Annotated in this window: 51 protein-coding genes and 1 other RNA gene (1 of these 52 cut by a window edge); 22 read left to right on the top strand and 30 right to left on the bottom strand. The window is 59.4% G+C overall.

Annotation, left to right across the window (positions count from 1 at the left end):
* On the top strand, positions 1–2,048 hold the 3' portion of the coding sequence (locus C5P05_RS28590; RefSeq protein ID WP_114973273.1) for a sodium-translocating pyrophosphatase. Its footprint begins 22 nt before the window's first position; the window shows 2,048 of its 2,070 coding nt (coding positions 23–2,070); its start codon lies beyond the left edge, outside the window; the stop codon is at positions 2,046–2,048.
* Here the strand turns inward: C5P05_RS28590 and C5P05_RS33885 are convergent.
* A complete protein-coding gene (locus tag C5P05_RS33885; protein WP_157979475.1) occupies positions 2,036–2,239 on the bottom strand; it encodes a hypothetical protein in 204 nt (67 codons plus the stop codon). The genes C5P05_RS28590 and C5P05_RS33885 overlap by 13 nt on opposite strands.
* Before the next feature lie 129 nt (positions 2,240–2,368).
* Between C5P05_RS33885 and C5P05_RS28585 the strand changes: the two genes are divergently transcribed.
* From C5P05_RS28585 to C5P05_RS28575, 3 genes are all read left to right on the top strand, one after another.
* Positions 2,369–2,791: a hypothetical protein gene (locus tag C5P05_RS28585; RefSeq protein WP_157979474.1), complete on the top strand. Its 423-nt coding sequence runs from the start codon at positions 2,369–2,371 to the stop codon at positions 2,789–2,791.
* 46 nt (positions 2,792–2,837) lie between these two features.
* The gene (locus C5P05_RS28580; RefSeq protein ID WP_114973271.1) at positions 2,838–4,271 is read left to right on the top strand and encodes an aldehyde dehydrogenase family protein; all 1,434 of its coding nucleotides are present in this window, start codon (positions 2,838–2,840) and stop codon (positions 4,269–4,271) included.
* Between the two features lie 62 nt (positions 4,272–4,333).
* On the top strand, positions 4,334–4,906 hold the full coding sequence (locus C5P05_RS28575) for a hypothetical protein (RefSeq protein ID WP_114973270.1): 573 nt from the start codon (positions 4,334–4,336) through the stop codon (positions 4,904–4,906).
* 38 nt (positions 4,907–4,944) lie between these two features.
* On the opposite strand, the gene C5P05_RS28570 is transcribed toward C5P05_RS28575, so the two are convergent.
* Positions 4,945–5,769, bottom strand: coding sequence for an HDOD domain-containing protein (locus tag C5P05_RS28570; protein WP_114973269.1), 825 nt, complete (start codon positions 5,767–5,769; stop codon positions 4,945–4,947).
* A gap of 102 nt (positions 5,770–5,871) precedes the next feature.
* Here C5P05_RS28570 and C5P05_RS28565 point away from each other — a divergent pair, with 102 nt between their 5' ends.
* The 4 genes from C5P05_RS28565 to glp are packed head-to-tail and all read left to right on the top strand — an operon-like array spanning position 5,872 to position 9,847.
* Positions 5,872–6,633: an SDR family oxidoreductase gene (locus C5P05_RS28565; protein ID WP_114973349.1), complete on the top strand. Its 762-nt coding sequence runs from the start codon at positions 5,872–5,874 to the stop codon at positions 6,631–6,633.
* A 42-nt stretch (positions 6,634–6,675) separates the two neighbouring features.
* On the top strand, positions 6,676–7,833 hold the full coding sequence (gene moaA, locus C5P05_RS28560; RefSeq protein WP_114973348.1) for a GTP 3',8-cyclase MoaA: 1,158 nt from the start codon (positions 6,676–6,678) through the stop codon (positions 7,831–7,833).
* Position 7,834: 1 nt separating this feature from the next.
* Positions 7,835–8,464: a molybdenum cofactor guanylyltransferase MobA gene (gene mobA / locus C5P05_RS28555; protein WP_114973268.1), complete on the top strand. Its 630-nt coding sequence runs from the start codon at positions 7,835–7,837 to the stop codon at positions 8,462–8,464.
* The gene (gene glp, locus C5P05_RS28550) at positions 8,465–9,847 is read left to right on the top strand and encodes a gephyrin-like molybdotransferase Glp (protein ID WP_114973267.1); all 1,383 of its coding nucleotides are present in this window, start codon (positions 8,465–8,467) and stop codon (positions 9,845–9,847) included. It abuts the gene before it with no gap.
* 103 nt (positions 9,848–9,950) lie between these two features.
* Here glp and C5P05_RS28545 read toward each other — a convergent pair whose 3' ends face one another.
* The 4 genes from C5P05_RS28545 to C5P05_RS28530 form a co-directional block, all read right to left on the bottom strand.
* Positions 9,951–13,034: an efflux RND transporter permease subunit gene (locus C5P05_RS28545; protein ID WP_114973266.1), complete on the bottom strand. Its 3,084-nt coding sequence runs from the start codon at positions 13,032–13,034 to the stop codon at positions 9,951–9,953.
* Positions 13,035–13,052: 18 nt separating this feature from the next.
* Positions 13,053–14,297 (bottom strand): efflux RND transporter periplasmic adaptor subunit, encoded by a 1,245-nt coding sequence (locus tag C5P05_RS28540; protein ID WP_114973265.1) that lies wholly within the window; start codon positions 14,295–14,297, stop codon positions 13,053–13,055.
* A 172-nt stretch (positions 14,298–14,469) separates the two neighbouring features.
* Entirely contained in the window at positions 14,470–14,919 is a 450-nt protein-coding gene (rnhA, locus tag C5P05_RS28535) for a ribonuclease HI (RefSeq protein ID WP_114973264.1), read from the bottom strand.
* Positions 14,916–15,707, bottom strand: coding sequence for a class I SAM-dependent methyltransferase (locus tag C5P05_RS28530; RefSeq protein WP_198674901.1), 792 nt, complete (start codon positions 15,705–15,707; stop codon positions 14,916–14,918). Before C5P05_RS28530 ends, rnhA begins: the two co-directional genes overlap by 4 nt.
* Between C5P05_RS28530 and C5P05_RS28525 the strand changes: the two genes are divergently transcribed.
* Both C5P05_RS28525 and C5P05_RS28520 read left to right on the top strand, forming a co-directional pair.
* The gene (locus tag C5P05_RS28525) at positions 15,706–15,891 is read left to right on the top strand and encodes a hypothetical protein (protein WP_114973262.1); all 186 of its coding nucleotides are present in this window, start codon (positions 15,706–15,708) and stop codon (positions 15,889–15,891) included. The two genes, C5P05_RS28530 and C5P05_RS28525, sit on opposite strands and share 2 nt — an antisense overlap.
* A 64-nt stretch (positions 15,892–15,955) precedes the next feature.
* Positions 15,956–17,482 carry a transglycosylase SLT domain-containing protein gene (locus tag C5P05_RS28520; RefSeq protein WP_114973261.1) on the top strand — a complete coding sequence of 509 codons (1,527 nt, stop codon included), beginning with the start codon at positions 15,956–15,958 and terminating at the stop codon, positions 17,480–17,482.
* Positions 17,483–17,499: 17 nt separating this feature from the next.
* Here C5P05_RS28520 and C5P05_RS28515 read toward each other — a convergent pair whose 3' ends face one another.
* From C5P05_RS28515 to dnaX, 4 genes are all read right to left on the bottom strand, one after another.
* Positions 17,500–18,546 (bottom strand): ABC transporter substrate-binding protein, encoded by a 1,047-nt coding sequence (locus C5P05_RS28515; protein WP_114973260.1) that lies wholly within the window; start codon positions 18,544–18,546, stop codon positions 17,500–17,502.
* 89 nt (positions 18,547–18,635) lie between these two features.
* Positions 18,636–19,226: a recombination mediator RecR gene (gene recR / locus C5P05_RS28510; RefSeq protein ID WP_114973259.1), complete on the bottom strand. Its 591-nt coding sequence runs from the start codon at positions 19,224–19,226 to the stop codon at positions 18,636–18,638.
* A gap of 6 nt (positions 19,227–19,232) precedes the next feature.
* Positions 19,233–19,565 (bottom strand): YbaB/EbfC family nucleoid-associated protein, encoded by a 333-nt coding sequence (locus C5P05_RS28505; protein WP_114973258.1) that lies wholly within the window; start codon positions 19,563–19,565, stop codon positions 19,233–19,235.
* Between the two features lie 132 nt (positions 19,566–19,697).
* Positions 19,698–21,761: a DNA polymerase III subunit gamma/tau gene (gene dnaX, locus C5P05_RS28500; RefSeq protein WP_114973257.1), complete on the bottom strand. Its 2,064-nt coding sequence runs from the start codon at positions 21,759–21,761 to the stop codon at positions 19,698–19,700.
* Positions 21,762–21,916: 155 nt separating this feature from the next.
* Here dnaX and ffs point away from each other — a divergent pair.
* Positions 21,917–22,013, top strand: an RNA gene (gene ffs, locus C5P05_RS28495) — signal recognition particle sRNA small type.
* Between the two features lie 91 nt (positions 22,014–22,104).
* Here the strand turns inward: ffs and C5P05_RS28490 are convergent.
* The 5 genes from C5P05_RS28490 to C5P05_RS28470 all read right to left on the bottom strand — a co-directional run bounded on the left by C5P05_RS28490 (position 22,105) and on the right by C5P05_RS28470 (position 30,751).
* Positions 22,105–22,575 carry an RES family NAD+ phosphorylase gene (locus tag C5P05_RS28490; protein WP_114973256.1) on the bottom strand — a complete coding sequence of 157 codons (471 nt, stop codon included), beginning with the start codon at positions 22,573–22,575 and terminating at the stop codon, positions 22,105–22,107.
* Positions 22,572–23,132, bottom strand: a complete 561-nt coding sequence (locus C5P05_RS28485; RefSeq protein ID WP_114973255.1) for an antitoxin Xre/MbcA/ParS toxin-binding domain-containing protein — start codon at positions 23,130–23,132, stop codon at positions 22,572–22,574. Before C5P05_RS28485 ends, C5P05_RS28490 begins: the two co-directional genes overlap by 4 nt.
* 138 nt (positions 23,133–23,270) lie before the next feature.
* Positions 23,271–24,632, bottom strand: a complete 1,362-nt coding sequence (locus C5P05_RS28480; protein WP_114973254.1) for a TIGR03862 family flavoprotein — start codon at positions 24,630–24,632, stop codon at positions 23,271–23,273.
* Positions 24,633–24,800: 168 nt separating this feature from the next.
* Complete coding sequence (locus tag C5P05_RS28475; protein ID WP_114973253.1) at positions 24,801–28,235, bottom strand: UvrD-helicase domain-containing protein; 3,435 nt, start codon at positions 28,233–28,235, stop codon at positions 24,801–24,803.
* Positions 28,235–30,751, bottom strand: coding sequence for a PD-(D/E)XK nuclease family protein (locus C5P05_RS28470; protein WP_114973252.1), 2,517 nt, complete (start codon positions 30,749–30,751; stop codon positions 28,235–28,237). Before C5P05_RS28470 ends, C5P05_RS28475 begins: the two co-directional genes overlap by 1 nt.
* An 85-nt stretch (positions 30,752–30,836) precedes the next feature.
* Here C5P05_RS28470 and trxA point away from each other — a divergent pair, with 85 nt between their 5' ends.
* From trxA to C5P05_RS28440, 6 genes are all read left to right on the top strand, one after another.
* Positions 30,837–31,169, top strand: coding sequence for a thioredoxin TrxA (gene trxA / locus C5P05_RS28465; protein ID WP_114973251.1), 333 nt, complete (start codon positions 30,837–30,839; stop codon positions 31,167–31,169).
* A gap of 241 nt (positions 31,170–31,410) precedes the next feature.
* Entirely contained in the window at positions 31,411–32,676 is a 1,266-nt protein-coding gene (rho, locus tag C5P05_RS28460) for a transcription termination factor Rho (protein WP_114973250.1), read from the top strand.
* Between the two features lie 185 nt (positions 32,677–32,861).
* Positions 32,862–33,146, top strand: coding sequence for a type B 50S ribosomal protein L31 (locus C5P05_RS28455; protein WP_114973249.1), 285 nt, complete (start codon positions 32,862–32,864; stop codon positions 33,144–33,146).
* Positions 33,147–33,253: 107 nt separating this feature from the next.
* On the top strand, positions 33,254–34,969 hold the full coding sequence (locus C5P05_RS28450) for a hypothetical protein (protein ID WP_114973248.1): 1,716 nt from the start codon (positions 33,254–33,256) through the stop codon (positions 34,967–34,969).
* A 91-nt stretch (positions 34,970–35,060) separates the two neighbouring features.
* Positions 35,061–35,735 (top strand): GNAT family N-acetyltransferase, encoded by a 675-nt coding sequence (locus tag C5P05_RS28445; protein WP_114973247.1) that lies wholly within the window; start codon positions 35,061–35,063, stop codon positions 35,733–35,735.
* Complete coding sequence (locus C5P05_RS28440) at positions 35,732–36,652, top strand: carbon-nitrogen hydrolase family protein (RefSeq protein ID WP_114973246.1); 921 nt, start codon at positions 35,732–35,734, stop codon at positions 36,650–36,652. Before C5P05_RS28445 ends, C5P05_RS28440 begins: the two co-directional genes overlap by 4 nt.
* Here the strand turns inward: C5P05_RS28440 and phoR are convergent.
* The 7 genes from phoR to pstS all read right to left on the bottom strand — a co-directional run bounded on the left by phoR (position 36,642) and on the right by pstS (position 43,319).
* A complete protein-coding gene (phoR, locus tag C5P05_RS28435; RefSeq protein ID WP_114973245.1) occupies positions 36,642–38,027 on the bottom strand; it encodes a phosphate regulon sensor histidine kinase PhoR in 1,386 nt (461 codons plus the stop codon). The two genes, C5P05_RS28440 and phoR, sit on opposite strands and share 11 nt — an antisense overlap.
* Positions 38,028–38,075: 48 nt before the next feature.
* Positions 38,076–38,798 (bottom strand): phosphate regulon transcriptional regulator PhoB, encoded by a 723-nt coding sequence (gene phoB, locus C5P05_RS28430; RefSeq protein WP_114973244.1) that lies wholly within the window; start codon positions 38,796–38,798, stop codon positions 38,076–38,078.
* Positions 38,795–39,496, bottom strand: coding sequence for a phosphate signaling complex protein PhoU (gene phoU, locus C5P05_RS28425; protein ID WP_114973243.1), 702 nt, complete (start codon positions 39,494–39,496; stop codon positions 38,795–38,797). Before phoU ends, phoB begins: the two co-directional genes overlap by 4 nt.
* Positions 39,497–39,505: 9 nt before the next feature.
* Positions 39,506–40,285: a phosphate ABC transporter ATP-binding protein PstB gene (gene pstB / locus C5P05_RS28420; RefSeq protein ID WP_114973242.1), complete on the bottom strand. Its 780-nt coding sequence runs from the start codon at positions 40,283–40,285 to the stop codon at positions 39,506–39,508.
* 36 nt (positions 40,286–40,321) lie between these two features.
* Positions 40,322–41,206 (bottom strand): phosphate ABC transporter permease PstA, encoded by an 885-nt coding sequence (gene pstA / locus C5P05_RS28415; protein ID WP_114973241.1) that lies wholly within the window; start codon positions 41,204–41,206, stop codon positions 40,322–40,324.
* On the bottom strand, positions 41,203–42,168 hold the full coding sequence (gene pstC / locus C5P05_RS28410) for a phosphate ABC transporter permease subunit PstC (protein ID WP_232834697.1): 966 nt from the start codon (positions 42,166–42,168) through the stop codon (positions 41,203–41,205). Before pstC ends, pstA begins: the two co-directional genes overlap by 4 nt.
* Positions 42,169–42,275: 107 nt before the next feature.
* Entirely contained in the window at positions 42,276–43,319 is a 1,044-nt protein-coding gene (gene pstS, locus C5P05_RS28405) for a phosphate ABC transporter substrate-binding protein PstS (protein WP_114973239.1), read from the bottom strand.
* Between the two features lie 214 nt (positions 43,320–43,533).
* On the opposite strand from pstS, the gene ppk2 reads away from it, so the two are divergent.
* Both ppk2 and C5P05_RS28395 read left to right on the top strand, forming a co-directional pair.
* Positions 43,534–44,451, top strand: a complete 918-nt coding sequence (ppk2, locus tag C5P05_RS28400; protein ID WP_232834696.1) for a polyphosphate kinase 2 — start codon at positions 43,534–43,536, stop codon at positions 44,449–44,451.
* A gap of 163 nt (positions 44,452–44,614) precedes the next feature.
* Complete coding sequence (locus C5P05_RS28395) at positions 44,615–45,760, top strand: ABC transporter substrate-binding protein (RefSeq protein ID WP_114973237.1); 1,146 nt, start codon at positions 44,615–44,617, stop codon at positions 45,758–45,760.
* Between the two features lie 2 nt (positions 45,761–45,762).
* On the opposite strand, the gene C5P05_RS28390 is transcribed toward C5P05_RS28395, so the two are convergent.
* Positions 45,763–46,644, bottom strand: coding sequence for a patatin-like phospholipase family protein (locus C5P05_RS28390; protein WP_232834695.1), 882 nt, complete (start codon positions 46,642–46,644; stop codon positions 45,763–45,765).
* Positions 46,645–46,746: 102 nt separating this feature from the next.
* On the opposite strand from C5P05_RS28390, the gene C5P05_RS28385 reads away from it, so the two are divergent.
* Together C5P05_RS28385 and C5P05_RS28380 are read left to right on the top strand one after the other, a co-directional pair.
* Positions 46,747–47,790 (top strand): extracellular solute-binding protein, encoded by a 1,044-nt coding sequence (locus C5P05_RS28385; protein WP_114973235.1) that lies wholly within the window; start codon positions 46,747–46,749, stop codon positions 47,788–47,790.
* Between the two features lie 80 nt (positions 47,791–47,870).
* On the top strand, positions 47,871–48,356 hold the full coding sequence (locus tag C5P05_RS28380; protein WP_114973347.1) for a DUF1499 domain-containing protein: 486 nt from the start codon (positions 47,871–47,873) through the stop codon (positions 48,354–48,356).
* Here C5P05_RS28380 and clpA read toward each other — a convergent pair.
* From clpA to C5P05_RS28355, 7 genes are all read right to left on the bottom strand, one after another.
* A complete protein-coding gene (gene clpA / locus C5P05_RS28375; RefSeq protein WP_114973234.1) occupies positions 48,353–50,680 on the bottom strand; it encodes an ATP-dependent Clp protease ATP-binding subunit ClpA in 2,328 nt (775 codons plus the stop codon). The genes C5P05_RS28380 and clpA overlap by 4 nt on opposite strands.
* A gap of 82 nt (positions 50,681–50,762) precedes the next feature.
* Positions 50,763–51,125 carry an ATP-dependent Clp protease adapter ClpS gene (clpS, locus tag C5P05_RS28370; protein ID WP_114973233.1) on the bottom strand — a complete coding sequence of 121 codons (363 nt, stop codon included), beginning with the start codon at positions 51,123–51,125 and terminating at the stop codon, positions 50,763–50,765.
* 676 nt (positions 51,126–51,801) lie between these two features.
* The gene (locus C5P05_RS33880) at positions 51,802–52,035 is read right to left on the bottom strand and encodes a hypothetical protein (protein ID WP_157979473.1); all 234 of its coding nucleotides are present in this window, start codon (positions 52,033–52,035) and stop codon (positions 51,802–51,804) included.
* Between the two features lie 465 nt (positions 52,036–52,500).
* Positions 52,501–53,034: a hypothetical protein gene (locus C5P05_RS28365; RefSeq protein WP_114973232.1), complete on the bottom strand. Its 534-nt coding sequence runs from the start codon at positions 53,032–53,034 to the stop codon at positions 52,501–52,503.
* Entirely contained in the window at positions 53,024–53,323 is a 300-nt protein-coding gene (locus C5P05_RS33875) for a hypothetical protein (RefSeq protein WP_157979472.1), read from the bottom strand. The genes C5P05_RS28365 and C5P05_RS33875 overlap by 11 nt, the downstream gene beginning before the upstream one ends.
* A gap of 2 nt (positions 53,324–53,325) precedes the next feature.
* Positions 53,326–53,628, bottom strand: coding sequence for a hypothetical protein (locus C5P05_RS28360; RefSeq protein WP_114973231.1), 303 nt, complete (start codon positions 53,626–53,628; stop codon positions 53,326–53,328).
* A complete protein-coding gene (locus tag C5P05_RS28355; protein ID WP_114973230.1) occupies positions 53,625–54,671 on the bottom strand; it encodes a PRTRC system protein D in 1,047 nt (348 codons plus the stop codon). The genes C5P05_RS28360 and C5P05_RS28355 overlap by 4 nt, the downstream gene beginning before the upstream one ends.
* A gap of 1,232 nt (positions 54,672–55,903) precedes the next feature.
* On the opposite strand from C5P05_RS28355, the gene C5P05_RS28350 reads away from it, so the two are divergent.
* A complete protein-coding gene (locus C5P05_RS28350) occupies positions 55,904–57,079 on the top strand; it encodes a phage integrase N-terminal domain-containing protein (RefSeq protein ID WP_114973346.1) in 1,176 nt (391 codons plus the stop codon).
* Positions 57,080–57,187 lie beyond the last annotated feature (108 nt).

Here is a 57,187-nt window from a genome sequence, read left to right as displayed (position 1 = left end):
TTTTGGCGCTAATTTGTGGGTTCATTGCCGTGGCTTACGGCTTTTGGGCCCGCAGCTGGATTCTTTCCCAGGACGCCGGCAACCCGCGAATGCAAGAGATTGCAGCCGCCATTCAAACCGGCGCAGCCGCCTATCTGGCACGACAGTACAAGACTATTGCCATTGTGGGCGTGGTGCTGGCCATATTGATCTTTTTCTTTCTTGATTCCCTGAGCGCCATCGGCTTCGTAATTGGCGCGACGCTGTCAGGCGCCTGTGGCTTCATCGGCATGAACGTGTCGGTCCGCGCCAATGTCCGCACCGCGCAGGCCGCCACCAAAGGCATTGGCCCGGCGCTGGACGTGGCCTTTCGCGGCGGCGCCATCACCGGCATGCTGGTGGTCGGGCTGGGCCTGTTGGGTGTTACCGGCTTTTACTGGTTCCTGGTGGGCAACGGCAACCTGACCCCGGACATGAACCTGGCCAAGCTGCTCAACCCGCTGATCGGCTTTGCCTTTGGCGCATCGCTGATCTCCATCTTTGCCCGTTTGGGCGGTGGCATCTTCACCAAAGGCGCTGACGTTGGCGCCGACCTGGTGGGCAAGGTTGAAGCCGGCATCCCCGAGGACGACCCGCGCAACCCGGCCGTGATTGCCGACAACGTGGGCGACAACGTGGGCGACTGTGCCGGCATGGCCGCTGACCTGTTTGAAACCTATGCCGTGACGCTGATTGCCACCATGATTCTCGGCGCCCTGTTGGTCACCGGTGCCGGCACCGGCGCCGTGGTCTATCCGCTGGCGCTGGGCGCCGTGTCCATCGTGGCCTCCATCATCGGCTGCTTCTTCGTCAAGGCCTCGCCGGGCATGAAAAATGTGATGCCGGCCTTGTACAAGGGCCTGGCCGTCGCAGGTTTGCTGTCACTCGTGGCGTTCTTCTTCGTGACGAAATGGCTGATGCCCGACAACGCCATCAAGGCCAATGGCAGCCAGATGGCGCTGTTTGGCGCCTGTGCCGTCGGCCTGATGCTGACAGCCGCTTTGGTGTGGGTGACCGAGTACTACACCGGCACCCAATACGCGCCGGTGAAACACATCGCGCAAGCCTCCACCACAGGCCACGGCACCAACATCATTGCCGGTCTGGGTGTTTCCATGCGCTCCACCGCCTGGCCGGTGATTTTTGTCTGTGTTGCCATCTGGACCGCCTTTACCCTGGCAGGCTTGTACGGTATCGCCGTCGCGGCCACCTCCATGCTGAGCATGGCCGGCATTGTGGTGGCGCTGGATGCTTATGGCCCCATCACCGACAACGCCGGCGGCATTGCCGAAATGGCCGAAATGCCCAAAAGTGTGCGCGACGTGACCGACCCGCTGGACGCCGTGGGCAACACAACCAAAGCCGTGACCAAAGGCTACGCCATCGGTTCTGCCGGTCTGGCTGCGTTGGTGTTATTTGCCGACTACACGCACAAACTGGAAGCCTATGGCAAGGTCATCAGCTTCGATCTGAGCAACCCGATGGTCATCATCGGCCTGTTCATCGGTGGCCTGATTCCCTACCTGTTCGGCGCCATGGCGATGGAAGCCGTGGGCCGGGCTGCCGGTGCGGTGGTGGTTGAAGTGCGGCGCCAATTCCGCGACATCAAGGGCATCATGGAAGGCACGGCCAAACCCGAGTACGACACGGCTGTGGACATGCTGACCACCGCCGCCATCAAGGAAATGATGATCCCATCACTGCTGCCCGTGGTGGTGCCGATTCTGGTGGGCCTGGTCCTGGGTCCCGCTGCGCTGGGGGGCTTGTTGATGGGCACCATCGTGACGGGCCTGTTTGTGGCCATCTCGATGTGTACGGGCGGTGGTGCCTGGGACAATGCCAAAAAATACATCGAAGACGGCAACCACGGCGGCAAAGGCTCCGAAGCGCACAAAGCTGCCGTCACCGGTGACACCGTGGGCGACCCCTACAAGGACACCGCTGGTCCGGCGATCAATCCGCTCATCAAGATCATCAACATTGTGGCCTTGTTGATCGTCCCGCTGATGATGAAAATTCACGGCGCCTGATCAGTCAAAATCGCCTCTGGGCCCGCTTCGGCGGGCTTTTCTGCATTCAGGCTTGGTAAGCTGCACCACCAGGCCCTGAAAAACAGAGCGTCTTGATGAATGTCATTTGACGCAAACCAACGGCCACTACTATTTACAGCAAACATACCCAGATGAAAAAAGCTATCTTGAACCCACGCAATCTCCTCCATGGTGGCTGCCTGTTGTCACTGGCACTGCTAATGGGTGGTTGCTCCTCCATGCTGCCGCGAGCGCGCACCGAGTCGTCACCGTTCAAGAGCTTTGAGGAAGCGCGCACGGCCATTGACGGACTGGTTCCCATGAAGAGCGATGTCGCCGCGCTGACCAGGCTAGGCATCGATCCGGTGCAACAACCGAATACGCTTATCCTGACCCACGCCGACATTGTTCGGAGATTTGTTCCAAGCGCCCTGCTCAAACGGGAAGATCTTAATCCGGGCGTATTGGCCTGCCTGGAGGCGCGCGATGCCTGTCGCGGCTGGGAAATCACAGGTGCACGTATTAACAAAGAGCGAACCGGCAATTTCTTTGCGGATTTCGCCAACTTTTCACGTCGCTCCGAGACCACCGGTTGGCGCTTCAACGCTTTGATCTTGTTGGTGAATGATGTGGTGGTCTATCGGGCTTGGGGCGGACAGCCCAGCGTTAACGAGCTTGAAGTCAACACCAATCCCCTGGGCCCCCTGCAAGAGATGGGTCCAGCCCTCGTGAACGGCCGCTAAACGGCCTTGCAAAAAGACACTCCGTTACGACCCAAGAATCAGATTCATGCAATTCAACTACATCGCCAACGCATCACTGCCGTCATCGTCCGGTCGAACCATTGCCGTGCTGGACCCATCAGATGGCCAGCCTTATGACGACATCCAGCGCAGCAACGCATCGGACATTGACCATGCCGTGCGTGCTGCACGACAGGGGCTTGACGCCGTGTGGTGCAAGCTCAGTGCCGCCGAGCGCGGCCGCCTGCTCATGCGCCTCTCGCTCACTATCACCGAACACGCGCAAGAGCTGGCGGCGATCGAACAACGTGACTGTGGCAAGCCCACCAAGCAGGCGCGGGCCGATGCCGCCGCCCTGGCCCGTTACTTCGAGTTTTACGCCGGTGCTTGCGACAAGCTGCATGGTGAGACCCTTCCCTACATGGATGGCTACAGTGTGTTGACCTGGCGTGAGCCGCATGGCGTCACCGGCCATGTCATTCCGTGGAACTATCCGATGCAGATTTTTGGCCGCAGCGTGGGCGGCGCCTTGGCGGCCGGCAATGTTTGCGTCGTGAAACCTGCAGAAGATGCCTGTCTGTCGCTTATCCGCGTGGCGCAACTGGCTGCGGAAGTCGGGTTTCCGGCAGGCGTCATCAACATCGTCACCGGGTACGGCCACGAAGTGGGCGACGCCCTGGCGCATCACCCCGGCATTGACCACATCAGCTTCACCGGGAGCCCGGCGGTTGGCACGCTCATTCAACAAGTCGCGGCGCAGCGCCACTGCCCCGTCACGCTGGAGCTCGGTGGCAAGAGCCCGCAAATCGTTTTTGCCGATGCGGATCTGGATGCAGCGGTTCCCGCGATCATCAACGCCATTGTGCAAAACGCCGGACAGACCTGTTCAGCCGGCTCGCGGCTGCTGGTGGATCAGGCCATCTATGAGCCGCTGCTGGAGCGTTTGGGACAAGCGTTCGAGAATCTGCGCGTCGGTCCGGCGGCCATGGACCTGGACCTGGGGCCCTTGATTCGCCAGCAACAGCAACAACGTGTCTGGGATTTTTTGAGCGACGCCCACGTCGCCAATATTGCCATGGTCGCCCAGGGCAAGGTCGTCGACGAAGCGCCAGAAACCGGGTTTTACCAGGCCCCTACTTTGCTGCGCGACGTGCCAGTGATGCACCGCCTGGCACAGGAAGAAGTGTTTGGTCCGGTACTGTGCGCCATGTCGTTTCGCGACGAAGACCAGGCCGTGGAGATGGCCAACGCCACGCAATTCGGACTGGTCGCAGGCGTTTGGACAGCGGATGGTGCACGGCAATTCCGCATGGCCCGGCGCCTGCGTTGCGGCCAGGTCTTCATCAACAACTACGGCGCCGGCGGTGGCGTGGAGTTGCCATTTGGCGGCGTCAAGTCCAGTGGCCATGGTCGCGAAAAAGGGTTTGAAGCGCTCTACGGCTTTACCACGCTCAAAACCGTCGCAATCAAACATGGGTAAGCGTCACAAGGGCCCATAGCTTTCAATACAAAACAGTCCACAAAGTGGAGGGAGGAAATAACATGTTCGACTTTCTAAAAAGCAAGCGTTCAAAAAACAAGTACACGCCCAGCGTGGTACCGGTCTCTGTCACGCCGATCCCCAGCCTGCAACGCAGCGACGTTCGCCGCGAGCTCATTCGCGTGGTTTTGAAAGACACGCTTCGGCATCACGGCATTCCGTTTGGTTGGCTCGCGTGCGAGGTCATCATCATCGCGCGGGCGCCCGGCGAAGAAGAACTGAATATTCAGCTGGTCGTGATGAAATGGAATGAGCTGCTGCTGCGTTACGCACCTGCCATGCAACAGCAGTTGCTACTCGGGCTGGATCGATTTGACCCGCTGGTTGACCATTCGAAATACATTGTTTCATGGCGTTTTTCACCCGACTGCGGCTGTCCTTTTGCCGTGATGCCGGAAAAAACCGCCTGGCTTCAAAGTGTCCCGCCGCAAGCCGAAGAAGAACCGCTTCCGATCCTGGACCGACGCCACAAAAGGCGTCCGCCAAAGGCGCCGCTACGTGGCACGACACCCCCCTCCGCCACCCATGAGCAGCCAGTCGGTTTTTCGCCTACCCAGATATCCCCTCTGCTGTAATCACGCGGCCCCCTGCCCCGAGCGGGCCCTGCGACACCTCAAACCAGCACGGCGACCTCTGCTTTGGAGGTCCAGTCAATCGGCTCCTGCTGGAGCGCCATGTCAATGTCGATGCCCAAGGCCAAGGCGACGACATCCGGAAAATTGTCGGTCAGGTCCTGCTCGTCATAGTTGGCCTCCTTGGCACGGGCTCGCCACGCCGCCAAATGAAGAACACCGGCCATCGGCTCATAAGCCTCGTTTTCAAACGGTATGCATTGATGCTCAAGCGCATCCACAATAGGCTGGGGGAACTGCCAGTTGCGGGCAAAGCCGGCGCCCACATCGGCATAGCTGAAGCCCAGCAGTTTTCGCTCGGCGGCGGCGCGCTTCAACGCGAGCGGTGGAATTTTCTGGTCCAGGGCGGCCAATTCTCCGGCCAGCCCCAGGTGCATGACCAGTTCGCCAATGGCATGGATCAAACCCGCAGTGAAGGCCGCTGACTGATTCTGCCGAGCCATGCCCCCCAGAATACGCGCCAGTTTGGCCACGTTCAAACTGTAGCGCCAGAACTGGTGCATATCGATCCCGGGAATCGCCCGGAACGCACCAACCACGGCCGCTGCCGTGGCCAGGGATCGCACCTGGTCAAGCCCCATGAGCGCCAAGGCCTCCGACACGCTACTGATCTTGCTGGCAAACTGAAACTGGGCGGAGTTGGCCAGTTGCAGCAGGCGCGTTGCCAGCACCGGGTCGGTATTGATCAGCTGGCTTATTTTTCTGAGATCGGGCTCGGGTCGATCCAGTTCATTGAGCAGCAAGGCAACGACTTTCGGGATGCTGGGGAGCGCCCCGTTGGAGGCAAGCAATTCGGTGAGTGTCATCAAGGATGGCCCCGTGTTCGGAATTGGAAAATGAGGGTCATTATCCGCCAGCCCCAACCTCTGAAAACGTGCCAAAATCGGCTGGATTCCAGGTACCTGACCATGCGCGTAAGCAACAAATCCATCATCGTGACCGGCTCCGGCGGAGGCATTGGCGCGGGCATCGCCAAACGACTGGCCGCTGAGGGCGCCAGGGTCATCGTCAACGACATCAACGCCACTCTGGGCGAGCAAGTCGTGGCCGAGATCGTGGCCGCAGGTGGCACGGCCTCGTTTTTTGCCGCTGACGTGACCCGATCCGACGACGTGCGCGCCCTGGTAGCCGCTGCGGTTGAACGTTACGGCACGCTGGACGTGATGATCAACAATGCCGGCTGGACGCACCGCAACCGCCCGGCACTTGAAGTCACCGAAGAAGAGTTTGACAAGTGCTACGCGGTGAACGTGAAAAGCATTTACCTCGCCACCATTCACGCCACGCCGGTGTTCCGTGCCCAAGGCGGTGGCAGCTTCATCAACATCGCCTCAACGGCTGGCGTGCGTCCCCGCCCTGGCCTGACCTGGTACAACGGCTCCAAGGGCGCGGTGATCACCACCTCCAAGTCGCTGGCCGCCGAATTGGGGCCGGACAACATCCGCGTGAACTGCATCAATCCGGTGTTTAACCCGGACACCGGTCTGGCCGCCGAATTTGCGGGCGGTGCCCTGACTGACGAACGCAAGGCCCAATTTCGCGCCAGTATTCCACTGGGGCGCTTCTCCACCGCGCTCGATGTCGCCAATGCCGCGCTCTACCTGGCCAGCGACGAAGCCGCCTTCATCAGTGGCGTGTGCCTTGAGGTTGACGGCGCACGCTGTGTCTGACGCGCCAACCGCACACCTTCACACACCATGACCGAACGCCTTATGCCACCCCGTGTCGTGCCCTTGATTGACCAACGCTCGGCGTCGCTGGTCACCCCGGCCGCGGCCTTCTCACCCGACACCCGCGTGGCCGCCAGCGGCCTGCTGTCCGACACGCGAGGGCGCCCCTTGCGCGATTTGCGCATCAGCGTGACGGACCGCTGCAACTTCCGCTGCAACTACTGCATGCCCAAGGAAGTCTTTGACAAGGACTACGCCTATCTGCCACACAGCGCCCTGCTCTCGTTTGAGGAAATCACCCGCATCGCCAAGGTGTTTGTCGCTCACGGCGTGCAAAAAATCCGCCTCACCGGCGGCGAGCCGCTCTTGCGCAAAAACATTGAACGGCTGATTGAACAGTTGTCCGCCCTGCGCACGGTGGAAGGTCGCCCGCTGGACCTGACGCTCACCACCAATGGCTCGCTGCTGGCGCGCAAGGCGCGCGCCCTCAAGGCGGCCGGCCTGCAGCGCGTGACCGTCAGCCTGGACGGACTGGATGACGCCGTGTTTCGCAGCATGAACGATGTGGACTTCCCGGTGGCCGATGTGCTGGCCGGGATTGAGGCGGCGCAGGAGGCCGGCCTGGGTCCGATCAAGATCAATATGGTGGTCAAGCGCGGCACCAACGAGCATGAGATTCTGCCCATGGCACGGCGCTTCAGGGGCAGCGGCATTGTGCTGCGCTTCATCGAGTACATGGACGTGGGCGCCACTAACGGCTGGCGCATGAACGAAGTGCTGGCCTCCAGCGAGGTGGTCAAGCTGATACACGCCGAGTTGCCGCTGGTGCAGCTCGACCCCGCCGCACCCGGTGAGACTGCCGAGCGCTGGGGTTACGCCGACGCCTCGGGCCAGCATGACAAGGCCATGGGGGAAATCGGCGTCATCAGCAGCGTCACCCAGGCTTTTTGCGGCGACTGCAACCGCGCCCGCCTGTCCACCGAAGGCAAGCTGTTCCTGTGCCTGTTTGCGGCCCAGGGTTACGATCTGCGTTCACTCGTGCGGGCGCCCACATCGGAAGCCTCGGACGCCAATCTGGCATCCGCCATTGCGCACATCTGGACCGGCCGCACCGACCGCTATTCCGAGCTGCGCAGCGCCATGGCACCTGACGCCGGCACGGGCGGTCGCCGGGTTGAAATGAGCTACATAGGAGGGTGAGTTGATCAACCCACACGACATTACCGGCTTGATCCTGGCCGGTGGCCGCGGTTCCCGCATGGGCGGCGTGGACAAGGGCCTACAAACCTTCAACGGCATGCCGCTGGCGCTGCACACGCTGACGCGCCTGCAGATGGGTGGCGGCGTGGGTCAGATCATGATCAATGCCAACCGCAATCTGGCGGCTTATGAATCGTTTGGCGCCTCGGTTTGGCCCGATGGTCTGGCTGACTATGCCGGGCCGCTGGCGGGTTTTCTAACCGGGCTGGAGCGCTGTGAAACCCCTTTTATGGTGACGGTGCCCTGCGACACGCCGCTGTTGCCGCTCGACCTGGTACCCCGTCTCGCCGCGGCGCTGGAAGCCGGGGATGCAGAGATCGCCATGGTCGCAGCACCCGAAGTTGACAAGAATGGGCAGGTGCAACTGCGCGCCCAGCCAGTGTTTTGTCTGCTGCGCGTCGAGTTGCTGGAGAGCCTGGTGAAGTTCACCCAAGACGGCGGCCGCAAGATTGACGCCTGGACCGCGCTGCACAAGACGGTGCTCGTGCCGTTTGATTTGCCCGGTGACGACGCCCGGGCGTTCTGCAACACCAATACGCTGGCCGAGTTGCGCCAACTGGAAAGCAGCTGAATGAAATCCTTGGACAGCATCGCGCAAGCGCTGCAGGGCTATGACCCCAAAGCCTTGAGCGCCGACACAGTACGTGAGTTTTTGTCGCATTTGGTGATGCCGGTCACGCGCCATGAAACCGTGAGCATTTTCCAGGCCTTGGGCCGTGTGCTGTCGCATGACGTGATCTCGCCCATCAGCGTGCCGCCGCACGACAACTCGGCCATGGACGGCTATGCCTTTGATGGGGCACAGCTGTCGCCACAAGCGCCGCTGAGCCTCAAGGTCGTGGGCACCGCCCTGGCCGGCAAAGCCTGGTCGGGCGTGGTGGCGCCGGGCGAGTGCCTCAAGATCATGACCGGGGCGGTTCTGCCCGAGGGGCTGGACACGGTGGTGCCGCAGGAGTTTGTGACGCGCCCCACGGAGGCCGCGCGCCTGGCTCCCGGGGCCTCAGGCGACAACGAGCTAGTCGTCATTCCGGCAGCCCTGCTGCAGGCCGGCGACAACCGCCGCTGCCTGGGCGAAGACCTGATGGCAGGCCAACCAGCGCTACACAAAGGTGAGCATCTCACGCCCGCCGCGCTGGGCCTTCTGGCCAGTTTGGGCATTGAAAAAATACAGGTGTGGCGCAAGCTGCGGGTTGCCTACTTCTCGACCGGCGACGAGATTCTGAGTCTGGGCGAGCCGCCCCGCGAAGGCGCTGTGTATGACAGCAACCGCTACACCGTGTGGGGCCTGCTGACGCGACTGGGTTGCGAGGTCATCGACATGGGCGTGGTACGCGATGAACCTGCACTGCTGGAAGCCGCATTTTTGAGCGCGGCCGAGCAGGCCGACGCCATCATCACCAGCGGTGGCGTCAGCGTGGGCGAAGCCGACTACACCAAGGCCATGATGAAAAAGCTGGGCGATGTTGCCTTCTGGAAGATTGCGATGCGGCCGGGCCGCCCGATGGCGGTGGGTCGTATTCTTAAAGCAAAATTAGCCTCTAGCCCTCGTGAAATAAGCGCAAACAGCTATCAAAATAATAGTAACTCAGCCTCCCCTGAAGCGGCCATCCTGTTTGGCCTGCCGGGCAATCCGGTGGCGGTGATGGTGACTTTCCTGGCTTTTGTGCGCCCCGCCCTGTTGCAAATGATGGGCAGCACGGCCACGCCGGCGCCGCTGCTCAAAGCACACAGCCTAGAGCCCTTGCGCAAGAAACCCGGCCGAACCGAGTACCAGCGCGGCACCGTCAGCACCGCCCCGGACGGTTCATTGCAGGTCAAGACCACCGGTAATCAGGGCTCGGGGGTGCTGAGTTCCATGGTGCAGGCCAACGGCCTGATCGTGCTGCACCACCATCAGGGCAACGTGGCCCCGGGTGATGAAGTCGATGTGATGATGTTTGACGGCGTGATCTGAATCATTCCATTTCTAAATCATCCGTGTCGTTGTTGCTTCGCCTTGTCGTGCTACAGCACTGCCTGCGGCTTCGCGCCTAGACACGAATGATTTGGAAACGGAATCAGGTCACGTCGGAGGCAGCCAGCGGGGTCGCCAGCGTTGCTTCCTTCTTGGCGCCCGGTGCATGCCGGCGCGCCAGCAGCGTGTACATGGTGGGCACCACAAAAATCGTGAGCAAGGTGCCCAGACTCATGCCCCCCACAATGACCCAGCCAATCTGACGCCGGCTTTCGGCACCGGCCCCGGTGGCCAGGGCCAGCGGCAAGGCGCCCAGCACCATGGCACCCGTCGTCATCATGATCGGGCGCAGCCGCTGCGAGGCCGAACGCTTGATAGCTGCGAGTGTGCCCAGCCCCTGCTCACGCAACTGGTTGGCAAACTCCACGATCAAAATCCCGTGTTTGGTGATCAGCCCCACCAGCGTGATCAAGCCGATCTGGCTGAACACATTGAGCGTACCACCGGACCATTTCAAGGCCAGCAAAGCCCCCGCCATGGACAGCGGCACACTGAGCAGAATGACGAACGGGTCGACAAAGCTTTCAAACTGCGCGGCCAGCACCAGAAAAATAAACACCAGCGCCAGTACAAACACCAGTGACAAGGAATCCGCCGACTTGCGGAATTCGCGGCTGGTGCCATTCAAGTCCGTGGCATAACCCGGCTTGAGCACCTTCTTGGCCGTGGCGTCCATGAAGTCCAGGGCCTGGCCCAGGGAGTAATCAGCCGACAGATTGGCGGTGATCGACGCAGAGCGGCGCTGCCCGAAGTGATTGAGCTCGCGCGGCACCACCACCTCCTGAATTTTGACCAGGGCAGAGAGGGGAATCATGGCGTCATTCTTGCCACGCACAAAGATCTTCTCGATATCGTCCGGGGTTTCGCGCCCGCTCGGGTTGGTCTGCACGATCACGTCGTATTGCTCGCCTTCGCGTTTGTAACGCGTGACCTTGCGCCCGCCCAGCATGGTTTCAACCGCGCGGGCGATCAGGTCCACGCCCACGCCCATGTCGGCGGCGCGCTCGCGGTCCACTTCTAGCTTGATTTCGGGCTTGTTCAGCCGCAAATCCGTGTCCACCTGCACAAAACCGGGGTTCTTGGCGAGTTCATCCTGAAACTCGCGCACCGTCTTGGCCAGGTTCTGGTAGCTGTCCGAGGTGATGATCACGTAGTTGATCGGTCGCTGGGTAAAGCCCTGTCCCAAGGAGGGTGGCGTGATCGGAAAGGCCGTCACCCCGGACAACCCCGACACCCGCGGCGTCATCTCACGCGCCATCTCCTGGGTCGTGCGGGTGCGTTCTTCCCAAGGCTTGGCTCGAAAGAAGATATTGCCCTGCGCCACCGTCGGGTTGCCGATGGTGGCGAATACGCGGTCAAACTCGGGAAAACTCTGGCCGATGCTTTCGATCGCGCGGGCATAACGGTTGGTGTAGTCCAGCGTCGCGCCGTCCGGCCCGTTCACCTGCGCCAGTATCACCCCACGGTCCTCGATCGGGGCCAGTTCGCGCTTGATGTCGGCCAGCACGACCCACGAGACCACGCCGCTGCCCACCATCACCACCAGCACCAGCCAGCGCCGCTTGAGCGTCCAGTCCAATACGTGGCCATAGCCGCGGGTCACCGCCTGCAACACGCGTTCCATGCCGCGGTCAAAACGGCCGGGCGTGGGGTTGTGTTTGAGCAGCAGGGACGACATCATCGGTGACAGCGTCAGCGCGACGATGCCCGACACCACCACCGCCCCCGCCAGGGCCAACGCAAATTCCGTGAACAGCCGCCCGGTGCGTCCGGGTGCGAACGCCAGCGGCGCGTACACCGCCACCAGGGTCATGGTCATGGCCACAATCGCAAAACCCACCTCGCGCGCACCCTTGATGGCGGCCTGGAACGGCACCATGCCTTCCTCGATATGGCGGTAGATGTTCTCCAGCATCACGATGGCGTCATCCACCACCAGACCAATGGCCAGCACCAGCGCCAGCAGGGTGAGCGTATTCACGCTGAACCCGGCCAGGGCCATCAGGGCAAACGAGCCAATCAGCGCCACCGGAATGGTGATCAGTGGAATGAGCGAGGCCCGCAGCGTGCGCAGAAACACAAAAATGACCAGCGCCACCAGCACGGAGGCCTCCACGATGGTGTGGAACACCGCATTGATCGACCGGTCGATGAACACCGAGTTGTCATTGGCCACTTCAACCTGCACGCCCGGCGGCAAGTCCCGCTGCACCTTGCCCATCAGCTGGCGCACCCCGGCGGAGAGGTCCAGCGGGTTGGCGGTGGCCTGACGAATGACGCCTACGCCGACCGAGTCGCGCCCATTCAGGCGGACGCTGGAGCGCTCATCCGCTGGACCCTGCTGCACACGGGCCACGTCGGCAATGCGCACCGGCATACCGTTGACGGTGCGAATCACCACCTGAGAAAACTCCTGCGGGCGCTGCAAGTCGGTGGCGGCGGTGACATTGAACTCACGCTGGTTGCTCTCAATGCGCCCGGCGGGCACCTCCAGGTTGGAACGCCGCAAAGCGTCCTCCACATCCTGAATGGTCAGGCGGTAGGCCGCCAGCTTGTCAGGGTCAACCCATATGCGCATCGAAAACTTGCGTTCGCCAAATATGGTGACATCCGCCGCACCGGGCGCGGTCTGCAACACCGGCTTGACCAGCGTGTTGGCCATCTCCGAAAGTTGCAGGGCATTGTGCGTGTCCGAGCTCAGCGCCAGGAAAATCACCGGGAACGAATCGGCTTCCACCTTCGCAATCACCGGCTCATCAATGCCCTGGGGCAGTCGCTGGCGCACGCGCGTGACCTTGTCCCGCACGTCCGCGGCGGCCGAATCGGCATCCCGGGTCAGCGCAAACCGGACCGATATCTGACTGCGCTCCTGGCGGCTGGTGGAGGTGATCACATCCACCCCCTCAATGCCGGCGAGCGAGTCTTCCAGCACCTTGGTCACCTGGCCCTCGATCACTTCACTGGATGCCCCGGTGAATATGGTGGTGACGGACACCACGGGCTCGTCGATCTTGGGGTACTCGCGTACGGTGAGCCGGTTGAAGGACACCGCGCCGATCAGCACGATCAGCAGGGAGATCACGGTGGCCAGGACCGGCCGACGGATGGAGGTTTCAGCGAGCTGCATGGAGGGCTCCTGTATTCATCAACGACTGGCGACCGCGGCGGCAGAGGTCGGTAGCTTCGGCGCGCTGGTTGCGCCCTGCGCTGGCCGCCCCAGCTCCACGATACGCAGCGGCGTGCCATCGCGCTGCAAACGCTGCTGTCCGGCCACCACCACGGTCTCACCCTCGGCCAGGCCCTCCAGGATTTCTACTTTGCCTTTTTGGCGCACCCCGAGCTTGACCTCCTGGCGCAAGGAGACAAATTGGGTGTCTGGCGGCAAGGTGGCGGCTGCCGTCGCTGGCACCGCCGCCGGCGCCACGACCTTGATCACGAATTGGCGCCCGCCCTGGGGCACGATGGCCTCCTCAGGCACGACCAGGGCCGCTTCATTGACAGAAAATACCGTCGTCACCCGCGCGAACATGCCGGGGCGAAGCGGTGCGTCGTTGGCAGCCGCGCCACCGGCTGGCTTGCCATTTGGCGCCAGCGCTCCCGATGTATTGGGCAGTATGGCGCGCACACCGACAGAGCGGCCATTGGCGTCCAGCAGCGGATTGATCGCCTCGACGCGGGCCCGGAAGGCACGCCCCGGAAGGGCATCCAGCACCAGTTCCACCGTTTGCTGGGGTTTGAGCTTGCTTTGATAGCGCTCCGGCAAGCGAAAGTCCACGTACATGCTGCTGATGTCTTCCAGGTTCACCAGGTCCGCGCCATCCTTCACATAATCGCCTACATTGATGCTGCGTATGCCCACGGTGCCATCAAACGGCGCCAGCAAGGCCATGCGCGACAGGCGGGCCCGGGCCAACGCCAGCTGGGCCTCGACCACCTGCACATTGGCCAAACTCTCGTCAAGCACCCGCCGCGCCACGAAGTTTTCGGCCACCAGCTCCTGGTTGCGTTTGAAGTTGGCCTGCGCTATCGACACTTGTGCCAGCGCCTGCTGGACCTCGGCCTGCTGCAGGGTGTCGTCCAGCTGCACCAGCACCTGGCCTTTGCGCACGCGCGCACCATCGCTGAAGCCCAAGGCCTTGACGCGCCCGGCAATCTCAGGGCGCAACATCACGCTCTGGCGTGATTGCAGACTGCCCACCGACTGGGCGTCGTCGCGCAACGCGATTTTTTCAACCCGGCCGACCTCGACCCCGGCGGCGCGGGGCGCAGCAACAGGTGCACCCGTGATCTCCTGAGCCCCTTTGGGTTTTGACTGGTACCACCACGCCGCCCCAGAGGCAGCTGCGATACCGATGACAGCCACTACCGGGTAGATTAGTTTTTTTGCCATGAGTGCGACTTTTCTTAAGCGAGAAGATCGGGAAAACCCGACAAGGAAACCGGAACGGTCAAATCAGCCCGCCAATGTAGCAGTACCAAGGTGAATTTTCCTGCGTAATGTCCCTTACTAAACTCCGCAAAAAGGCTACTTTGCAAACTCTTTACATCATCGGTCCCCGACCTTAGCGCTGCCGCAAAGCCTGTTCAACACCGCGGTTGGCCAGCATGTCGGCATGCTCGTTGCCGGGGTCGCCGTTGTGGCCCCGGACCCAGCGCCAATCAATCTTGTGGCCTGACGTACTGACCAGCTCATCCAGGCGCTGCCAGAGATCGACATTTTTTACTGGTTGCTTGGCGGCGGTCTTCCAGCCCCGGGCTTTCCAGCCTGAAATCCATTCAGTCATTCCCTTCAGCACATACTGACTGTCCACATGCAGGGTCACATGGCAGGGGCGTTTCAAGGCCGACAAGGCCTCAATCACCGCCATCATTTCCATGCGGTTATTGGTGGTGCCCATTTCGCCACCGAACAGCTCTTTTTGCGAGTCCGGCGATTTGAGCAGCGCACCCCAGCCGCCCGGCCCCGGATTGCCCTTGCAGGCGCCATCGGTGTAAATTTCAATCGTATTCAATCCAATCTCCCAATCTCGATGTCATTCAGGGTCGTAGCCCTTGTCAATGTTGAATTATTTGCCACAGAAACAGGTGTATTAACCAGCATTCTGGAGGATTTCCAGGCCGGGCTCAGCAGTGTCATGCCCCGCACACGCTTGACGGCCACCAGGAAGTAAACGGCTCCCAGAATCGGCCACCAGCGGTCGCCGGCCCGGTCCATCCACTCAAAGCGCTGCAGCCATTTAGGGCTGGAGAGTGCCGGCCGGTAGCAGCCAAACCGCCCCACCTCCACCTCAAAACCCAGCAGCCGCAGCCAGTCGCGCAGACGCCAATAGCCGATGAACTCACCCGCCTCGGGCAAGAACATGTGCCCAAAACCGAGCCGATGGTACAGGTGCGCGCGCCGCTGGCGCAAACCCCACAGCGATGCCGGGTTCAAGCCACAAATCACGACCCGGCCCTCGGGCACCAGCACCCGCTCCACCTCTCGCAGCGTGGCGTGGGGATCGGGCGCGAGCTCCAGCGAGTGCGGCAGCACGACCAGGTCCAGGCTGCTGGCCGGGAACGGTAGAGCCGAAAAATCGGCGGCAAAAGCCGCGCCCGGCATGGGGGTTTGCGTTGCCAGCCAGCGGTGCGGCATGCGGTTGGCGGCCAGCGCTTCAAGCTCGGGCAAACCCAGCTGCAAGGCATGAAATCCAAACATATCGGCCACGGCCAGATCGAGTTGGGTACGCTCCCACGCCAGCAGGTAGCGCCCCGGGGGTGTCGCAAACCAGTCATGCAAACCTATAATTTGATCGCTCATGAAGTTAATCCCACAACCCGCCTTTGCCGATAACTACACTTCGATGTTGCTTGATGGACATCAAGCCTTGGTGGTTGCCCCCGGTGATGAACAAGCCATGCTTGAGGCACTGCAACCGTCGGGTGGGCAACTTGAGACCATTCTAGTCACGCCCCACCAGCCCACGGCCGGAGTGGCGGCGTGACGTATCAGCCCCTGTCGAGGTGAGCCGCTTTGCGGCGCTTCGCCAGTGGAAACAACGAGTTCCAATGAAATTTTTAACTATTGCATGCCTGTCCTGCCTGGCTTTACTGGCAGGCTGCGCCACCGGCGTAAGCACCCCATCAGACCCGAACGCCGCCGTCAATCCAGCCGGGTCGACCACCACATCCGGGATATTTTCCGCAAACTCGCGCAAACCCGTCACCCCGGGCGGCGCTTTACAAGCCATCACACCGACACAAGCAGCCTCACTGGGCGTTGCCCAATTGGCGCCACCCGCCAATCTGTGGGAGCGCATGCGGCTCGGGTTTGCCATGCCCGATCTGGAAAATGATCTTGTACACGACCGCGAGCAGTGGTACAGCGCTCGGCCGGATTACATCCTTCGCATGACCGAGCGCTCCAACAAGTACCTGTTTCACATTGTTGAGGAACTGGAGCGGCGCAACATGCCGACCGAGCTGGCGCTGCTGCCTTTCGTCGAGAGCGCCTTCAACCCGCAGGCCGTCTCCAGCGCCAAGGCCGCCGGCATGTGGCAATTCATGCCGGCCACCGGCAAACATTTTGAACTCAAGCAAAACGTCTTCCGCGATGACCGGCGGGATGTGCTGGCCTCGACCCGCGCGGCGCTGGATTACCTGCAAAAACTCTATGGCATGTTTGGCGATTGGCATCTGGCGCTGGCCGCCTACAACTGGGGCGAAGGCAGCGTGGGCCGGGCCATCGCCAAGAACAAGCGTGCTGGCTTGGGCACCGCTTACACCGATCTCAACATGCCCATGGAAACCCGTTTTTATGTGCCCAAGCTGCAGGCCATGAAAAACATCGTGGCCAATCCGGCCGCGTTCGATTCCAGTCTGCCCCTGATCGAAAACCATCCTTACTTCCAGACGGTCGATATCACGCGCGACATTGATGTGGCACTGGCGGCCAAGCTGGCCGAGATTCCGCTGGCCGACTTCAAGGCACTCAATCCGTCGATCAGTCGCCCCGTCATCTTTGCGGCTGGCATACCCCAAATATTGCTACCCTGGGACAACGCAGCCGTCTTTCAAAGCAATCTCGAAGCCTACGGCGGTGGCCGTCTGGCCAGCTGGACGGTCTGGCTGGCGCCCACGACCATGAAAGCAGCCGATGCCGCCAAGCGCGTGGGCATGAATGAGGATGAGTTGCGCAGTGTCAACAACATCCCGGCGCGTATGTTGATCAAGGCGGGGTCCAGCCTGCTGGTGACGCGCGCCAAACACCTTGAAACCGATGTGACAGAACATGTGGCCGACAACGGTCAGGTGTCCTTCGCACCCGATGTCATCCTGAAACGAACCGTGCTCAAAGCCGGTAAAAAAGACTCGGTGGCCAGCCTCGCCAAACGCTACCGGATCAGCCCCGCCAGCGTCGCGGACTGGAACAAGGTCAGCGCCTCCTCCGCCTTCAAGGTCGGGCAGCAGATCGTGCTGTTCCTGCCCATGCAGACCCGAGCGTTGGTTCAAGGCAGGGGTAACGGCACGCGCAAAGCCAGCCCCCAGCAAGCCCGGCGCAAAGTGGCCAAGGCAACACGGGTTGCCAAACACTGAACGCGACGGGAGCGGCTTCAGGCTTTGAAGCGTTCCTTGGCCTTCTTGGCAAACTCGTTGGTATAGGTTTTTGAAAGCTCGATTTTGTCGACTTTGATCGTCGGATCGAAACTGGCCAGCACCTTGGCCGCGGTGCGCGGGCCCTCCTCGGCGAACATGCCATCAGGAGAGATCGCCTCACGTACCTTGTTGAACGCAGCCAGGTACAAAGCCCGGTCCCCCAGCAAGTAGGATTCGGGGACGGTCTTGATGATGTCGCCCGGGCCTGCCGTCTGCAACCACTTCAGGCTGTGCGCAATGGCATGGGTGAGGGCCTGTACAGTCTTGGGGTTCTTCTGGATGAACTCGACGGGCGCGTACAGGCAACCCGCTGGCATGGGACCGCCAAAGACATCCGACGCCCCTTTGAGAGTACGCGTATCGGCAATGATGCGGATATCGCCCTTTTGCTCCAGCATGGTCATGACCGGGTCGACATTGCTCATGGCGTCAATCTGACCGGATCGAAAAGCCGTCAAGGCACCTGCAACAGTGCCTACCTCAACAAAGCTGACATCACCGGCCTTGAGACCGGCACGCGACAGGATCAGATTGGCCATCATGTTGGTTGACGAGCCAGGCGCCGATATGCCGATCTTCCTGCCCCGGAGGTCGGCCACCGTCTTGTAATGGGGCATGGTTTTGGGCGATACACCCATGGAAATGGCCGGCGCGCGGCCCTGCAGCACAAAAGCCTGGAATTTATGTCCCTTGGACTGCAGGTCGATGGTGTGCTCAAAGGCACCCGACACCACATCTGCCAAGCCGCCCACGACGGCCTGCATGGCGCGCGAGCCACCCGAAAAATCAGTGATCTCAACGTCCAGGCCTTCAGCCTTGAAATAACCCAGCTGTTCGGCGATGGTCAGCGGCAGGTAATAAAAGGCCGCCTTGCCGCCCACGGCGATGGAAATTCGGGTTTTCTCCGGCTGCGGCTGCGCCCACAGGGCGGGCACGACCACAGACGCTGCCGACAATGCCGTGACAGCAGCAAAGGTGCGACGATTAAGCCTGATGTTGTCCATGATTCTTTCTCTGCGTTTGACCAGCCTTGAGCTTAGTCGGGCAGATGGAAAACCGCATCGGGAACATCCCGCGCGGGTTTGTACTTAGTTCAGCGCCGGTCCACCAGTGCGTGTGCGATGGTGCCCAGGTCCACATACTCCAGCTCGCTGCCCACCGGCACGCCACGCGCCAAGCGGGTCAGACGCAGTCCCCGGGCCTTGAGACCCTCGCTGATGACATGGGCTGTGGCTTCGCCTTCGGCCGTGAAATTGGTGGCCAGAATCACTTCCTGCACGATGCCGTCGCAGGCCCGGTCAAACAGCTTTTTGAGGCCGATGTCGTTGGGGCCGATGCCGTCCAGCGGGCTGAGCTTGCCCATTAACACAAAATACAGGCCCTTGTAGGCCCCGGTTCGCTCGATGGCCGACTGGTCGGCCGGCGTCTCCACCACGCACAGCTTGGAGGCGTCCCGCCGCGGGTCGAGACAGGTGGCGCACACCTCCGCCTGCGTGAACGTATGGCAGCGCTCGCAATGGCGCACGCTATCGGTCGCCACTTGCAAGGCCCGCGACAGCGCCAGCGCACCCGGCCGGTCATGCTGCAGCAGGTGAAACGCCATGCGCTGCGCCGACTTCACGCCCACCCCCGGCAAACGGCGCAGCGCCTGGATCAGCACGTCAAGTGAGTTGAGATCAGCCACGCAGGATCAGAAGGGGAACTTCATGCCGCCGGGCAGGCCTGGCATGCCGGCCGTGAGCTTGCCCATCTTCTCGGCCGAGGTTTCTTCGGCTTTGCGCACGGCGGCATTGAAAGCAGCAGCCACCAGATCTTCCAGCATGTCTTTGTCTTCCGCCAGCAAGCTGGGGTCGATGGTGACGCGGCGCACGTCGTGCTTGCAGGTCATGGTGACTTTGACCAGGCCGGCGCCGGACTCACCGGAGACTTCGACGTTGCCCAGTTCGTCCTGGGCTTTCTTCATGTTTTCCTGCATCGCCTGGGCTTGTTTCATGAGGCCGGCGAGTTGTCCTTTATTGAACATGGTTATTCCTTGGTTTGGGTTTAAATAGAAATGTTTGAACTGAGAGCGCCTTCGTCATTGCGAGCGCAGCGTGGCAATCCAGGGGGCATGGATTGCCACGCTGCGCTCGCAATGACGAAAATCAACAATGCCTTAGCCGGGTTTGATGCTGCCAGGTACGATTTTCGCTCCAAAATCACGCATCATGGTTTGCACGAACGGATCGTCAAAAATGATTTTTTCGGCCGCCAGCTGAAGCTCCTCTGCCGCAACGGTATTGCGCCGGGCCGGACAGTCCGTGACGCGGCCGATCTCCACCACCAGGCGCACATCGTGGCCAGCGGCCTGCAAGGCCGTGGTCAAGCGCTCACGGGTGCCGGACTGGTTTAGCGATGCACTCTCCACCCGCAAAATCCACTGATCGGTATCACGCGCCACCAATTGCGACTGCAGCGCCAGCACGCGCACCAGGGCGGTGATGGCGTCTGCCGCAATCAACTGCTGCACCGTGCGGTACCAGAAGTCACCCTCTTCCGTAGGCACCAACACCGTTGCCGCGGCCTGGCCCGCCGCCGACTCAACGCGTGAATCGGCCTGTACGCGCACCGGAATTGCTACTATATTAGTAGCTTCTTGCGCAGTATCTACAGGGGCTAGAGGCTTATTTGATTCAATAGAACGAAGAGGTGGCGCGGTCATCGACATGCTGACGACGGGAACCTGCTGACCCGATGGCCGTGTGGGCGTTGGCGCTTCGTTTGCTGCATTTTTTATAGCAACTTGTGCAGGTGGTACGGGGGCTGGAGGCCGATTTGGCTCGTCCTCCCACGGTTGAACGCGCGCCGGGCTGGATGCGGGTGCGGATGGAGCCGCAGCAGGCGCCATGGCTGGCATCGGCGTGGTGGTAGCAGCGGCGGTAGGCGCTACCGGAGCCACTGGCGCAACCACGGCGGGCGCCGGGGCAACAGGCGCAGGTATCGCTGATGTTGCGACTGGCTTTTCGACAGGTGCTGGGGGTGCCGACGCAGGCAAGGCTTGCAACGCGGGGGCGACTACCGCCTGCCGCGTCTCAATCAGAGTTTTTTTTTCCGCTCGTACCTGATGGCCAGCTTGGGGCTTGAATGCCAGCAATCGCAGCAATACCATGGTCAGCGCCGCGTATTCGTCTGGGGCCAGGCCCAGTTCGCCGCGTCCGTGCAGGCAAATGCTGTAGAGCAACTGGGTTTCGTCGGCCGGCATCAGATCAGCCAGGCGAGCCATATCCGCCGCTTCCGGGTCCGTCTCATCGGCTTCGGCAGCGGCAGTCGGCACGGCCTGCAATACGGCCATGCGTTGCAGCACCGAACTCATTTCTTCCAGCGTGGAGGCGGCACTCAATCCGTTCAGACGCAAGGCCTCGGAGGTTTCGACCACGGTCTTGCCATCACCCAGGGCCAGGGCTTCCAGCAGGCGAAATACATAGGAGCGGTCCACGCTGCCCAGCATCTGGCGCACCGTGGCCTCCGTCAGCTGGCCGGCGCCGAAGGCAATGGCTTGATCGGAGAGACTCAGGGCATCGCGCATGGAGCCGCGCGCCGCACGGGCCAGCAAGCGCAGCGCCTGCAGATCGGCCGACACGTTCTCGGTCTGCAGGACTTTTTGCAGATGCTCGCGAATGGTCTCGGGCGCCATGGGCCGTAGATTGAACTGCAGACAGCGCGACAGCACGGTAACCGGCACTTTTTGCGGGTCGGTCGTGGCCAGCACAAATTTCAGGTACTCGGGCGGCTCTTCCAGCGTCTTCAACATGGCGTTGAAGGCCGTGTTGGTGAGCATGTGCACCTCATCGATCATGAAGACCTTGAAGCGACCCTGCACCGGCTTGTAAACCGCCTGCTCCAGCAGGGCCTGCACCTCGTCCACACCCCGGTTGGACGCGGCATCGAGCTCGGTGTAGTCAACAAAGCGGCCGGAATCAATGTCGGTACAGGCCTGGCAGACGCCGCACGGCGTGGCGGTGATGCCGCCTTGCCCGTCCGGCCCTTGGCAATTGAGCGATTTGGCCAGAATGCGCGACACCGTGGTCTTGCCGACACCGCGCGTGCCGGTGAACAGATAGGCATGGTGTAAACGTTGCGTGGTGAGCGCGTTGCTCAGCGCCTGCACCACATGGTCCTGCCCCACCATTTCAGTGAAGTTGCGGGGGCGGTACTTACGGGCGAGCACGAGATAGGACATGGGTCAATTCTAAGGTGTGGGGCTGGGGCTTATTTCCTGCACGAGCGCCTCAAGTGCGATGCCGATCTCCGCCACTGCAGGCGCATCACGCCCGGTTACCAGGGTGAATCCGTGCGTCCGGCAATAAAGCTCGCAAAGCATTTATAATTCAGCTTGACGGGCCTTCCCGCATGGTGGAGCGGCCAACCGGGTCAGATGGGGAACCAAGCAGCCCTAACTGCAAAGCCAGTGCCGGGGTCAAGGTCCGTCAACCTCATTCTTTCAACGGCTATTATCTTGATAGCTGCCTGCGCTGGCCCATCAAGGGCTAGCGGCCTAAAACCCCTCAAAATACCCCAACCACCTATCGGAACACCGCACCGTAAGTGACCGGCCGCATCTTGACCGCGGAAACCCTGTTGGCCAGCGGGTGGGCGGGGTTGACCAGTGCCACCAATTCTTCCGGAACAATCACCGACGGAACGCACAGCACCAGACTGCTCTGGCGAGCCAGCCACTGCGACCCGATCTCCACACTGGTAAACCCCGCCGGGATGGCCGCCCAGCCCACCGGGAGTTCCTCAGCTGTCATTTGCTGGCGTTGCGCCCACAGCTCGTCGGGTATCTCGATGGCGACCAGAAACCGGTTCATGGGCAAACCCAGGGCGTGGATATGCGCCGCCGTCTCCAGCATGGCCAAGGCGACTGTCGGCGCGGCATAGATCACGGGCTGGCCAGGACCGTTCCACCGGCCGGGACTCTTGGCCGCCCCCTTGCCACTAAGGTCTAGGGCGGTGAACTCGCGCGTTTCGGTGGCAATGCGCCACAACCTCACAGATAGGCTCCGCTCTCCATCGCACCCAGCAGTTGATGCACCATTTGCGTGCCGGTCTCGGTGTCCAAAAGATCCGAGGGGCGCAGGCCGTTGAGGGCCGGCTGGGCTTGCTCCAACCACTGGCCAAGCCACAGTGCGGTATCAAAGTCTTCGGCCTTGTCGCTGGTGCTGTTGTCCACGATGCGTTGCGCTTGGGCGAGCAGCTTCACCATCTTGATGGTGGCCAATCCCTCACGGCCTGTGAGGGCGGCTTTGGACTTGATTTTGCTGGCCAGGGTGGAACGCGGGAACTTGAAAATCTCGCCCATGCGCGCGGAAGACAAGCCCATTTCAGCGCGCAGATCGTTGAACAGACGGGCGGATACGCCTTGGCGCTCCAGCTCCACCAGCGTGAGTGGCGAGGCGCGGGAAACGGAATCGGTAAAGGTCTTGATCGCCCCCTTGCCGGGGTGGTAGACCAGAGGCGTGTCACCCAAATAGGCCTCGGCGCCCTTCGTGGATCTGCGCTGTGGCGTGCGACGGGTAAGGGTTTCAGTGCTGGACGCTAAGGTGGACATGGTGCGGCTCCTGGAGAATGTCTTAATCTAGACTAATGTTAGTCTTATTTTAGACAATCAGCAGAATGCAATGAATAACACCCCTTGATCACTATTATTTAAATAGCTTCCTGCGCACTATCCACGGGGGCTACAGCCCTATTTACCTCCAAGGTACGCCAGAGCCCCCTCACCCGCCCGTTTGCCGCTGGCAAAGCAAGCCGTCAGCAAATACCCGCCCGTCGGCGCTTCCCAATCCAGCATCTCGCCGGCGCAAAACACGCCGGGCAATTGTTCCAGCATCAGGTTGGGGTCGATGGCTTCAAACAACACACCGCCAGCGGTGCTGATGGCTTCGTCGAGAGGCCGGGCGGCCATCAGCGTGATGGGCAGGGCCTTGATGGCGGCGGCGAGCTGGGCCGGGTCGTTCATCTGCTCTTTGCTCAGTAACTCATGCAGGATGGCGGCTTTGATGCCTTCGATGTTCAGGCGGCTTTTCAGGTGGCTGGAGAGCGAACGGGAGCCGCGCGGGTGGCGCACTTCGGCCAGCACCTTTTCTGCCGACATATCAGGCAGTAAATCAAGAGAGAAGCTGGCGTGACCCTGACGGATGATGTCGTCGCGCAAGAGGCTGGAGGCGGCGTAAATCAGGCTGCCCTCGACGCCCGTTTCGGTGGCGACGAATTCGCCCTTGCGCTGAAAACTCATGCCTTGCGAGGTGGTGAAATGAATCGCCACAGACTTGAAGGGCTGACCGGCAAAACGGCTGGAGAAATGTTCGCTCCAGCCCCTTGGCACCACGGGGCTTTGGCCTATCAGTTCTTTCAAAAATTCACGACGGGTTTCACCCTGCATGGCGGGATGCCCAGCAGCCTGCTGCGCTTCACGGGCCTGACTTGCGGCCACATCAAAGCCGCAGTTGGCAGGCAACAGCGGCGCGACCGCCACGCCCCGCGCTTGCAGCCACGGCACCCAGGCGCCGTTGCTGCCCAGTCGCGCCCAACTGCCGCCGCCCAATGCCAGCACCACGGCGTCGGCTTGCACTTGCACCGGGCCTTGCGGGGTGTCGAAATTCAAATGGGTGCCCTCCGCGCTGTCGGCGCTCCAGCCGGTCCAGCGATGGCGCATGTGAAACTGCACGCCCGGTCCCGCCGCCGGATGGCGCAGGCGGGACAACCAGGCGCGCAGCAAAGGCGCGGCCTTCATGTCCGCCGGAAACACGCGGCCCGAGGTACCGACAAAAGTGTCCACCCCCAATCCCTTGGCCCATTCCCGCACTTGTGTGCCGTCAAAACCCTGCAGCAAGGCCGCGATCTGGGTACGCCGGGCGCCAAAACGCGAGGCAAAAATATCCACCGGTTCCGAGTGCGTCAGATTCAACCCGCCCTTGCCCGCCAGCAAGAACTTGCGCCCCACCGAGGGCATGGCGTCATACACATGGACCTCCACACCGGAGCGGGACAACACATCAGCGGCCATCAGGCCAGCCGGCCCGCCACCGACCACAATCACTTTTTTCATCGAATCTCTATTCCATTGTTAATTGAAGCGTCATCTGCAAGCGCACGCGTCGCTGTCGCGCCTCGCCATGACAGAAGCAACCGCCTGGATTGCCGCGCTGCGCTCGCAATGACGAATTGGACCACGACACTCATCATGGCGAATTTGGCTGCGCTGGCAACGGCGAATTTATGCAGGGGTGCCCATCATTTCTATCAAAGCCCCTTGCGGCGTCAAAAACGCCGCCCTGACCACGTCATCCGGATAAATGGCTTGCACCGCAGCCTGGTAGCCGCGCAGTTGCGCCACCAGCTCCGGCTGGTTTTGTGGCGATTGGGCCGATTTGTAATCCAGCACCCACCAGTGGCCTGCCTGTGCGCCGTCCTTGCGCTGCACCAGGCGGTCCAGGCGCAGCAGTTCGCCCTGGTACATCAGCTCGACTTCGTTGCCCTGCCAGTCCAGCACCGCCTTGTCCCACGCCCAGGCGCCCTCGCCCTGCAAAATGCGCCCGGCCATGGCCGCCGCCTGGACACCCTGCTCGGGCGTCAGCTCAAACTCGCGGGCCGCTGCGGCCGTGTTGTTGCCTGATGCATCGCCCCATTCCAGCAGGCGGTGCATGGCTTTGCCGATGCGGGCGGAGGGGGAATCCGCGTCTTCCTCGGTGCCGCCGGGCAGAGTGTCAGTCGAATCAGCCCGGGGCGTGGCCGACGCTGAAATCGCTTCAGTTTTTATAGCGGATTGCGCATGTTCCACGGGGGCTAGCGGCAGTTCTTTCAAATAAAACACGTCTTGAGACGCCGGCGCGCTGCTAATGGCTGGCGCAGCCTGCCCGGACAGTGTGATCGGTGTCGCCAGATCGGCGAGGCGCAGCCACCAGCTGCGTTCGGCGGCGCGGTAGGGCTCGATGCTGGAAATGGCCAACGTGTGCCGGGCCCGGGTCAGGGCCACATACAAGGCGTTGAGTTCCTCACGCAGACGCTCCACCCGTTCGGCCTCCAGCGTGGGCACGGCACAGGTTGGAGGATGGCTTTCGCTGGCCAGAAAGACAAACCGGTTCGGCCACTCGGCCTCGCCCGGCCAGTCCACCAGCACACCCATGGTGTCGGCGTTGCGCTCCGGTGTGTCGGTGTCCAGCAAGAGCACGGCCTTCGCCTCCAGGCCCTTGGCGCCGTGGATGGTGAGCAGGCGCACGGCATGCGGGTTGACCGCCGCCGGCGCCAGCACGCCACCGGCTTTGAGGGCGCGCACAAACGCATAAGGCGTGGTGAAACGCCCGCCACCGAGTTGCAGCGACACGCCCAGCAAGGCGCTCAGGTTCGCCAGCACGGCATCGCGCTGGTTCGCCGGCACTGCGGCCGCAAAGCGCGCCAGCACGTCGCCGTGGGTGTAGATGGCCTGCAGGGCGTCGTGCGGCGGCAGTTCGTCGAGCCAGCCTTTCCATTGAGTCAAAGTGGCCGCTAGCCCACGTCCGTCCTGCGCAAGTAGCTCTGTTTTTTGTAGTAACTCAAACCAGGGTTGGTTCGCTTCGCGTTGTGCCAGCGCAAGTTGCACCAGTGATTCGTCCGGCAAACTGAACAAGGGCGACTTGAGCACCCGCGCCAGCGACAGGTCGTGCTGGGGCGAGACCAGCACATCGAGCAGGGCGACAATGTCCTGCACTTCGCAGCAATCGATGAGCTCGGTTTTTTCGCCAATCTGGGCGGCGATGTGCAGCTTGCGCAACTCGTCCTGCAAGGGCATCAGGCCGGCGCGCTTGCGCGACAGCACCATGACGTCCGAGGGCTGCAAACCGGTGCCGACCCCCGCGCTGCCACCTTGAGGCATGCCTTCGGCATCGACCCTGGTCAACTGTTGCGTGATCCAACGGGCCGCCTGGCGCGCTTCCAGCGTGCGCAGGGTTTCCTCGGGGATTTCGCGCGGGGTGCTGAGGCTGTCGCGCCATGCGCCTTCGCCCGAACCCTCTTCCCCGCCGGCACCAGCCGGGCCTGCCGACCTCGGGATGGGCGGCAGTTGGCACACCAGACCGGCTTCGGTCGAACTGGTGGTGTGAGGGCGGAAGCCGTCGTAACCGTCGGCCTCGGCCGCCTCACCCATGGCGGCATTCACGGCCGCAATGACGCCGGTGGCGTTGCGCCGGGTGTGGTCACAACTCAGCAAATCACCACCCAGGCCATCGCGCACGAAGGCTTTGGCCGCCTTGAACACCTGGGGTTCGGCCCGGCGAAAGCGGTAAATGCTTTGCTTGGGGTCACCCACGATGAACACGCTGGGCGCCGTGGCACCGGCACCGCCGCTCGACCCGCCGCCCGCGCCGGCGTAGCCGCTAAGCCACGAGCGCAGTGCCTGCCACTGCAGCGGGTTGGTGTCCTGGAATTCGTCAATCAGCAGGTGTTTGACGCGCGCATCCAGGCGCTCCTGCACCCAGCCCGAGAGTACGGGGTCGCTCAGCATCACCAGGGCGGCGCGCTCCACGTCATTCATGTCGACCCAGCCCTGCTCGCGCTTGAGCTTGGAGAATTCCTTGAGCAGTAGCCGGCTGAGCCGCGCCATGCGTTGCTGGTAAGTCCAGGCCGCGTGTTGCGCCCGGGCGTCCACCACGCGCAACACCAGGTCTTGCGCCTCGCGCACCGACTCAATGCCGGCAATCTTTTCGCCAAACTTGCGCGGCGTGCCGGTGGCGGTCAGCAAGGCGGCGAAGGCGGCGGAGATATCGCCCGCCGTCAGGGCCATCTCAAGCTCGACCCCTTTGGCTGAGAAGGTTTTGGCGCTGGCGCCGCCCAGGGCTTTGGCTGCGTCCAGCAGGGTTTGCCAGCGCTGCGGCTCGGCGCGCAGAAAGTCATCCGGCTCGGCCAGCCAGGCAAAGTCGGGGAACTGGTCGCAGAAGTGGGTGACGGATTGGTCCACCACGCCCTGGGCATCGGCCAGGGCGAACTCGGTGCGCTTGTCCAGCGCAGTCTGCAGGGCTTTTTCAGTCTGCGAGCGGCCATGCTCGAACACCACCGCCTCGAAATCGGCCTTGAGGCCCGCGTTCAGTTCACCCTCCGCCACCAGCGCCGCATAAAAGCGCCGCCACACCAGCGCCTTGGCCGGTGCGTCGTCTTCCAGCAACTCGTAGTTGGCCGGCAACTCCATCGCCTGCAGCGTGGCCAGCGGCGCCGTGCGCAGCAAGGCGGCAAACCAGCTGTGAAAGGTACGGACCTGCACCTGACGCCCACTGGCGAGAATTTTTTGATACAGATTTGATAGCTGCTCAGGCAGGACAGACGGGGGCTGGAGGTCGTTTTTAATCAAAACACCACGATCCCGCAGTTCTTTGGTCAGAGTCTCATGGTCGGCAGTCGCAAAGTCAGACAGCCATTTGTACAGGCGCTCGCGCATCTCGCTGGCCGCGCGTTTGGTGAAGGTGATGGCCAGAATTTCGTGCGGCTGCACCTTGAGCTTGCCCGTTTGCGCGTCCACGCCATCGAGCAAGGCGCGCACGATGCGCGACACCAGCATCCAGGTTTTACCGGCGCCGGCGCAGGCTTCCACCGCGACGCTGCGACGCGGGTCGCAGGCTATTTTGTAAAAGGCTTCAGCACTGACGAGTTGGCCGTTGTGTTCGTAAGCGGCTTGCAGTTCCATCACGTCGTTTCCCAGAAATCTTTGCGGCACAGGCCGCGCGCCGCGCAAAAATCGCAGGCCTTGCCCTCGCCCAGGGCCGGCATCGGTGCGCCCGCCGCAATGCGGGCCATGTCATGGGCAATGCCCTCCAGCAATTGATCACGTAAGCCCACGATGTCCGGTTGCGAGAAGCTTTTGGTGGCGTCTTTTTCGCCCACATTCACGTAGGCCGCGGCCAGCGTATCGTCCGTCAGCAGGGCCGCGTAAAACGCGAGCTGGGTGTCCTCCAGCGACTCCTTGATGCGCTGCGCCGTGGTGTTGCGATTTTCGGTTTTGTAGTCCATCACCATCGGGCTGCCGTCCGCCAGCCGATCGATTCGGTCGATCTTGCCGATCAAGGTCAAGTGACCCAGCGGGGTTTCTTTCCAGGCCTCGGCTTCACTGAACATGGCGCCACCGGCCTCATGCCCGGCCAGCCATTCCAGGTAGCCCTCGCGCACGCGCGGCCAGGCAGCAGCGAAGGGCAGGAATTCGCTCTTCGACAAACCCAGCTCGACTGTGGCCTGTTCGGCCGCTACATTAATCATAGCTATTCGCGCAATCAGTTCGGGGGCTGGCGCCTCGTGCAATGCTTCATGAAAGAGTTTGAGCACGCTGTGCAGCCAGTTGCCGAAATCGCGCTTGCCGAGTTCCGTGTCCAGCTCGTCCGACTCCTGCAGCTTGAGCTGGCGTAGCGCAAAAAAGCGATACGGGCAGCGGCGCAGGTCTTCGTAGGCCGTGCTGGAGAGCCGGGTCAGTGGTAGCGCATCGCCGTGCGGCTGGGGCATGAAACCGGGCTGTGGCGTCACGGCCCGCAGCACGCTGGGGTCGGCGGCCAGCTCGGGGGCCTGCTGCAGCTGCAGCTCTTGCACAAAACCGCTGGCCATCAGGTGCTCGCCGCCTTCGCTCAGGCGCCACAGCACGTCGACATGCGGAAACTGCAGGGCGTAATGCCAGGAAGCGCGCGTCGCTTCAGCCAGTTGCTCGCGCGAAGGCAGGCCGAGCAGCACGCGCTGGGCGGGCGTCCACTGGCCGGGCGGCTCGGGCGACACCGGCAATCGAACCTCATCACAGCCGGGCAGCACCACCGCCGCCAGCGGCCGGCCCAGCAACTGGCTTAAGGGGAGAATCACGACCTGCGTTTGCGCAGGGTGCACGGGCGAAAAGCTGGCCGCCTCCAGTGTCTGGCTGACCCACGACGTGAACTCGCTCAGGCTCATGCGCGCCGGTACATCGGCAAACTCCAGTTCAGCGCCTTCGCGCAGCCGCAGCGCGTCCAACATCGCCATGCCGGCAGGGTCGCGCAACAAGCCCGGCCATTGCCCCGCGCTTTGCAGAGTGCCGCGCAAATCCGCCAGCCAGCGCGCCAGCGGCCGCCCGGATTGCAGGCCGTCGCGCAGGGCTTTCACCTGCAGCGCGACCGTGTCGCCCGTGGGCACCGAACGCCAGTCGCGCGCACCCAGGCGGCGCCAACTCGTCTCGGCCTGGGCCAGAGCGTCTTGATCAAAAGCCGGCGCATTTTTGAGCCAGTCCAGCACCGCGTCGGTTGCGGCGTCCCAGACCAGCGCGCGCAGCAGGCTCATCAGCGACGCGGCGGCGCGGCTTGTGGACAGCTTCCAGCCGGTCTCATCGCGCAAAGCCACGCCGCGCTCTCCCAGCATGGCGCGTACCCGACGCGTCAACACCCGGTCCTGCGCGACCAGGGCGACCGGACTGCGACCGGCTGCCAGATGCACCAGCACACAGGCGGCAGCACGATGCGCCTCGTCTTCGGCGTCGCGCGCGGCATGCAAGGAGACGCGGCCGGGCGCACCTTCCAGATCCACATCCAGCGGCAGGGCCATCGCCCGCTCACCCAGGCGCTGCTGCAAGGCCTGCGTCATGGGTTCGCCCTGAAAACCTTCCAGCACCACCAGCAAGTCCGGCGTCGCCGAAAAAACCGGATCGGTCGGGTAACTCGAACTTGCGGCCCACGCCAGCGCGATCCGCGCCGTCGCAGCTTCCAGGGCCAACACCGGGGAATCCATGCCGGTGATCAGCGTGGCGCCCAGGTCCGCACCCCACTGCGCACGCGCCGCCGGTGGCACAGCAGCGGCAATCCGGGCCAGGCTCCAGGTGGCTTCCATCAAGCGAGCGGCCAACACGTTTTGATGCGCGGCCAGCCCGGTGCGCGCCAGCATGGAGGCGGCTGTCAGCACGTCCCGCGCGGCGTCCAGGCGCACATCGTCCCCGCCCGGCTCGAAACCGCCCAGGCTGCGGGTCCAGTTCATGGTGGTTTCGAAACGTGGCAGAAAATGCGCTTGCCCCGTCCCCGGGGCAAGGGAACGGTCAAGCCCCCGCGACCAGGCACTGCGGGCTTCCTGTATCAGCTGGGCATACGGCACCAGCACCACGACACGCGAAGGATGCACCTTGCGTTGTGCGATCTCGGCACGGAGCTGGCCCATGACACGGTCCCACGCCCTGTCGGCATGATGTTTTATTGCTATTTCAGCCATAGCAAAAGGCCGATCGGTGGAGGGGCTTGGTTTCTGTCACAATTTCCCCACTTTACCTGTACCGACTATTCTTCTAGGAAAATCCATGGCCAGCGAACTTATCAAACATGTGTCCGACGCGTCTTTCGAAGTCGATGTTCTGCAATCCGCCCAGCCCGTGCTGGTGGACTATTGGGCTGAGTGGTGCGGTCCCTGCAAGATGATCGCGCCCATTCTGGATGAAGTGTCCACCGCTTACGAAGGCAAGTTGCAGGTTGCCAAAATGAACGTGGACGAAAACCGTGACATCCCGGCCAAATTCGGCATTCGCGGCATCCCCACGCTGATGTTGTTCAAGGACGGCCAGCTGGCCGCCACCAAGGTCGGCGCCATGAGCAAAGCCCAGATGACCGCCTTTATCGATCAGCAATTGGCCTGATGGCCTGCGGCCTACCGGGCTTAACCCGGTAGCCACGCCACCCTGTCGCGTCGGGGTGGACGCGGGGCCAAGCCCCAATTGGTATTTTTTCAATTTTTCCTGTCATAATCACTTCAGTTCGCTGACTCCCATCCCGAGTTGGTTCGAGTTCCAGGTTTAAAACCTTGAGGTTGCGGCTACCTACCCGCCTCACCCCCAAACCTCCCCCCGTATTTCGTTCAACACCCATTTGGGCCATTCCATGCACTTAAACGAACTCAAGGCACTGCACGTGTCGGAAGTCCTCAAGCAAGCTGAAGAGCTTGAGATTGAAAACACCGGCCGCATGCGCAAGCAGGAGCTGATGTTCGCCATCATCAAAAAGCGCGCCCGCACCGGCGAGCAAATCATCGCTGACGGCGTGCTGGAAATTTTGCCCGATGGTTTTGGCTTTCTGCGCAGCCCCGACACCAGCTATACCGCCAGCACCGACGACATCTACATCAGCCCCAGCCAGGTGCGCCGCTTCAATCTGCACACCGGCGACATGATTGAAGGCGAAGTGCGCACCCCTAAAGATGGCGAGCGTTACTTTGCACTGAACAAGCTGGACAAGGTCAACGGCGGCGGGCCGGAGGACAACAAGCACAAGGTGATGTTTGAGAATCTGACGCCCCTGTTCCCCAACGTGCAGATGCGCCTGGAACGCGATAACAACAAGTCTGAAGAGAACATCACCGCGCGCGTGATCGACATCATTGCGCCGATCGGCAAAGGCCAGCGTGCGCTGCTCGTCGCCCCGCCCAAGAGCGGCAAGACCGTGATGATGCAGCACATCGCTCATGCGATCAGTGCCAACTACCCTGACATCCACATGATGGTGTTGCTGGTGGACGAGCGGCCGGAAGAAGTGACCGAGATGCAACGCACCGTGAAGGGCGAAGTGATTGCCTCCACGTTTGACGAACCCGCCGCCCGTCACGTCCATGTGGCCGAGATGGTGATTGAGCGGGCCAAGCGCCTGGTTGAGCTGAAAAAAGACGTGGTGATTCTGCTGGACTCCATCACCCGCCTGGCACGGGCCTACAACAATGTTGTGCCTTCTTCCGGCAAAGTTCTGACCGGCGGCGTGGACTCGAACGCCCTGCAACGTCCCAAGCGCTTCCTGGGTGCAGCCCGCAACGTCGAAGAAGGCGGCTCGTTGACCATCATCGCCACCGCGTTGGTCGACACCGGTAGTCGCATGGATGAAGTGATTTTCGAAGAGTTCAAAGGCACCGGCAACTCTGAAATTCACCTGGACCGTCGCCTGTACGAAAAACGCGTGTTTCCGTCGATCCAACTCAACCGCAGCGGCACCCGCCGTGAAGAGTTGTTGCTGGCCCCTGAAATCCTGCAAAAAACCCGCATCCTGCGCCAGTTTCTGTACAACATGGACGAGATCGAATCCATGGAGATGGTGCTCAAGCAAATGCGCGCCACCAAGACCAACAGCGAGTTCTTTGACATGATGCGCCGGGGCGGTTGAACTGGCCCCCACGCTTGCCACTTTGTGTGCTGCGCTGCCCCCCGAGGGGTCTGCCTCGCTTGGGGCGGCCCGGCACAGCGGCTAAGCTATAATTTACGGTTTTACACGACAAGTACGACGGGCTTTGAATTGTGCAATGGTTTGCTCAAGGGCCTGACGCGGCTAGCGCAACTGATGGAGAAGATATGAAAGAAGGCATTCACCCCAATTACCGCGAAATTTGCTTCCAGGACCTGTCCAATGGCTTCAAATTCGTGACCCGCTCTTGTGCAAACACCAAAGAGATGATCAAGATGGAAGACGGCCGCGAACTGCCGTTGTACAAACTGGACACGTCCAGCGAATCACATCCTTTCTACACAGGCACACAAAAATCCGTGGACAACATGGGTGGCCGCGTGGAGCGCTTCCGCAATCGCTTCGGCAAGGCGAAGGCAGCAGAAGTTGCAGCACCAGCAGCAGCCGAATAAACCGACAAAACGCTTCTTGTCTAAAAGGCAGCCCGGGTTACCGCGCTGCCTTTTTTCTTTGATTTAGCATTGCGACCAGCCTCACTACTCATCTTCGGCATCTCCGCGTGAATCAACCGACCCCCGCCATCGTTGCCCAAGGTGCCGTGCGCCGCCTGCCACGCGTCGCACTGCTGCTTTTCTGTATCGCCTACGTGCTGCCAGGCTTCCTGGGTCGCGTGCCCTGGAAAAGCGCCGACATGACGGCCTTTGGCTACATGGCAGAACTCGCTCGCGGTGCCACACAATGGTTTTCACCGCAAATCATGGGCTTCCCGCCCGAAGGTGACGCCTTGCTTCCCTATTGGTTAGGCGCCTGGGCCATGCAGCTGGCACCCGCGTGGATCGCGCCGGATTTTGCAGCGCGCATCCCTTATGTCTTGCTGCTGACTTTGACGCTATTTGCCGTCTGGTACGGCACCTATTACCTGGCGCGCAGCCCCGAGGCCCAACCCGTGGCATTTGCTTTCGGTGGGGAGGCGCTGCCGCCTGACTATGCGCGAGCCATGGCAGACGGAGGCTTGCTGGCCTTTATTGCCTGTCTGGGCCTGGCCCAGCTGTCACACGAAACCACGCCGGCCTTGGCCCAGCTGTGTTTTACGGCTCTGTCTTTCTATGCGTTCGCGGTCCTGCCTTACAAATCGGCAGCACCCGCCTTCTGCGGCGTGCTCGGACTGACGGGACTGGCCCTGTCGGGCGCCCCGACCCTGGCTGTCCTGTTCGGCACGGGCAGTGCCATGATTCACCTGCTGGACCGTTCCTCTGAGCCAGACGCCATGCGCCGCAAGGCTTTAGAGGCTGGGGGCATTGCGCTCCTGACTCTCCTTGTGGCCTTGCTTTCGGCGTGGCTGAATTTGTGGCGCTGGCGCATTGAGTTGCCCGAGGCCAGTTGGACGGAATGGCAAAGCCTGGGGCGCTTGCTGCTGTGGTTCACCTGGCCGGCCTGGCCACTGGTGCTGTGGACCTTGTGGCGCTGGCGTCACCAATTGATTCGCGGCGGTGCGCCCAGCCGCCATCTGGCGCTGCCCTTGTGGTTCGCCGGCATCTCCGTAGCTGCCACGCTGACGACCGCGTCCGCCGACCGCTCCTTGTTGCTAGCTCTGCCCGCACTGGCGACCCTTGCGGCGTTTGCCCTGCCCACGCTGGGGCGAAGCGTTGCCGCACTGATCGATTGGTTCACGCTGATATTCTTCTCGGGTTGCGCTTTTACCATCTGGGTCATCTGGATTGCCATGCAGACCGGGGTACCAAGGCAACCCGCAGCCAACGTCGCACGGTTGGCCCCGGGATTTGAGCCCAGTTTTTCTTTTGCTCCGTTTTTAATAGCCATTGCCGCAACATTGGCATGGGCCTGGCTCGTGAAATGGCGTGTAGGTCGGCACCGCGCCGCAATCTGGAAAAGCCTGGTTTTACCGGCAGGTGGAGCGGCCTTGTGCTGGTTGCTGCTCATGACCTTGTGGCTGCCATTGCTTGATTTCGCCCGAAGCTATGCGCCGCTGGTCCGGCGCACGATGGTCATCATGCAGCATCAACCACGCTGCGTCGAGGCGCTTGGCCTGAGTCGTGGCCAGATCGCCGCCTTTCAATTCCATGGTCGCTTGGTGATACGGCCCATGGACTCCAATAACAATTGCCCGTGGCTGATTGTGGACAAGGATGCGTTGACAATGCTGCGCGCAGGGATTGACCCGTCGCAGTGGACTTTTCACAGCTCCATGCGCCACCCCTCCGATCGGAATGAGGACTTGCTGGTCTACAAACGTACGGCCCCGCCTGGGTCGTAATTCGTGCGCCGGACCGATCGTCAATTTGCGGGCAAGGGGACGCGCTGTAGGGAATAGTGAGAGATGAGTGCTGCGCGCCCATAATGCCCACATGTCCAAGCTACTCGTCCGCCCTACCGCACCCTCCGACATTGATGCCCTCCTGAAACTGCAGGCGCACGTCTATCCGACGATCGCGCCCTGGAAGCGTGATCAGTTGGTACATCAACTGGAGGTTTTTCCAGAGGGGCAACTCGTCGCCGTATTGAGCGGGCGGCTCGTAGGATGCGCAAGCTCACTGGTTGTTTTGTGGGATGAGTGGGCAGACGAACACACCTGGAAGCAGATCACTGCCGCAGGCACGTTCAATACGCACAACCCGGCAGGGTTCACCCTTTATGGCGCCGAGGTTTTTGTCGACCCTCGGTTGCGTGGCAAACGTTTGGGGCACGCCCTTTACGAAGGTCGGCGGAAAATTTGCAAACAGCTGAATTTACGCCGCATCATTGCCTGCGGAAGGCTGCCGGGCTATCACGCCTTCTCAAAGCAGATGTCTGTGGAGCTGTATGCAAAAAAAATACTGTGGGGTGATCTCGTTGACCCGGTACTCAGTTTTCAGCTGCGGGAGGGCTTTCGTTACTGCGGAATCATGGAGGACTACTTGCCTGAAGACCGCGAGTCTTGCGGCCACGCGTCGCTGATTGCCTGGATCAACCCGGACTATGACCCGACACAGAGTACCGCCTTGCAGCGCCCTGCCCATGTCTTACCTGAACCCACGCCATGAACGCCACCAACCTCGCCTCGGAGCCGGCGCACAAGCCCAAACAGACCACGGTGCGCATTGCTGCTGTGCAGTACCTGCTACGCGCCATCAATGACTGGGAAGGTTTCGAAAACCAGGTCCGCTTCGTGATGAAGGCGTCCGGAGAGTACAAGCCCCAGTTTGTGATGTTTCCGGAAATCTTCACAACGCAGTTGCTGTCATTCATGGACACCAGCGACCTGGGGCGCGCCGTGCGCAGCATGCACGATTACACGGCGCGCTATGTCGCGCTGTTTCGCGAACTCGCGGCGCATTGGAATGTGCACATTATTGGTGGCAGTCACCCCACCATCACTGATGGGAAATTGCTGAATACCGCCTACCTTTTCACGCCAGAGGGTGGCGTATTTACCCAGGACAAAATTCACCTGACCCGCTGGGAAAAGGAAAAGTGGAAAGGAGATCCTGGCCATCACCTGAGGGTGTTTGACACGCCGTATGGCCGTATCAGCATCCTGATCTGCTATGACATCGAGTTTCCAGAGTTATCGCGCATGGTGTGCGAACAAGGCGCCGACATCATTTTCGTCCCCTCATGTACCGATGACCGACAGGGTTTCTGGCGGGTGCGCTACTGCTGCCATGCCCGGGCCATCGAGAATCAAGTCTACGTCGCCGTCACCGGAACCGTGGGCAATCTTGCAGTTGAAGGACTGGGCCTGCATTTTGGACAAGCAGCAATCATCACGCCATCTGATTTCCCATTTGCGCGCGATGGCATCGCGGCCGAAGGAGTGATGAACATGGAGCAGATCGTCATAGCGGATGTCGATCTGGGTAAGCTCGTGAGCAACCGTGTCAATGGCACCACCATTCCCCTGTACGACAAGCGGATCGACGTCTATGACAACTCCGTTGAAATAGTCTCTACCCGTTGACAGCAATCCCGGCGGCTTGGCGAGACGATGGGCTCTCAGATCGCACGCGGCTGGCCGGAAAGATGACGGTGAATACAGAGCCCTTACCCGGTGTGCTCTCAATTTTCAGCTCAGCACCATGGCGCTGTGACACATGCTTGACGATGGCCAAGCCAAGCCCGGTGCCACCGCTGTCGCGCGAACGACTGCGATCAACCCGGTAGAAACGCTCCGTCAAGCGGGGGATATGTTCGGGGGCAATACCGGGACCCGTGTCCGACACCGAAAACTCGGCCCGGGCGTCGGGCAACAAAAGTGCCCGCACATGAATTTCACCTCCAGATGGCGTGTAGCGAATGGCATTGTTCACCAAATTACTCATGGCGCTGAGCAATTCAATGGAGGAGCCGGCTATTTCCCCGTCCAGCAAGCAACTGAATTCAAGCTTATGCAAACGATCCGATGAGGGGTGCAACACCGCGGACAAGGCACGTCCGTCCTGCTCAAGCTGGCGCATAAGCGCCGGTATGGACACCCAATCCAAGGCACCGGGTAGCGGACTGCCCTCCAGGCGCGACAGCGTCAGCAGATCGCTGACGAGCGTCTGCATGCGGTCTGCCTGCTGCGCCATCAAAGCCAAATAGCGCTCGCGCTCCTGATCAGTCAAGGGCAAGGTCTGCAGGGTCTCCACAAATCCGCCCAACACCGTCAATGGTGTACGAATTTCGTGGGAGACATTGGCAACAAAATCACGGCGCATGGCTTCTGCCTGCTCCAGGGCGGTGACATCGTGCGATAACAACAGTAGCCGCCCCTCACCATAGGGGTGAAGATGGACCGACAGCTTGACCGGCCTGGCGGGCGTGCTCTCCCGGCCTGGCATAACGAGTTCACTCAGGTAATCGTGACTTGAAAAATAAGCTGCAAAACCGGGGTCCCGAACCAGATTGCCAAAATGCTGAAGCATGTCTCGCTGAGCATCGAAGCCGAAATGTGCGGCAGCCATCTGGTTGAACCACTCAATCCGACCCTCTGAATCCAGCAAAACCACGCCATTCGGGGAAGCCTGAAGCGCTGCAAGAAAGTCCTGCAGGCGATTTTGGCTGTCGCGCGTCAACTGTTCCCTGGCCCGAATCAGACGCCTTGCACGATCAGAGATTTCGCCCCACAAGCCTGTGCGCATTGCCACATCGGACGCGTCACCCACACGCAACCAGCGCAACAAGCGCACACCGCGGGACAAGTCAATCAGAAACCAGCCCACCCCACCCAGCACAACTCCAGCAACAACACCCACCAGTGCACTGGTCGTGACGTAGATGTATGACGCTGCGTACCAACCCGCGAATCCTCCGACAAGCTGGAGCGCAACAAAAGAAACAAATCGCAAAAACATGGTCAGGTCAGTGCTGCCGACAATTGGCAGCGCGCTTTTTTTCGCGAGTCAAGCGTTGGCCTGCGAAGACGAGGCCTGCATGGATTGAGCCGATAGGCGATAGCCCGCCCCGCGCACCGTTTCTATCATTTGCCCCGCACCGCTGCCCAAGGCCTCCCTTAGTCTTTTGACATGTACGTCAACTGTGCGCTCTTCAATGAATACATGATCTCCCCAAACCTTGTCCAGCAATTGCGAACGGCTGTGAACGCGCTCGGCATGATTCATCAGGTAATGAAGCAACTTGAACTCGGTGGGGCCTAGTTTCAACATCTGATCGTTGAACGACACACGGTAGGTTGACGCATCAAGCAACAAAGCACCGATAGCAACAACGCCACCCACTTGTTCGGGGGCTCGCCGCCGCAGGACGGCACGAACCCTGGCCAGCAGTTCTTTGGTCGAAAATGGTTTGGCGATGTAGTCGTCAGCGCCGGCGTCCAGACCCGCGACCCGATCCATCTCATCGCCGCGAGCAGTCAGCATGATGATGGGAACTTCTTTGGTGCGTGGGTTCGCACGCCAGCGCTTGGCCAGCACCAAACCACTCTCACCAGGCAGCATCCAGTCCAGCAGAATGACGTCCGGTAGCACCGCATCAAGCTCAAGCTGCGCTGACGCGCTGTCCATGGCCCACGTGGGCCGAAATCCATTGTGGCGCAGATTGACTGCGATGAGCTCCGCAATGGCCGGTTCATCTTCAACAATCAGGACGCCCGGTTGATGCCTCATTTCACCACCGATTCAATCTGTTCTATTGAGGTGTGGCGAACGTCGGCACCCTTGACCACATAGATGATGAACTCGGCGATGTTCTTGGCGTGGTCGCCAATTCGCTCAATGGCTTTCGCCAGAAAAAGCAAGTCGAGACTGGGCGAGATCATGCGCGGATCTTCCATCATGTACGTAATCAGCTTTCGGACAAAACCGTCGAACTCCTTGTCAATCAGATCATCTTCTTTCAGGATAGACACTGCCGCCGCCGTATCCAATCGCGCAAAGGCATCGAGCGCTTTTCGCAGCAAACCAGAGGCCATATCCGCCGAGACTCTCAACTCAAGGGATGGCAGCGAACGGGGTGAACCGCTCTGAATAATGGAACGCACCATGCGAGCGATCTTCTCGGCCTCGTCGCCCACACGTTCCAGATTGGCAGTCGTCTTGGAGATGGCAATCAACAAGCGAAGGTCTCGTGCCGTTGGCTGGCGACGCGCAATGATGCTGGACAGTTCACGGTCAATATCAACTTCCATCGCGTTCACGCGGGCTTCAGTTTCTGTGACCTGGTTTGCCACCTCAACGCTGAACTGTGACAAGGCATAAATTGCTTGGCGGATCTGTGACTCAACCAGTCCTCCGAGTTCCATGACCCGGTTTGACACCGCGTTGAGTTCGCTGTCGAACTGGGTAGAAAGATGTTTTTCAGGCATATCGTCTCCTTAACCAAAACGGCCGGTAATGTAATCTTCTGTTTCCTTGCGGGTGGGCTTGAAGAACATCTGTTCTGTCGAGCCAAACTCCATCAGGTCTCCAAGGTACATGTAAGCGGTGTAGTCACTGCAACGCGCCGCCTGCTGCATGTTGTGGGTCACGATGACCACCGTATAGTCGCTCTTTAGTTCAGTGATCAACTCTTCGACTTTGGCTGTGGAGATGGGATCGAGTGCGGAGCAGGGTTCGTCCAGCAACAAGACCTCTGGCTTGATCGCAATGCCACGCGCAATGCACAGGCGCTGCTGCTGTCCACCCGAGAGGCTGGAGCCACTCTGGCTCAGCTTGTCTTTTACCTCGGTCCACAGGGCCGCTTTGCGCAAGGCCCACTCAACACGCTCTTCCATGTCGGTAGTATTGAGCGACTCGAACAATTTGACGCCAAAAGCAATATTGTCAAAGATGGACATGGGAAACGGCGTTGGCTTCTGGAACACCATGCCCACCTTGGCACGCAAGAGCGCCACGTCTTTCTTGCTGGTCAACAGATTTTCACCATCCAGAATAATTTCACCTTCGGCGCGCTGCTCCGGATACAGCTCGAACATGCGATTGAAAACACGCAAAAGCGTCGATTTACCACATCCGGAGGGACCGATAAAAGCAGTTACTTTGTTCTCCGGAATTTCCAGATTGATGCCTTTGAGGGCGTGGAACTTGCCGTAGTAAAAATCAAGATTCTTGACAGAAATCTTCGTCTTCTCACTCGTCGCGATAGCAGTACTCATGTTTAACCTTTTCTCGTATCTCTAACTGTGATTCGCTCAGGTCTTGCTTCGGGTCAAAAACCGGGCCAGTATGTTGAGGCCCAAGACCGCAACCGTGATGATGAACACACCCGCCCAGGCCAGTTTTTGCCAGTTTTCATAAGGACTCATGGCAAACTTGAAAATCGTCACCGGCAGACTCGCCATCGGCGAACTCAGACTGGATGTCCAGAACTGATTACTCAGTGCGGTGAACAGCAAGGGGGCAGTTTCGCCCGCAATTCGCGCTACGGCCAACAGAACGCCCGTAACCACACCTGACTTGGCCGCCTTCAAAGTGATGCTCAAAATAACTTTCCATTTTGGGGCACCCAGCGCATATGCAGCCTCACGCAAACCGGGCGGCACCAGTTGAAGCATGTTTTCAGTGGTGCGAATCACCACTGGAATCACTATCAGGGCAAGTGCCGCGACACCTGCGTAGCCCGAAAACGATTTGAAGCGGGACACAATCACGGCATAGACAAACAGACCAATGACGATAGATGGGGCAGACAACAAGATGTCGTTGACAAAACGCGTCAATGAAGCGAGCCAGCCCTTGGTGTCGAATTCAGCCAGGTAGATACCGGCCATGACGCCGATGGGGGTCCCCACGAATGTTGCCAGCAACACCATCAAAAACGATCCGTAAATGGCATTGGCCAAACCACCCGCGTCGTTTGGTGGTGGCGTCATCTGGGTCAGGGTATCAAGCGTGAGCCCTTCGACGCCCAAAATAATGGTCTCAATCAAGATCCAGCACAACCAGAAAAGACCAAAGGCCATGGCCATCAAAGACAGCGTCAGCGCAACACGATTAACAAACTTTCGATGCGCATATCGAGCCTGTCGCGCCTGTTCCTGAGCTGCCGACTGCAGCAAGAGTTCACCGGTGGTCATGTCTTGGCTCCTTCGTTCTTTTTGAGTTGCAAGAGCAGTATTTTCGACAGGGTCAACACCACAAAGGTGATAAAGAAAAGCACCAATCCAAGGTACATCAGCGAAGCCTGGTGCAGACCTTCGCCAGCCTCTGCAAACTCATTCGCCAAGGCCGATGTGATGCTGTTGGCGGCCTGAAACAGGCTGAGTGAATCCAGTTGGTTGAAGTTGCCAATGACAAAGGTGACCGCCATGGTTTCACCAATCGCACGACCCAACCCCAACATGATGCCGCCGATGACACCTGCCTTGGTGTAGGGCAACACCACGGTTGACACCACCTCCCAGGTCGTGGCCCCCAAGCCATAGGCCGATTCCTTGAGGAGAGTCGGCGTAACTTCAAACACGTCGCGCATCACCGCCGCAATGAACGGAATGATCATGATCGCCAGAATGATGCCAGCGGACAGTATGCCAATGCCAACCGGTGGACCTGAAAAGAAGGCCCCTAAATAGGGTACGTCGGAAAACATGGCCTGCAGGGGCTGCTGCACGTAGGTGGCCAAAAGGGGGCCAAACACCAGCAAGCCCCACATGCCGTACACAATGGAGGGGATCGCCGCGAGCAATTCAATGGCCGTGCCCAAAGGACGTTTCAGCCAAGCGGGTGAGAGCTCCGTGAGAAACAGCGCGATGCCAAAGCTCACTGGCACGGCAATCAGCAATGCGATGAAGGATGTCATCAAGGTGCCATAGATCATGACCAGGCCACCGAACTCTTCCTTAACCGGATCCCAGGTCGTGCTGGTAAGAAAGCCAAGGCCGTATTTGCTGATGGCAGGCCAAGCACTGATGGTCAGCGACGCCAATATGGCGATCAGCATGCCTAGCGTAAAGAGGGCCGCACCCTTGGCCAGCCAGCCGAAGATGCGATCCGCCATGGGACCCGAACGGGCCGCTTTCAACGGGGGAGGATTGGTCATAGCACGTCCGGAAGACTTAGCAGACTGGTTAATCGGTATCTGGTTCGCCGGAAGTGTAGTGGACACGCGCCTGCTCCTTTGAAAGGTTTTCGTTATCTACAAGCTACTTACTTCAAGGCCACGGGTTTGCCAGCTGCGTCTGTCACCTGGCCCCACGCCTTTTCAATTGCCCCGATCACGTTGCTAGGCATGGGTACGTAATCCAGATCAGTGGCGCTCTTGCCGCCGTTTTTGTAGGCCCAAGTGAAGAACTTGAAGGTTTCAGTGGCATTGGCTGGCTTGTCCTGCTTGACATGCATCAAGATGAAGGTTGCCGTTGAAATAGGCCATGCGTTCTTACCAGGCTGATCGGTAATGAGCTGATAAAAAGACTTGTTCCAGTCTGCGCCGGCGGCTGCCGCTTTGAACGTTTCATCATCAGGCGCCACAAATGCGCCATCCCTGTTCTTCAACAGCGTGTACGTCATCTTGTTTTGCTTGACATACGAGTACTCGACATAGCCAATGGAGTTGGGCAAACGGTTTACAAATGCAGCGACACCTTCGTTGCCCTTGCCACCGGCACCTACGGGCCAGTTGACCGCAGTGCCCTCACCGACCTTGGTCTTCCATTCAGGATGAACGCGGCTCAGATAATTGGTGAAATTGAATGTGGTACCCGAACCATCAGCGCGACGCACTGGGGCAATGGCGGCATCAGGCAGTTCCAGGCCAGGGTTCAGCGCTTTGATGGCAGCGTCATTCCACTTGGTAATCTTGCCAAGGTAAATGTCACCCAAAACCTGGCCGTCAAGCTTCATTTGACCTGGTGCAATACCCTTGATATTGATCACCGGCACAGTACCGCCGATCACGGTGGGAAACTGCAACTGTCCTTTTGACTTGAGTACCTCATCGGTTTGCGGCATGTCTGAGGCACCAAAATCAACCGTTTTGGAATCGATCTGTTTGATGCCGGCGCCAGAACCAACCGACTGGTAGTTGATCTTGACACCCGTAGCCTTGTTATATTCCGCCGCCCATTTTGAATACAGGGGGGCCGGGAAGCTTGCCCCAGCGCCGGTGATCTCTTGGGCACTTGCCAAATTCACGCACGACATGGAGGCGACGCCAGCCATGCTGATCAGGGCTAATTTGAAACCAGTTCTCATCGCTATACCTTTTGAGTTAAATGAAATATGACGTCTAAACGACTTAGGGAATATAAGAAGCTTATGTGACAGTAACGTGACATTCTTTCAAGTGGCCAAGCCAATCATCCCAGTCAGTGCCACAGTCGCATTCGCAGGACATTTGTCACAAAAAGGACACAATAAATTCTTATCGTTACAAATTGTTTAAAAAATGCTATGCAGGAGTCCCCCCTTGAACTCAAATGACGACGAATTGGTCCAGCGAATCAGACGGGATTTGGCCGACAGCTACGATGAAGAGCTCGAACTGGAGTTGGAAGACCGCAATCTGGATGAGCTCGCCGACAGCACAATGGATACCTCATCAGCGCAATACAAAGATAGTCGGCGCCAATATTTCCGTGAGTTGTTTCGTATGCAGGCGGAGTTGGTCAAGCTGCAGGATTGGGTTGTCAAGACCGGGCATAAGGTGGTGATCCTGTTTGAAGGGCGAGACGCCGCGGGCAAGGGCGGCGTGATCAAACGCATTACCCAGCGACTCAACCCTCGCGTGTGCCGGGTGGCGGCATTGCCTGCCCCGAACGCACGGGAACAAACCCAGTGGTATTTCCAACGCTATGTGTCGCACCTGCCCGGCGCGGGAGAAATTATCCTGTTTGATCGCAGCTGGTACAACCGGGCTGGCGTTGAGCGGGTGATGGGCTTTTGTTCCGATGAACAGTACGAGGAGTTTTTCAGGTCCGTTCCAGAATTCGAAAAAATGCTGGTGCGCTCCGGCATCCAGTTAATCAAGTACTGGTTCTCCATATCGGATGACGAGCAACATCTGCGCTTTCTTGGGCGCATCCATGACCCGCTGAAACAGTGGAAATTGAGCCCCATGGATCTGGAGTCACGTCGACGCTGGGAAGAATACACCAAGGCAAAAGAAGTCATGCTGGAACGCACTCACATCCCCGAAGCCCCGTGGTGGGTCGTGCAGGCGGATGACAAGAAAAAGGCCCGGCTCAACTGCATTCACCACCTGTTGGGCGAAATTCCCTATGGAGAAATTACGCATGCGGCTGTTGTGTTGCCGCCGCGGGAACGCCATGAGAATTATGTTCGTCAGCCCGTATCCCAAGAAATACTGGTGCCCGATGTCTATTGATCGTCGATCGTCACGAAGGCGTCATGAGTGTCAGCTATGCTCGCGTCGCCATGAAGCATACAAAAAACATATTGAATCGTCGCGTACTGCGCTTCGTACCTGTCACCATTGCAGTAACCACGTGTGCGTCGGTTCCAACCACCAGTTCAGCGGACACCAATAAATGATCTATCCACCAACCGGGTCGCGCCGCAGCCTGTTGAGCGGCACGATGGGGCTGGTCGCGTTCGCGGTGGCTCCTGCTTGGGCTCAGCCTGGAAAGGCATCCAGTGGCGCACGTACGGCGGTGGTAGCCCAGATCGTAGACAGCACCGCTGGCCAGCTGGATGTTTCCAGAGACTTCTTGATCGGGTCTCGCGCTGCCTGGCAAGATATCAATACCAGAGGTGGCGTCAACGGGCGTCCGATCCAACATTTGACTATAGAGGTCGACGGCAGCGCCGGCAGCCTGCGCACAGCGCTTGATTCGATAAAAAGAACGCCCAACTGCGTTGCCCTCTCCGGCACGGCCGGGGACCGTACAGCGAGTCAGCTGGTCGCGTTGCTACAACAAGATCAGCATGACATCGCCCACGTTGCGCCATGGCTCCAAAACTCGGATCTGGATGGGGACAATTTTACGTTTCCGATATTCGCATCCCGACAGGACCAAATAGCACAGGCATTGAAATCACTGTCAACCATGGGCGTTCCAGAAGTTGGGGCCATCTATGCGTCCCGGCAGGAATATGCCCAGTATCGCGATGACGTGGAGCGTGCCAGTACAACCCTGAAAATCAAGCTGAAGTCCTACGAACCGACTGGTGATTTGGCAAGGGTAGGAAAAAGCCTGGCAGCTGACACACCACGAATTCTGCTATTCATCGGGGGGACGCCTGAGTTGGTGCAGTTCACACAGGGCATTGACAAGCAATCCCAGCAACGCTACATCGTGGCCATGGCCGATGTCAGTCTGCCAACCCTGATGCAAATGGGTGCTGCGCGCAACACTCCCGTCATGGCCACTCAGGTGGTCCCCATGGTCAACTCCGCATTGCCCATCGTCAAAGCCTATCGTGAGACGCTGGCTCGCCTGTATGACGAGCCCCCAACGCCCCAAAGTTTGGCCGGATACATCGCCGCACGATATACCAGCGAAGTGTTGAGTACGGTCGAAGGCGCGCCCACACGTCAAAATACTTTACGGGCGTTCCAGCAGCGTCAGACAATTGACGTGGGCGGTTTTCGCGTCAGCTTCAATGCACAAAGGCGAAGTGGCTCTTACGTCACTCAAAGCATGATCACACGCGACGGTCGACTTGTCGGCTGAGCCTACTGATGCTTTTCCCCATTCAAGGCAGCCCGCAGTTGTGGCAACAATGCCTGCATGGCCACCCGGCCCGCTTGAATGGCGCGGCGCCGCGCACCAAAATCCGAGCTGGCCACGCCCAGCAGTGAGGGCCGCACCACCACATCGGCTTCGCGCAGCTCAAAACTGTTGATGCTTTTGCCCATGATGGCAAAAGTTTGCAGCAGAATCTTCAAAGTATCGCTGGCGCCGTTGCCTTCAGGCGCGTTGGAGATATCGACGGCAATTATCACTTCTGCACCCATTTGGCGCGCATACCGCACGGGCACCGGCGACACAAGTCCACCATCCACATATTCACGACCCAATATTTTGACGGGCTGAAACAGGGCGGGTACGGCGCTCGAGGCACGCACCGCCGTGGCCGTGTCCCCACGCTGGAACAGCATTCCCTGACCACTGTTGAGATCCGTCGCCACAATACCCAAAGGCAAAGACATGCTCTCAATCGGGCGACCATTGACCTGTGCACTTACATAGCGCGCCAGTGCCTCGCCGCGCAACATGCCACGGCTGAATATCGGCAAAGTCCAGTCTGCAAAAGCCGCCTCTTCCATGGTTTCGGCAATTTGCTGCAACTGCGCCCCAGTCTTGCCACTGGCATAAAACGCAGCAACAAGACTGCCTGCAGAGGTCCCCACCACGAGGCTGGGGCGAATGCCCGCCTCCTCCAGCACCTGAATTACGCCAATGTGCGCAAAGCCCCGTGCTGCGCCACCACCCAGGACCAAACCAACTTTGAGAGACTTTTTGGAGAGCGTCTGTACTGCGGGTGATGCATCAGGGACTATCGTCGGCACCGGCCGGGTGGCACACCCGATCAGGCATATGCTGACTAAGATCATGAAAATATGCTTGAACTTGAGATTTACATTACTCATTTAATAGGAATGATTCGCGTTTGTGATAATATAAAAACACTCTATTTTCTGGAAAGCACAAGGACAATGTTCAAGAAACACATCCCCGCCGCATGCGCTATTTTGCTCGCCTGCACTGCTGCGGCAGCGCAAGATCAGGTTCTCAACATCTACTCAGCGCGTCACTACCCGACGGATGAGGCGCTGTACACAAACTTCACGAAAGCGACCGGCATCGCGATCAATCGAGTCGATGCTGACGACGCCGGCATCCTTGCCCGGCTCAAAGCAGAAGGTACAGCATCACCCGCCGACGTGATTTTGCTGGTGGACGCTGCACGTTTGTGGAAGGGTGAAGCTGAGGGACTGTTTCAGCCCGTAAATTCCAAGTTACTGAACGACGCCATTCCCGTCCAACTACGCGGCAAGGCGACTGGCGACGGTGCCTCGCCGTGGTTTGGCTTCTCAACGCGCGCCCGAGTCATTGTGTACAACAAGGTAAAGATTCAGAAAGACGACGTTGATACGTACGAAGAATTGGGCGACCCAAAAAACAAGGGCAAACTGTGCATCCGCTCAGGCTCACACCCCTATAACCTGTCTTTGTTCGGCGCGGTACTTGAGCACCTAGGTGAGCAAAAAGCTGAAAGCTGGCTCAAAGGCATGGTCGACAACATGGCTCGCGCGCCCAAGGGCGGCGACACCGACCAGATCAAGGGCGTTGCTGCCGGCGAATGCGGCATTGCGGTGACCAACACTTATTACCTTGCGCGCATCATGCGCTCGGATAAACCCGAAGATAAAGCGATCATGGACCGCGTGGGCGTTGTCTTTCCGAACCAGGCATCGTGGGGTACGCACGTCAACATCGCCGGTGGCGCTGTAGCTAAGAATGCCAAGAATCCGGCCAACGCAGTGAAGTTTCTGGAGTATTTAGCCAGCGCACCGGCACAAGATCATTTTGCCAATGGCAATAACGAGTGGCCTGTGGCCAAAGGCGTGAAAATCAACAACCCGGCCTTGCAGGCCATGACGGGTGGCAGCTTCAAGAGCGAGACCATTCCCATCAATGTGATCGGAATGAATCAGGTCAAGGTCCAGCAAATGCTCGACCGTGTCGGGTTCAAGTAAAGTCAGCAGTTCCTGCAATCGGGTATTCTTGTTTTTCTCCTTTTCTTATGGAAGAGAGACCCTTCAAGGAAGGACAAGCAATGAAAACCCTCTGGTATTTCACTCTGCTGGTGACGCTGTTAGTCGCAGGCTTGGTGCTTGCCGGGCAACTCGGATTCCTGTCTGGAACGGTGCCACAGGAGCTGGGTGTGACGGACGGGCGGCTCAGGCCTCCGTCCAGAACCCCCAACAGCGTGAGCAGCCAAGCCACACTCTATCCCGAGCACCCGCAAAGAGCCTACGCCAGCATTGCGCCGTTGGCCTACACGGGTGACGGTGACGTCGCGATGGCACGACTCACGGTACTGCTGCAGAAATCAGAACGAACGGTTGTTGTCACGCAGCAGCCTAGCTATATCTACGCGCAATCAACCACTCCGCTACTCAAATTTACCGACGACATAGAGTTCTGGCTTGACAAGCCAAACAGCGTCATTCAAGTACGCTCGGCCAGCCGTTTGGGGCGAAATGACTTTGGCGTCAACAGGGCGCGGGTGGAGTCCATCCGCGCCCAATTCTTGTCTTAGCCAGCTGTCGCTTCTTGCGCCTCAGGTTTGGGCTTGCCTTCTTTCTTGGGCAAGGGTTGAATGTCCAGCAAGACCTCCGTCTTGCTTTCGTCCGTGTCATCCAGATCGACCGTCAGGCGGCCTCCGTCGGTTAAGCGCCCAAAGAGTAATTCGTCGGCCAGTGCGCGGCGAATCGTATCCTGAATCAGACGCTGCATTGGACGTGCACCCATGAGAGGATCAAATCCCTTTTTGGCCAGGTGTTTGCGCAGCTTGTCGGTGAAGGTGACATCGACCTTCTTATCGGCCAACTGGGCTTCCAACTGCAGCAAGAACTTATCGACCACGCGCATGATGACAACTTCGTCCAGCGCCTTGAAACTGACAACAGCATCCAGCCGGTTTCGGAATTCCGGCGTAAACAGGCGTTTGATGTCCGCCATCTCATCACCCGATTCGCGCACATTGGTAAATCCCATGACGGTCTTGTTCATGGTCTCGGCACCGGCGTTGGTCGTCATGATGATGATGACGTTGCGGAAATCGGCCTTGCGTCCGTTGTTATCGGTCAGCGTGCCATGGTCCATGACCTGCAGCAGCACGTTGAAGATGTCCGGATGCGCCTTTTCGATTTCATCGAGCAAGAGCACACAATGCGGCTTCTTGGTCACAGCTTCGGTAAGCAGACCGCCCTGATCAAACCCCACGTAACCCGGTGGCGCGCCAATCAGGCGGCTCACCGCATGGCGCTCCATGTACTCACTCATGTCAAAGCGAATGAGGTCAATCCCCATGATGTAGGCCAGCTGTTTGGCCGCCTCGGTCTTGCCAACGCCCGTGGGGCCACTGAACAGGAAGGAACCAATTGGCTTGTCGCCCTTGCCCAAGCCGGAACGCGCCATTTTCACGGCCGACGCCAGCATGTCAATCGCCTTGTCTTGACCGAACACAACGTTCTTAAGATCCCGTTCCAGCGTCTTGAGTTTGCCCCGATCATCATTGGACACATTGGCGGGAGGAATTCGGGCTATCTTCGCCACAATTTCTTCCACTTCCGTCTTGCTGATGATTTTCTTGCGCTTGGACGGCGGCAGAATACGTTGTGCGGCACCCGCCTCGTCGATCACATCAATGGCCTTGTCCGGCAGATGGCGGTCATTGATGTATTTGGCGCTCAACTCGGCCGCAGCCTGCAGGGCCGCTACCGCGTATTTGACATTGTGATGCTCTTCAAATCGCGACTTAAGACCCTTGAGGATTTCCACAGTCTGCTCGATGGTCGGCTCAACGACATCGACCTTCTGGAAGCGGCGTGACAGCGCAGCGTCCTTCTCGAAGATGCCACGGTACTCGGTAAACGTCGTTGCACCAATGCATTTAAGTGCGCCTGAACTCAAACCAGGCTTAAGCAGATTGGATGCATCCAGCGTTCCACCCGAGGCCGCACCGGCGCCAATCAAGGTGTGGATTTCGTCGATGAACAAGACAGCATTGGGCTTGTCCTTCAGGGACTTCAACACACCTTTGAGTCGCTGCTCGAAATCACCCCGGTATTTGGTACCGGCCAGCAGCGCACCCATGTCGAGCGAGTAGACGATGGAGTCGGCCAGAATTTCAGGTACATCCTTTTGCGTAATGCGCCAAGCCAGCCCCTCAGCAATGGCCGTCTTGCCGACACCGGCCTCACCCACAAGCAGCGGGTTATTCTTGCGGCGTCGGCACAAGATCTGAATCACGCGCTCGACTTCATATTCGCGTCCGATCAGCGGGTCAATCTTGCCGTCCTTGGCCAGTTGGTTGAGATTCACGGTGTACTGCTCAAGAGGCGAGGCCTTCTCATTTTTCTCAGCTACACCTTCTTCGCTTTCGGCCTGACTCTCGCCCGACTTGGTCGACTCCGGCGGATCGCTCTTCTTGATGCCGTGCGCAATGAAGTTCACCACATCCAGGCGTGTCACGCCTTGCTGATGCAGGTAGTACACCGCATGGGAGTCCTTCTCGCCAAAGATGGCGACCAGCACGTTTGCCCCGGTGACTTCTTTTTTACCACTGCCCGTCGACTGCACATGCATGATGGCGCGCTGAATCACACGCTGAAACCCCAAGGTAGGCTGCGTGTCCACATCATCCGACCCGGCAACCTGAGGTGTGTTGTCCTTGATGAAATTCGCCAGCGACTTTCGCAAGTCGTCGATATTGGCCGAACAAGCCCGCAGCACTTCGGCCGCGCTGGGGTTGTCCAGCAGGGCAAGCAGCAAGTGCTCGACCGTGATGAACTCATGACGCTGCTGCCGCGCCTCAACAAACGCCATATGAAGGCTGACTTCCAATTCTTGGGCAATCATGTGATTTCCTTTTTAAGCCTTGCTTTGATGTTTAACTGTAATCCGATTTCAATTTCAATTCTGTACAGATGCCATCATCTGCCTAAAAATCAACGGGCTCACTGATGCACTTCAGCGGGTGCCCAGCCTTCGCTGCAGCATCGAGGACCTGATCCACCTTGGTGGCCGCCACATCTTTGGAATAAACGCCACAAATGCCCTTCCCGTCCAGATGAATCTTGAGCATGATCTGCGTCGCCGCCTCCAGATCCTTGCCAAAAAACTCCTGAATCACCACGACGACAAATTCCATCGGCGTGTAGTCATCATTGAGCATGACGACCTGGTACATCTGCGGCGGCTGAACCTTCTGGGTTCGCCTCTCAAGCACGACGGAGTCGCCGTCATCCCGCTGAGGTTGGTGAGCCGGTGGAACTGGTGGAATTACGGGAGATTTGGTTGCCATGCTTTCATTCTATCGAGCGTACCGAAGCACTGCAGCGTCATCAGAAATTGGTGACAATTTTTCAACATTCAAGCGACGCAAACAAAAAAACCGCTCAAAACCATCGGGCCAGAGCGGTTTGGATACCGGCGAGGTATGCGCTCGCCGGAAACAGTCAATCTGCGATCACATATGGTCGATCATTACATGTAAATCAGGCTGTAGCCCACGCCAGTCAACGTGTCTGTGTTTTGAACGCGCCCGACTTCCTCACAATTGCCCTAACTTCAGATTAGCCATCGTGAGACAGTGCCGTGCGCGTCGCCCATAGCCCATACGGCCATAGCTCCGAAGAGCCACAATTACTTTAACACGGACAAAGCGCTGTCAACCCCTTGCCTCAAACTTGCAATTATCGAAATCAAGAAGCCCGACTCGGAGTTGATGACGAGAGCAAGTTAACGCGAAGATATTCATGGGTCTTCGGAAAAGCTGGGGGGAATCTGAAACGGATCCACGGTGTCGTGAGAAATCGATTGCCGAACAGCGATTAGGCTTTGGAGCCTCGGGCGGTCGCCACCGTCGAGAGTTCGGGCTTCACTCAAAGTCCAGCAGGAATCGACGACCTGCCATTTTTGAGATTTAGACTATTAATCTAGTAAAAAGGCTCGCTTAGAGTCAGCTTTCTTCAATCTGTTTAGGGTACTGCTACCACTGCTACTGCGCCAACACAAATCGCGTGCATCGTATCGAAGAATGCTGCTGCGAAACTGTCTGACTTGTTAATTTTAGAGATCATAGGCATACCTTCCTTTTCTACTCCCGAAAGAGTGGCTGCGAGCGTTGTAAAAATGACTTTTAAGAATCCCAAAAGAAACGATACAAGCATCCACAGGATTAGTGAAGCCGCAGCAGCGGGATTTGAACCCATACTGGCACCCATTACCCTAAACAGACTGGCTATCATTTTACTGCAATTGATAGCATAAGTTAACGAATTTCGTTGCTGTATCTGTATTTAGGTGCGGCACCTGACTTCACATGCCACACGTCGGCACGTGGCCTAGCGGCCTTTTTCGTGGGTACCGGAAGCAACTGGTAACGCCTGCCCGATCCCTCCTTCAAATTGCACAGATGTCCGCATCTGGCCGCTGCACGAGTCTTTAACAAGCGCACACTCGTCGATAGCCGTGCAAACTGCTCACGTCGGTGGCGCCTCGATCCAGTCTCAGCTGTCCTGAGCTGGCGCAAGCACAGCCATCAATAGCCTTACCAACAGTGGCATTGGTTGCCACAAAAACATTGGTGCCAGGTGGTCTGCAAATACAGGTGCATCCAGTCAACCAAATCGGAAATGTATCTCGCTGTGATCTGTTCGTGCGGCTCGTTGAGCGGATCACACCCAAGGCAAATCGCATGACTGAACGAACGCACATTTCCGACATACGCCCGATGAACAGGTGGTCTGAGGCTCAACTCTCTCAACAAACAGTTTCCCCCGCCTCGTCGCCAGCGAAATCACATCAGCATGCGCCATGAGCCTCACTTGATGACAACCCATTCGGAAGCCATCTGGCCGCTCAGTCACAATATAGGCGTAATCCGCGACAACATCTCCCGTGTGCGCCATCAAGGCCACGCGCTGCGCCGACAATTCAATGACATCCGACTGATACATCCGATTCGTCTCCCTGGTTTTCAGCTCAACCAGCACCAACACACCTGCCGCATTGCGATAAACCCTATCCACCCTGGCAGAAATTGACACTGGCCCGGTGGATTGGAACAAGCATTCCGCATAGACCAGGCAGGCGCTTCTCAATTCCGGAGGTAACCTTGCCCGACGTAGATCTGACCTGCTGCGCCACCACCAAAGGAGGATGACCGCGAGTGCACCCACGCCAATAACGGCTGCAGGGTCAAGTCTCATGACGCGGTTTCCTGGCTTGAAACCACTTCGCGACACACAAAGCTAGCCTGCGCCAAAATACCAGAAAAACAACGAAATGACGCCACTGGCGAGTCAATTTCATGTACCGATCCCGATAGAAGCGCGCGTGCGCCCGTCGTCCACGCTTGATTGCCTGCTGCTGTTCAACGGTCAGTCGCTTGCCATAGCGATGCTCAAACACCACCAGCCGTTCGCACACGCCCATCTGCGCCAGTTCTGACGCGCTGACAGACGCCCTCCGGCGTCCATGCTTCTTCACGGGTGCCATGATCAGTCCTCCCCATCGACCATTGGTGCATCGAACGCCTGGACGACATGCCCAGCAACGGCCGGATTGACCTTCGAGGGGGTCGGCAACGCGGATACAGTCCCTTGAGATAAGGTACCCGCAGACGGCACCAGCATCCAGTTCTGTGCCAACAAGCCCTCATGAGCCAGAAAGCGCAAGCGGTTCACCCGCTTCGTGCCTTTGTTGAACCGGATCAGGTCATCGTAGAGGCGCGGGTTGTCCTCCCGCGTCATCTCAAACAGCAAACGCACTGGCTCGCTGTTTGTTTCTTGGTCCCGGCTCATGCGCCCTCTCCTTCCTGCCGCGATGTGCGGGCCGCACGACCGGGACTTTGCATCGCAGTGGCGGCGTAATTCGTGCCGGCGATCTGGTAGCCCCGCAGATTCGAGAACATCGGCTCCTTGACCTCCAGAATCTGATGCGTCGCGAACGCCTCCTTCACCGCCTTTTTGAACAAAAAGGCGCCGCCACCGACCAGAATGACATGCTGGACATCGTAAAACTCACCGATCCGGCGCATCATCGCCCCCACGGCCTGCTTGGTAACGCTTTCCACCACCGGCTTCATGCGCGCCAGACTGTAGGTCCGCTGAAAGATCGTCAGATTCTTGTTGGTGCGCAAGGCCAGGTCGATGGCGTCCAACTGGTTGTAAGGTCGGCCAATTTCCGCGCTGATGTCATCCGCGATCACCTGCAGGATGTCGGACACCCCTCGATTCACCGAATGGCTGCGCTTGTACGACAACTTCATACCCCGCGCCACCAGCCAGTCGAAGGTACGCGAACCTGGATCAATCACCAGACTGTGCTCGTTTTCCATCGCCACCACTTTGTCATGCTGTGAGGCATAGTCGATCAACGCTCCGTTAGGCTGGGCCATGGCCAGTGCCTTGCGCACCAGCACGGTCTTGCCATTGCCTACGTCGTGGGTGCCAGTCATCAATTTCTCCAACGCTGCCTTCTTCAAGGCAAACATGGCCACCGGTAGCCCCACCACCAGCAGGTCGATGGTGTCGACCTTCATCATCCGCAGTGCCCCGCGTGCCAGGGCCAGGTATTCCGGGGTATCAATAAAGTTGTCGTGGATCTGCGTGGCACGAAAAGCGTCGGCGGCCAGCATCACGTCCGGCCCCACCTCGTAAAACATGCCGCCAATCGGGATGGCGACGGTTTTGCGCCGATCTGCGCCCAGGGTGGTGGATGGGTCGCGCGGAAAGGGATAAGCCAGTGAAGGAAAGCTGGCGCAGCGGATTTCGTCACCGGAGATACCAGCGACGTACTTGGTGTTGCCGTAGCCAACGTCTACGGCTCGAATGATCAATTCCATGAGAGGACTCCAAATCAGGGTTGCAGAACGATCAGCATCGGTGGCCCAATACTGTCTATCCACGCAGAAATCCCCTTCAAACCACCTGATTTCGGGATCGGCTCTGACTTGGGTCCCGATACAACCTTGTCAGGTCACATTGAAACGAGACCGATTTCATCGGGCATGCGGAAAAGCTCTGCGTGTCAAACTAAGGTCTCACCGCAAACCGAGCTGTCAAGGGCGCGATTTGCGTGGATCACGCCGATTTGTGCTATTTCTGCGGCCCAGGCCTGCGAACCGGCCACCAACCCGGTCAAGGTCCCGTCCGGGACCAGAGGCAGCAATTTCCCTTGTCAAGCCCGCATGCAGCCTCACTTTCAATCCCTTCGGGACAATAAACTCGGCTCACGGGCACATCCCGGTCGTTCAATCGCCACCCAAAACCACCGGGAAATCGACACCATTTCCGGCAAGCCTGCTTGACTCTTCCTCTGGGTCGGCGTCAACTACAGGTTCCCGAGGGCCGTCCTGGCCCTGCTCCATCGAGGAGCGCAAGGCGTCGCAGTCGTTACCTGCCCCAAACTCCGGTCCTTGAACCGGAATTGGCCATCGCCCCCTGAGGTGATGGCCTCGTGGTTTTTTTTGTAGTGCAACCCCTTGTGGCTTTGCCAGCACTTTTCGCTGGGCGTTCCCTGAAACGCGCCACGGCTTTCGAGCACTCGGTCGGCACCTGATGCCGCACCCCTGTTCCCGCCATCCTTTGAGCACGCGTTACACGCAGCGCGCGGTTGTGTTTGCCATTTTTTGGCTCCCCGCGCGTTCCCGCTCACAAACTCGGCACCGCCCTGGACTTTCGGTCAGGGGTGGACCCATGCGAGTGGATGGCGCTACGAATCCAGAACTGATCCATCAGTACGTGCAAGGCCTGACCTTGTCACGGATGCCCTTTGGCACGCCCTTGAGGCGGACCGGCATCACCAACCCCATGGTTGCAGAAATGCACAGATGGGACGGATCACATGTTTCATTTTTAAGGAAGACCGAGCTGGCAAGCGCTGACGCGCTGGCTGGCAAAACATTGGGTCGGTGCCGCACCTCGGTGGTCGCGTGCTGCACCGGAGTTTTTGACCACTGACCTGCCAGGCGACGGAATCCACCCGGCAGGTGACTGCTTTGTGATTCCACGTTTTTTCAACACTTGCCCGCCATTCGGGCGGCGGGCAGACATCCACCAAATGGAAGGCAACACCATGCAAAACAAAGCTTCTCGTCGGCGGCAACAAGGCTCAGTCAGCCCCGGCCGCCTGTTAGCCAGTGAACCCACGCGCCGCCAGCCGTGGGCAAACAAGACGGCCCAAGACATCCTGGCGGGCTATCAGCCCGGCAAAGCACCACCGCTCAAGGTACTGGAGGTACTGCTGGAACTCTTCAACACCCTGCACACCTCGCTGGAGAAAACTGTTTCCCACAAGACACGGTATGAACGTGCCCAGTTCCTGCGGCGCTTTTTTCGCGACCTCAAAGCCAAGGCGGGGTTCAACACGATTCCCGATCCGCGCAACCTGGGACAGAAACACATTCATGCCATGGTGCAGGTCTGGCAACGGGAGCAGCTCGCTCCGGCCACGATTCAGACTTACCTGAGTTTCCTGCGCGGCTTGGGCATGTGGATGGGCAAGCATGGCTTCGTGCGGGAGCCAGCGCATTACGGCCTGAGCGTGGAGGAATACCAGCGGCATGAATATGCGCAGCGAGACAAGAGTTGGTCTGCCGCTGGCGTTGACATTGACGAAGTCATCGAGCGGGTCTGTGCCTGCGACCGGTATGTCGGCGCTTCGCTGCGGTTGATCAATGCCATGGGGCTGCGGCGCAAGGAGTCCATCCAATTCCGGCCCTTTGAGCACGTCTTGCCTTTCAGCGAAACGGGACTGCCCCTCGATCGCAAGACAGCGGATCGGTATGTGAGGATCAAGGGCAAGGGCGGAAGGGTGCGTTTTGTCCCGCTGGACAGCCCTGCCAGATTGGCGGCGGTCGATCTCGCCCAAGGCCTTGTGTGCAACCGGGATGCCTATTTGGGAGACCCCGCCAATGACCTGAAGCAGAACCTGCGGCGCTTTGACTACGTATTGGAGAAATTCGGGATCACGTTTCGGGAACTGGGCGTGACGGCGCACGGGCTACGCCATGAAGCCTTGATCCAGTTCTTCGGCGACCAGACCGGTGAACCGCCGCCGGTGCGAGGCGGTGGGCCGCTGCCACCGGATCTGGACCGGACGGCCAGACAGGCCGTGTCCGAACTGGCAGGACATGCGCGCATTCGAGCTTCGGGGGCGTATTGTGGAAAGTCAGTTGTTATGCGCACAAAGGTACCGACTCCAGCGGTATCAGCGAAGTCAAGCAACTCAGACTTACTCATAAGTCAGTAATTTAGCGGACAAATTCTCTGAACTTATTTGTTTGAGTTTTCTCCAAATTCGCATGAAACGGGACGGACGCAAATTGGCCCACAACACGCTCGAAGAAATGCGTGTTCT

The sequence above is a fragment of the Rhodoferax ferrireducens genome (assembly GCF_003347515.1).
In the GTDB taxonomy this organism is placed as follows: domain Bacteria; phylum Pseudomonadota; class Gammaproteobacteria; order Burkholderiales; family Burkholderiaceae_C; genus Rhodoferax.
Note: the sequence above shows the minus strand (reverse complement) of the source record. Positions and strands in the feature narration are given on the sequence as shown.

What these genes read in the sequence shown, in the direction of transcription:
- C5P05_RS33885 (WP_157979475.1), bottom strand. Translation starts at nt 2,239, where the DNA reads ATGGAGGAGATTGCGTGGGTTCAAGATAGCTTTTTTCATCTGGGTATG.
- C5P05_RS28585 (WP_157979474.1), top strand. Translation starts at nt 2,369, where the DNA reads ATGAAGAGCGATGTCGCCGCGCTGACCAGGCTAGGCATCGATCCGGTG.
- C5P05_RS28580 (WP_114973271.1), top strand. Translation starts at nt 2,838, where the DNA reads ATGCAATTCAACTACATCGCCAACGCATCACTGCCGTCATCGTCCGGT.
- C5P05_RS28575 (WP_114973270.1), top strand. Translation starts at nt 4,334, where the DNA reads ATGTTCGACTTTCTAAAAAGCAAGCGTTCAAAAAACAAGTACACGCCC.
- C5P05_RS28570 (WP_114973269.1), bottom strand. Translation starts at nt 5,769, where the DNA reads ATGACACTCACCGAATTGCTTGCCTCCAACGGGGCGCTCCCCAGCATC.
- C5P05_RS28565 (WP_114973349.1), top strand. Translation starts at nt 5,872, where the DNA reads ATGCGCGTAAGCAACAAATCCATCATCGTGACCGGCTCCGGCGGAGGC.
- moaA (WP_114973348.1), top strand. Translation starts at nt 6,676, where the DNA reads ATGCCACCCCGTGTCGTGCCCTTGATTGACCAACGCTCGGCGTCGCTG.
- glp (WP_114973267.1), top strand. Translation starts at nt 8,465, where the DNA reads ATGAAATCCTTGGACAGCATCGCGCAAGCGCTGCAGGGCTATGACCCC.
- C5P05_RS28545 (WP_114973266.1), bottom strand. Translation starts at nt 13,034, where the DNA reads ATGCAGCTCGCTGAAACCTCCATCCGTCGGCCGGTCCTGGCCACCGTG.
- C5P05_RS28540 (WP_114973265.1), bottom strand. Translation starts at nt 14,297, where the DNA reads ATGGCAAAAAAACTAATCTACCCGGTAGTGGCTGTCATCGGTATCGCA.
- C5P05_RS28525 (WP_114973262.1), top strand. Translation starts at nt 15,706, where the DNA reads ATGAAGTTAATCCCACAACCCGCCTTTGCCGATAACTACACTTCGATG.
- C5P05_RS28530 (WP_198674901.1), bottom strand. Translation starts at nt 15,707, where the DNA reads ATGAGCGATCAAATTATAGGTTTGCATGACTGGTTTGCGACACCCCCG.
- C5P05_RS28520 (WP_114973261.1), top strand. Translation starts at nt 15,956, where the DNA reads ATGAAATTTTTAACTATTGCATGCCTGTCCTGCCTGGCTTTACTGGCA.
- C5P05_RS28515 (WP_114973260.1), bottom strand. Translation starts at nt 18,546, where the DNA reads ATGGACAACATCAGGCTTAATCGTCGCACCTTTGCTGCTGTCACGGCA.
- C5P05_RS28505 (WP_114973258.1), bottom strand. Translation starts at nt 19,565, where the DNA reads ATGTTCAATAAAGGACAACTCGCCGGCCTCATGAAACAAGCCCAGGCG.
- dnaX (WP_114973257.1), bottom strand. Translation starts at nt 21,761, where the DNA reads ATGTCCTATCTCGTGCTCGCCCGTAAGTACCGCCCCCGCAACTTCACT.
- C5P05_RS28485 (WP_114973255.1), bottom strand. Translation starts at nt 23,132, where the DNA reads ATGTCCACCTTAGCGTCCAGCACTGAAACCCTTACCCGTCGCACGCCA.
- C5P05_RS28480 (WP_114973254.1), bottom strand. Translation starts at nt 24,632, where the DNA reads ATGAAAAAAGTGATTGTGGTCGGTGGCGGGCCGGCTGGCCTGATGGCC.
- C5P05_RS28475 (WP_114973253.1), bottom strand. Translation starts at nt 28,235, where the DNA reads ATGGAACTGCAAGCCGCTTACGAACACAACGGCCAACTCGTCAGTGCT.
- C5P05_RS28470 (WP_114973252.1), bottom strand. Translation starts at nt 30,751, where the DNA reads ATGGCTGAAATAGCAATAAAACATCATGCCGACAGGGCGTGGGACCGT.
- trxA (WP_114973251.1), top strand. Translation starts at nt 30,837, where the DNA reads ATGGCCAGCGAACTTATCAAACATGTGTCCGACGCGTCTTTCGAAGTC.
- rho (WP_114973250.1), top strand. Translation starts at nt 31,411, where the DNA reads ATGCACTTAAACGAACTCAAGGCACTGCACGTGTCGGAAGTCCTCAAG.
- C5P05_RS28455 (WP_114973249.1), top strand. Translation starts at nt 32,862, where the DNA reads ATGAAAGAAGGCATTCACCCCAATTACCGCGAAATTTGCTTCCAGGAC.
- C5P05_RS28445 (WP_114973247.1), top strand. Translation starts at nt 35,061, where the DNA reads ATGTCCAAGCTACTCGTCCGCCCTACCGCACCCTCCGACATTGATGCC.
- C5P05_RS28440 (WP_114973246.1), top strand. Translation starts at nt 35,732, where the DNA reads ATGAACGCCACCAACCTCGCCTCGGAGCCGGCGCACAAGCCCAAACAG.
- phoR (WP_114973245.1), bottom strand. Translation starts at nt 38,027, where the DNA reads ATGTTTTTGCGATTTGTTTCTTTTGTTGCGCTCCAGCTTGTCGGAGGA.
- phoB (WP_114973244.1), bottom strand. Translation starts at nt 38,798, where the DNA reads ATGAGGCATCAACCGGGCGTCCTGATTGTTGAAGATGAACCGGCCATT.
- phoU (WP_114973243.1), bottom strand. Translation starts at nt 39,496, where the DNA reads ATGCCTGAAAAACATCTTTCTACCCAGTTCGACAGCGAACTCAACGCG.
- pstB (WP_114973242.1), bottom strand. Translation starts at nt 40,285, where the DNA reads ATGAGTACTGCTATCGCGACGAGTGAGAAGACGAAGATTTCTGTCAAG.
- pstA (WP_114973241.1), bottom strand. Translation starts at nt 41,206, where the DNA reads ATGACCACCGGTGAACTCTTGCTGCAGTCGGCAGCTCAGGAACAGGCG.
- pstC (WP_232834697.1), bottom strand. Translation starts at nt 42,168, where the DNA reads ATGACCAATCCTCCCCCGTTGAAAGCGGCCCGTTCGGGTCCCATGGCG.
- pstS (WP_114973239.1), bottom strand. Translation starts at nt 43,319, where the DNA reads ATGAGAACTGGTTTCAAATTAGCCCTGATCAGCATGGCTGGCGTCGCC.
- C5P05_RS28395 (WP_114973237.1), top strand. Translation starts at nt 44,615, where the DNA reads ATGATCTATCCACCAACCGGGTCGCGCCGCAGCCTGTTGAGCGGCACG.
- C5P05_RS28390 (WP_232834695.1), bottom strand. Translation starts at nt 46,644, where the DNA reads ATGATCTTAGTCAGCATATGCCTGATCGGGTGTGCCACCCGGCCGGTG.
- C5P05_RS28385 (WP_114973235.1), top strand. Translation starts at nt 46,747, where the DNA reads ATGTTCAAGAAACACATCCCCGCCGCATGCGCTATTTTGCTCGCCTGC.
- C5P05_RS28380 (WP_114973347.1), top strand. Translation starts at nt 47,871, where the DNA reads ATGAAAACCCTCTGGTATTTCACTCTGCTGGTGACGCTGTTAGTCGCA.
- clpA (WP_114973234.1), bottom strand. Translation starts at nt 50,680, where the DNA reads ATGATTGCCCAAGAATTGGAAGTCAGCCTTCATATGGCGTTTGTTGAG.
- clpS (WP_114973233.1), bottom strand. Translation starts at nt 51,125, where the DNA reads ATGGCAACCAAATCTCCCGTAATTCCACCAGTTCCACCGGCTCACCAA.
- C5P05_RS33880 (WP_157979473.1), bottom strand. Translation starts at nt 52,035, where the DNA reads ATGGGTTCAAATCCCGCTGCTGCGGCTTCACTAATCCTGTGGATGCTT.
- C5P05_RS28365 (WP_114973232.1), bottom strand. Translation starts at nt 53,034, where the DNA reads ATGAGACTTGACCCTGCAGCCGTTATTGGCGTGGGTGCACTCGCGGTC.
- C5P05_RS33875 (WP_157979472.1), bottom strand. Translation starts at nt 53,323, where the DNA reads ATGGCACCCGTGAAGAAGCATGGACGCCGGAGGGCGTCTGTCAGCGCG.
- C5P05_RS28360 (WP_114973231.1), bottom strand. Translation starts at nt 53,628, where the DNA reads ATGAGCCGGGACCAAGAAACAAACAGCGAGCCAGTGCGTTTGCTGTTT.
- C5P05_RS28355 (WP_114973230.1), bottom strand. Translation starts at nt 54,671, where the DNA reads ATGGAATTGATCATTCGAGCCGTAGACGTTGGCTACGGCAACACCAAG.
- C5P05_RS28350 (WP_114973346.1), top strand. Translation starts at nt 55,904, where the DNA reads ATGCAAAACAAAGCTTCTCGTCGGCGGCAACAAGGCTCAGTCAGCCCC.